This window comes from Rhodococcus sp. P4_C10 (assembly GCF_056402135.1).
Genome location: NZ_JBFUHZ010000021.1, coordinates 1 through 57,083, shown reverse-complemented (window position 1 = coordinate 57,083; position 57,083 = coordinate 1). Strand labels below are relative to the sequence as shown.

Below are 57,083 nucleotides of genomic sequence, written 5' to 3'. Positions count from 1 at the left end.
GTCGCGTGCTGGAGCTGCGGGGCCGGCGGGCCGTAGTGCTGGGCGGCGTACTGCCCGGAGGTCATGGACGCGAACACCTGCTCGAGATCGACGTGCTCGGTGACGGACCCGAAGATGCGCACGCCCGCCGCGCCGGCGATCTGCGCGACCTCGGCCTCAACGGTGCCGCCGACGGCGAGCCGGCCGTCGGGGAGCACCTGGGCGTCGGTGATGCCCTCGGCGCCGAGGGCGAGGGCGAGCCGCGCGGCGTCGGAGGAGGCGACCAGGACCCGGCCGGTGTGGGAGCGCCGGAGGTCGTCGATACCGCCCTCGAAGACGAGGCTGCCGCGGTCGACGATCACCAACCGGTCCACCGTCTGCTCCACCTCGCGCAGGAGGTGACTCGACACCAGCACGGTCCGCCCCGAACGGGCGAACGCACGCAGGAAGTCCCGGAGCCAGGCGATGCCTTCGGGGTCGAGGCCGTTCGCGGGCTCGTCGAGGACGAGGATCTGCGGGTTGCCGAGCATGGCGGTGGCGAGCGCGAGACGCTGGCGCATGCCGAGGGAGAAGGTGCCGGCCTTCTGGCGTCCCACCTGCTCGAGACCGACCATGCCGAGCACCTGGTGGGCCCGGTCGTCGGGGACGCCGACCGCCGCGGCGTACACCAGCAGGTGGCCCAGCGCGGTCCGGTTCGGGTGCACGCCGAGCGAGTCGAGGACCACACCCACCGTGCGCGCGGGCTGCGCCAGCGCGGCGAACGGCAGCCCGGTGACGACGGCGCTGCCCGTCGTCGGCGTGATCAGCCCCAGCAGCATTCGCAGGGTGGTGGTCTTGCCGGACCCGTGCGGCCCCACGAACCCGGTGATCGACCCCGTCGGCACGGTGAAGCTCAGCTCCGAGACCGCGCGCACGGCGCCGAACTGCTTGCTCAGGCCGACCGCCTCGAGCGCCGGACGCGCGTGGGCCGGACCCGTCGTCTCGCCTGCGCTCATGCCGTTACCTCCCCTGCCGGACTCCACGGTGCGCCTCACCCTATCGGCGCGGTGCTGCCCGGCGGCGGTTCGCTACCCGCGCAGCGCCAGCGACTCGGCCAGCGCGGCGAGGGCGGGCTCCTCGTCGCGGTCGTAGGGAAGCACCTGGACGGCCACGTGATTCGCGCCCGCGTCGAGATGCTCGGTCAGCCGCGCGGCGATCGACGGTGCGTCGCCGTGCGCCACCAGTGCGTCGATCACCCGGTCGCTGCCGCCGTCGGCGAGCTCGTCGGCGGTGAACCCGAGCCGGGCCAGGTTCGCGAGGTAGTTCCGCCGGTTCAGGTAGGGGGTGACCAACGGGCGTCCGGCCACCCGGGCCGCGACGGGGTCGGGGTCGAGCACCACCTTGTGCTCGGCCGCCAGAAGCGGTGCGGGGCCGAGCAGTTCGCGAGCTTCGCGGGTGTGCTCCGGCGTGGTCAGGTAGGGGTGCGCGCCGGCGGCCCGGTCGGCGGCCAGTCGCAGCATCTTGGGTCCGAGCGCCGCCAGCACCCGGCGGCCGGCGGGCACCCCGGCCGCGTCCAGTTCGTCGAGGTAGGCGACCACGGCCTGGTACGGCTTGGCGTAGACCTCCGCCGAGGACTCCCGGTGGCCGGCGCCGACGCCGAGCAGGAAGCGCCCGGGATGGCGGGCCTCGAGGCGGTGGAACGACTCGGCGACCTCGGCGGCCGGCGAGCCCCAGATGTTGGTGATCCCGGTGGCGACGGTGAGGGTGGTCGTGGCGTCGAGCATCTGTTCGGCGACGGCGAGGTCCGCGGGCGGCGAGATGCCGATCCAGAGAGTGCCGTAGCCGAGTCGCTCGACGGCCCGGGCGAATTCGGGGGTCAACCCGGCGACGCGGCGCCACACGCCGATCCGGCCGATGTCGGGGGTCTGAGGGTCGATGCTCATCTGCTGCTCCGTTCGTGGACTGCTCGGGGCCAATCAACCATGCGGGCGCGGCACCTCATACCGGTAGCTGATTCGGCCCGATCGGCTCTTTTGTAGCGTTCCACCCATGGTGGGCCTCCGCGATCCGGCGCTCTCCGGCACACACGGCCGGCTCCTGGTGCTGCGGGCGAGTGTCGCGCTCGTGGTGGCGATGGGGCTGGGCCGATTCGCGTACACGCCGATCCTGCCGCTGATGGAGCAGCAGGCGGGCCTGAGCGGAGAGTCGGCCGCGACGATGGCGACCGTCAACTACCTGGGCTACCTGCTGGGTGCGGTCCTCGCGACATTCCTGCCGGTGCTGACCAGGAGCCGGGCGGCGCTGCGGGTGTCGCTGGTGGCGCTGATCACGACGCTGGCGGCCATGCCGCTGACACAGTCCCTGCCGGTGTGGCTGACGCTGCGGGGGCTGGCCGGCCTGGCGAGCGCGGTGGTCTTCGTGTTCACCGCCCGGGTCGCGCACCAGGAACTGTCCGGCCGTCGCGACGGCGCCGGCTGGGTGTTCGGCGGCGTCGGCGGGGGAATCGCGTTGTCCGGGTTGGCAATCCTGGCCCTCGGTGCGGACGCGGACTGGCGGACCAGCTGGCTGGTGGTGGCGGCGCTGGCCGCGGCGTTGTCGGCGTTGTCGTGGACGCTGCCCGGGGGACGGCCGCAGCCGCACGCGGTCGGGGGAGCGGGCCGGGTGCCGCGCCGGAACCGGGTGGCGTTCGGCTGGCTGCTGGCCGCGTACTTCTGCGAGGGTCTCGGCTACATCATCTCGGCCACCTTCCTGGTCGCCGCGGTCGCCTCGCTGGGCAGTGCGACGTGGCTGGGCAGCGTGGTCTGGATCGCGGTGGGTCTGGCCGTGGTGCCGTCGTGCGTGTTCTGGATGCGGCTCTCGCGCAGGCACTCCCAGGTCGCGATGCTGACGGTGGCGATGACGGTGCAGGCGGCGGCCGTGGCGGCGTCGGCGGTCTCCGGCTCCGCGGTGGTGCAGGTGCTCGGTGCGTTGTGCTTCGGCGGCACCATGATCGCCATCGTCACGCTGGCGCTGGCCGAGGGAACCGTGCTGGTGGGTGCGAGGGCACCGGCGATCGCCACGGCGGTGTACGGGGTGGGGCAGGTGATCGGTCCACTGATGGTCGCGCCGCTGCTCGACGGCGGATACACCCCGGCCCTGGCGGTGGGTGCGGTGGTGCTGGCGGCCGGGGTGCTCTTCACGCTGCCGCTGCTCCGGATGGAGCGCCGGGCGCGGGCGCGCCCCCCACGCGACCGGGTGACCGGTCGCGCGGGGGCGCTGGGGTGACCCTGTCGGCGCGGTGGCGCCCGGCAGACGGCCGCTACCCGCGCAGCGCCAGCGACTCGGCGAGTGCGGCGAGGGCGGGCACCTCGTCGCGGTCGGACGGAAGCACCTGTACGGCCACGTGATTCGCGCCCGCGTCGAGGTGTTCGGTCAGCCGCGCGGCGATCGCTGTCGCGTCGCCGTGAGCCACCAGGGCGTCGATCACCCGGTCGCTGCCGCCGTCGGCGAGTTCGTCCTCGGTGAAGCCGAGCCGGGTCAGGTTCGCGACGTAGTTCCGCAGGTGCAGGTAGGGATTGTCGACAGGCGGTCGCCCCACCGCCCGGGCCGCGACGGGGTCGGTGTCGAGCACGACCTTGTGTTCGGGTGCGAGAAGCGGTGTGGCCCCGAGCAGTTCGCGGGCCTCGCGGGTGTGCTCCGGCGTGGTCAGGTACGGATGCGCGCCGGCGGCGCGGTCGGCGGCCAGTCGCAGCATCTTCGGGCCGAGTGCAGCCAGCACCCGGCGTCCGGCGGGCACCCCCGCCGCGTCCAGTTCGTCGAGGTAGGAGACCACGGCCTGGTAAGGCTTCGCGTAGACGTCCGCCGAGGCCTCTGGATGGCCGACGCCGACGCCCAGGAGGAAGCGGCCGGGATGGCGGGCCTCGAGACGGTGGAAGGACTCGGCGACCTCGGCGGCCGGCGAGACCCAGATGTTGGTGATCCCGGTGGCGACGGTGAGGGTTGTCGTCGCGTCGAGTACCTCTTCCGCGATCGAGAGGTCGGCCGGGGGTGAACCGCCCAGCCACAGGGTGCCGTAGCCGAGTTTCTCGACGGACTGCACGAACTCGGGCGTCAGGCCGTACGCGTGACGCCACACACCGATCCGGCCGAGGTTGGGGGTCTGCGGGTCGATGCTCATCTGCTGCTCCGTTTCGGTGGACTGCCTGAGGAAACCACACCCGCCCGGCGAATCAATCCGGCTGCCGATCGACCGGGTCGGTTTCTTTGTAGCCTTCCCTCCCCGGTGAGCCTCCGCGACCCGAAGCGACACGCTGCCGCTGCTCCGGGCGTGGCGCCGGACTCGGGCGCACCCCGGCGCGACCGGACGACCGGCCGCGCGGGGGTGCGTGGGTTCACTGTCGCGGCGAATCCCGCGACGCGGTGCCTACTGGCCGAGCATCGCCTTCATCTGGTCGATCTCGGCCTGCTGGCCGTCGATGATCGACTGCGCCAACTCCTTGACCTGTGCGCTCTGACCGGAGGTCAGGATCTTTTCCGAGGAGTCGACGGCGCCGACGTGGTGCTCGATCATCATCTCGAGCCAGGCCTGGTCGAAGGCCGCGCCGGTGGACTCGTCGAGCTGTGTCATCTGCTCGGCGGTCATCATGCCGCCGTGGTCCATCCCGGGCATGGAGGCGTCCGTACCGGGCATGGAGTGGTCCATGCCGGGCATGGAGTGGTCCTTGGTGGCGTCCGTCGCCGGCGTGTTCCAGTCCTCGAGCCAGCCCGTCATCTGCGCGATCTCGGGGCCCTGGGCGGCTTCGATCTGCGCCGCCAGCGAGACCAGTTCGGGGTTGGCGCTGCGGTCCGAGACCATCTCGGCCATCTCCACGGCCTGCTGGTGGTGCGGGATCATCATCTGCACCCACATCACGTCGGCGGCGTTGTGCGCCGACGCGGCATCCGCCGGGGTGGTGGCGGGCATGGAGGTCGAGGTCCCCGCCGCCCGGTGCTCGGTGGTGTGCTCGGGGCCGGTGCCGTCGTTCGCGCAGCCGGCGAGCAGTGCGACCGCCGCTGCGGCGGAGGCGATCATGGTTGCGGTCTTGGTGCGAGTGTTCATCTTTGGTTCCTTGGCTGTAGCTGTTGGTGTGACGGTCGCGACTGCGCACGCACGCAGTGGTCCTGTCACACCCGCAGCACGCACAGCGACGCCAGCCGTACCGACGTCGGCAGGGACGGGGGCCCACGGCCGGAACTCCGAGTCGGGTGCGTCCGGCGCCGCGGGACCCGGATCGGGTTCGCGGGAATCCCGAACAGCAGCAGGGCCATGGCCAGCAGCAGCGCGGAGGCGAGGACGGCCAGGCACGGGTTGAGCACGTGGTGGTTGTCGCCGTGGCCCGGGGGAGTGTCGGAGTTCTGCGCAGCATCGAATCCTGGGGCGGGACCCGGGGCGGTCCCGGCGACCGCGACATGATCCTGGGCGACCGCGACATGATCCTGGGCGGATGTGTCATGGGTCGTCGCGGCGTGCGAGATCGACTGCGCCGCAGGAGTGGCCGCGAGCGGCCCCCCCCGCGACCAGTCGCCGAGCCCAACTCATGATTGCCATCATACCCTAGGGGGGTCAGGTAGCGAGTTCGAGCTGCCAGCTGGCCGGCGCCGGTCCGAAGGCGTCACGGGCGTTGTTGATCACGCCCTTGCCGATCGTTCGGTTGCCCGCGCCGCCGATCGCCGCGCCGATGCCGGCGGGCACCAGCTTGCCCAGGATCAGGGCGCTGCGCCGGGCGGCGTACTTGGTGACGAACTTGCGCAGCAGGCTCTGGTTCATCCCCGCCATCGTGGGCGCGGGGATCCGGTTGGTGATCAACGAACCCCAGTTCTTGGTCGTCACGCCCACCGCCTTCTCCACGATCTCCATCCCGGAGGTGCCGAGCGCGACCGCGAGCACCAGGGCCCGGCGCTGCTCGTGCTGCTGGACCGAGATGCCGTGTACCGAGGCCACCGCCAGCGTCAGCAGCGCGCAGGCCTCCAGGAAGAACACCGACTCGGCGCCGACCGCGGCGATCGAGCCCACCGTCCCGATGCCGGGGACCGCCGCGGCCGCACCCACTGCGCCGCCGCTGCCCGTCACCGCAGTGAGGAACATCCGTTCCATCCGTTCGACGATCTGCTGCGGGTTCTCGTCGGGGTGTGCGCGGCGGACCCGCTCCACGTACTTCGCGACGGCGGGACCCTGCAGCTTGCTGCCGTTGTCGAGCAGCGACACGACGACCTGCTCGACCCGCCCCATCATGTGCGCCATCGGTTCTCCCCTTCGCCACGGCCCACCGCGACTGGCGGCCGAACTCCCTTCCAACGGCCGGCCCCCGCGGTTTGTTCCTCCGGCCGCCTCGGGTCTCCGTCGGCGCCGTGCGTCGCGGTCCGCGTCGTCAGCCCAGGGCCCAGTGCTCGACCGGGACCACCTCGCCGGGCTTCGGGGGATGCGGCGGCGTGCCGTCGCCGAACGGCCTGCCGCCCAGCAGCTCCCGGCCGTGGGGCTCGAGCCAGTTCGCCAGGCACGGACCCTTCGGCACGATCTGCGTCGGGTTCACGTCGGTGTGCACCACGTAGTAGTGCTCCTTGATCTGGGCGAAGTCGATCGTGTCGCCGAAACCCGGCGTCTGGAACAGGTCTCGTGCGTAGTCCCAGAGCACGTGCATCTCGGTGAGCTTGGTGCGGTTGCACTTGAAGTGGCCGTGGTACACCGGGTCGAACCGAACGAGGGTGGTGAACAGACGCACGTCGGCCTCGGTGATGGTGTTGCCCACCAGGAATCGCTGGGTGGCGAGCCGCTCGGTCAGCCAGTCGAGCCGGGCGAAGAGCCGGTCGTAGGCCGCCTCGTACGCCTCCTGCTTGCCGGCGAACCCGCACCGGTACACGCCGTCGTTCACGTCCCGGAACACCAGTTCGGCCACCTCGTCGATCTCCGCCCGCAGCTCGGTCGGGTACAGGTCGGGGGCGCCCTCGCGGTGGTACTGCTTCCACTCGGTCGACAGGTCGAGGGTGATCTGCGGGTAGTCGTTGGTCACCACCTGCCCGGTCGGGATGTCGACGATCGCGGGCACCGTGATGCCCCGCGGGTAGTCGGGGAAGCGGGCCAGGAAGGCGTCCTGCAGCCGCGGGATCTTCAGCACGGGGTCCACACCACCGGGGTCGAGGTCGAAGGTCCAGCTGCGCTGGTCGTGGGTGGGTCCGCAGATGCCCATGGACAACACGTCCTCGAGCCCGAGCAGGCGGCGGACGATGATGGCCCGGTTCGCCCACGGGCAGGCCCGGGCGACGATCAGTCGGTAGCGGCCCGGCTCCACCGGGTAGCCGTCGCGTCCGTCCGCGGTGATCCGGGTGTCGATGTAGCGGGTGTCACGAGTGAATTCCTTGCCCTTGCCGACGTATGCCCCGGTGGAGCTGCTCTCTTCGGTCACTGCGAATCAACTCCCTGTTGGACTGACGATTCGCGGGCGCGGCCGCGGACCGTGGGGCCTGTACAACGACACAGTTCACACGCTACTGCGGTGCACCGTGGCGAGGGTGTGGGATCCGAGCACCTGATAACCCAGCGTCGCGGCCAACCGCCAGGACGCGATGTTCTCGGGATGGCTGCGCCACTGCGCGATCATGCCCTCGTCGACGGCGTCGTTCGTGGTGAGTCGGGCGACGACCGCCGCATGTCCGCGCCGGCGGAGGTCCGGTGCGGTGAGGGCACCGACGTCCGCGACGATGCCCTGCCACTCGCGGTAGCCGGCCGCGGCCAACGGGGAGCCGGCGTCGTCGAGCAGGGTGAACCAGCGCTCCCGGTCCGAGAGTGCCGCCTCGGTGACCTCGTCCGGTGGGCAGAGTGCCTCGAGCGCCCGCACCTGCGCGAGGTCGTGCGAGATCAGCGGGTCGTCGGACTGACCGGTGTCCGCGCCGACCTCCGCGGTGTAGGCGAGCAGGAGGGGACCCGGGCAACTGCCGCCGTGGTCCTTGGTGAGGTCGAGCAGGGTGCTGCGCTCGCTCAGCGCGTCGTCGTCGAGGTCCTCGGCCCGCTCGAGCGCCCACCGCGGGCCGACCAGCGCGCTGGCGCCGGCCAGCCGGAGGAACTGCACCCGGTCCGCGTCGTCGTCGACCAGCACCCGGCGGGCGCCGGGGCGGGCGAGCGCGGTGTCGGGCAGTCCGAGCGCGCGCGACCAGGCCAGCGCGACGATGTCGAGATGATGAGCGTCCACCCCGTCACGCTATCGGTCCCGGCGAGATGTTGCCGCCGCCTACTCCTCGCCGTATATTCCACTTGGACTAATTGGTGGGGGGCAGACACGGATCGGGGGAGCGCAGTGGCCACAGCGCTGACACCGCTTGCGATCACCGTGCTCGCGCTGCTCAACGAGCGCCCGATGCACCCCTACGAGATGCACCAACTGCTGCTCCAGCGCCGCGTCGACCGCGTGGTGAAGGTCCGGCCCGGCTCGCTGTACCACGCGGTGGCGCGGCTCGAGCAGGCCGAACTGATCGCGGTGCTCGGCACCGAGCGTGCTGGCAACCGCCCCGAACGCACCACCTACACCGTCACCGACAGCGGTCGCGCCGCACTCGAGGCCCGGATCGCGGAACTGCTCGGCGCCCCCGTCCGCGAGTACCCGCAGTTCCCGCTGGCGCTGGCAGAGGCGCACAACCTCGCGGCGGCCGATGTGTGCCGACTGCTCCGGGCCCGGATCGCGGCGGTCGAGGCGGACCTGGACGAACTGGACGCCGTGCGGGCCGTGCACGTCGCGGCGGACCGTCCGCGCGTCTTCTGGTTCGGGCTCGACTACCTGCGGGCGCTCGCCGCCACCGAGCTGGACTGGATGGCCGCGTTGGTGGCGGAGATCGAGTCGGGCGAACTGCCGTGGCTCACACCAGAACTCATCAGAGACCGACTCAGCCAACCGGCAAGGGGATGACCGTGACCGAGTTCAACCAGAACGCGGAGATCAAGCAATGGCCGGCGCTGTGGGCGCTGTGCCTGGGGTTCTTCATGATCCTCGTGGACTCCACGATCGTCGCCGTGGCGAACCCCGCGATCATGACGGGCCTGCACACCGACATCAACAGCGTCGTCTGGGTCACCAGCGCGTACCTGCTGGCCTACGCGGTGCCGCTGCTGGTCACCGGACGCCTCGGTGACCGGTTCGGCCCGAAGAACCTCTACCTGGTCGGCCTGACGGTGTTCACCCTCGCCTCGCTCTGGTGCGGGCTGTCGGGCAGCATCGAACCGCTGATCGTCGCGCGGGTGTTCCAGGGCTTCGGCGCGGCGATGATGACCCCGCAGACGATGGCGGTGATCACCCGGATCTTCCCGCCGGACAAGCGCGGCACCGCGATGGGCCTGTGGGGTGCGGTCGCGGGCGTCGCCACCCTGGTCGGGCCGCTGGCCGGCGGCGTGCTGGTCGACGGCCTCGGCTGGGAGTGGATCTTCTTCGTCAACGTGCCGGTCGGCATCATCGCCTTCCTCGCCGCCGTCAAGTACGTGCCGGTGCTCCCGACGCACAGCCACCGGTTCGACATCCCCGGCGTGGTGCTCAGCGCGCTCGGCATGTTTGCCCTGGTGTTCGGGCTGCAGGAGGGCAACTCCTACGACTGGTCGACGCGGATCTGGGTGCTGATCGGGATCGGCGTCGTGCTGCTCGGTGTGTTCATCTGGTACCAGTCGTGGAACAAGAACGAGCCGCTGCTGCCGCTGAGCCTGTTCCGGGACCGCAACTTCTCGCTCGCGAACATCGGCATCACCTCCATGGGTTTCGCGATCACCGCCATGGTGCTGCCGCTGATGTTCTACGCGCAGGCGGTGCGGGGACTGACCCCCACCGGGTCCGCGCTGCTGATGGTTCCGATGGCGGTGCTCACCGGCGCGCTGGCGCCGAACGTCGGCAAGCTGGTGGACCGGGTGCACCCGCGCTACATCGCCGCGCCGGGCTTCCTGATGCTCGCGATCTCGCTGGGCTGGCTGGCGCTGGTGATGACGCCGCACGTCGCGATCTGGGAACTGCTGCTGCCGATCGGGCTGATGGGCATCGCGAACGCCTTCATCTGGTCGCCGCTGGCCGCCACCGCCACCCGTAACCTGCCGATGCAGTCGGCGGGCGCGGGGTCCGGCGTCTACAACACCACCCGCCAGGTGGGCGCGGTGCTCGGCAGCGCGGGCGTCGGCGCGCTGATCACCGCCCGGCTCTCGGCCAACGGGATTCCGACCGGCGGCGAGGAGGGCGCCGGCGGCGTGCTGCCCGACTTCGTCCGCGACGGCTTCAGCACCGCGATGGCGCAGTCGGTGCTGCTGCCGGCCGCCGTGCTGCTGATCGGTTTCGTGGCGTCGCTGTTCTTCGAGCGGCCCGTCCGCGAGTCGGACCTGCCGCCGGTGGACGCCCGCGAGGAGTCGGTCGAGGCCTGACACGCAGTGAGGGTGGGACTGACGCACGCGCCGGGTGCCCGGCGCGATACTGGCGTCATGACGGAGACCGTGAAGCCCACCCGCCTCGAACGCAGCACCACCGACGCCGGCGCCGAGTTCGCCGTCCTCACCCTCGAGCACGGACCGCTGAATCTGTTCGACCGCGCGATGTTCGACGCGATCACCGAGGACGTGGCCGCGCTGACCGCGGCGCCGCCGCGTGCGCTGCTGCTGCGCGCGGCGGGCAAGGTGGTCTCCGGTGGGGTGGACGTGCACGAGTTCGACGGGCTCGGCGCCGGGCGGGGCGCCGACCTCTGGCGCACCCTGTTCGCGGAGATCGTCCACCCGATCGAGGCGCTGCCCTGCCCGGTGGTGTTCGCCGCGCACGGGCTGACCCTGACCGCGGCGTTCGAGATCGCCCTGGCGTGCGACCTGGTGCTGGCCGCGCCGCAGGCCAGGTTCGGTCTGGTGGAGACGGTGGTGGGGCTGACGCCGTCGATGGGCGGACCGCAGCGGCTCGCGGAGCGCGCCGGCTCCGGCCGGGCCCGGGAACTGGTGATGACCGGCGACCTCTACGACGCCGCCACGATGCATGCCTGGGGCGTGGTCAACGCCGTGCACGAGGACGTGGACGCCGCGGCACGGGCGTTGACGGCGCGGCTGGCCGACGGCCCGACCCGGGCCCACCACGCCACCAAGCGGATCATCGAGGCCTGGCGTTCCGGTGGTGTCGCACACGCGGATTCGATCACCCCAGAGGTGTCCGGGGCGTTGTTCGAGACCGACGACCTGCGGGGTGCCGTGCGCAGCTTCCTCGACGTCGGACCGGGCAAGGCGCAGTACACCGGGAACTGAGGGTGCGCGGGCGTCTGACACCGGGCGCCCGCAACGCCTAGGGTCGAAGCCATGTCTGGGTCCGGTGTCAGCCGCGGGGGACGCGTAGGAGGGGTCCTGGTCGCGGCGTCGGTGTTGCTGGCGGCCGGGTTGTCCGGCGGCTGTTCCACGTCCGCGCCCTCGGATCCGGATCCGGTGGACGTTGCCGCCGATGCCTACGTCTACGGCGCCGCGCCGGTGACGCTGGCGCGGACCCGGGCGAACATGACGTGCCTGCTGCCGGTCAACGAGCTGTTCAACCAGGCGCAGCTGTCGGGGCCCGACTCCCGGACGGTGGTCGCGCCGAACGTCGACACCCTGTATTCGATTGCCTGGCTGGACCTTCGGGCCGGCCCGGTGCTGTTCACCCACCCGGACATGGGGGAGCGGTACTTCGGTTTCCAGTTCCTGGACATGTACACCAACGTGTTTGCGAACGTCGGCACCCGGGAGACCGGCCCCGCCGCCGCGCGGCTGATCGCGCCGCCCGGCTGGTCCGGGCAGGCGCCGCCCGGTGCGGCGGCGGTCGAGTCCCCGACCTGGGACGCGTGGATGATCGGCCGGACACTGGTCGAATCGGAGGCGGACCTGCCCGCGGCGCGGGCCGCCCAGCGGCAGTACTCGATGCGGGTCCTCGGCCCGGCGGTGGCCGGCGCGCCGCCGACACTGCCGCCGAACGACTGCGGTGACAACCCGGCGCCGCAGGCGCTCGCGGCGTCGGGGCCGGAGTACTTCGACGAGCTGTCGGCGATCCTGGCCGCCAATCCGCCGCCACCGGCCGACCGGCCGCTGCTCGACCGGATCGCCGCGCTGGGCGTCACGCCGGGTGCGACGCCGAGCGGCGGCAGCCCGGACACGGTGGACGCGCTGGCCGCCGGCATGACGCGCGGTGACCGGCAGATCACGGCGGCGACCGACACCGGCGACCGGGTCTGGCGGTCGCTGCCGGACGCCGGCCGGTACTCCACCGACTACCTCCAGCGCGCCGTCGTGGCCAGGATCGGTCTCGGCGCCAACGTGCCGGAGGAGTCGGCGTACGCGGTGGCGTGGGAGGCGTCGGACGGTGGGCCGCTGCGCGGCGAGCGGGGCTACCGACTGCACTTCCCCGCCGACGGCCTGCCGCCGGTGGACCGGCGTGGATTCTGGTCCGTCACCATGTACGGGCCGGACATGTTCCTCGTCCCGAATGTGTTGGGCCGGTATGCGATCGGCGACCGGACCCCGGGCCTGGCCCGCAATCCGGACGGCTCCCTCGACGTCTGGCTGGCCGCGGCCGAGCCGGTGACCGGTACGTCGAACTGGCTGCCCGCCCCGGAGGGCGAGTTCGTCGTGATGCTGCGGTCCTACCTGCCCACCGACCCGTCCTGGACGCCGCCAGAACCCGAACCCGAGGGATGAGAAGATGCCGACCCCACTCGCCGAACTGCACATGCACATCGAGGGCTCGCTCGAACCGGAGCTGATCTTCGCGCTCGCCGAGCGCAACAGGGTGACGCTGCCGTACCGGGACCTCGACGACCTGCGTTCGCGCTACGAGTTCACCGACCTGCAGTCGTTCCTGGACCTGTACTTCGCAAACATGGCGGTGCTGCGGACCGCGCAGGACTTCGCCGACCTGGCCCGTGCGTACTTCGCCCGGGCGGCCGCGGGCGGGGTGCGGCACGCGGAGATCTTCTTCAATCCGCAGGCGCACACGGCGCGCGGGGTGCCGCTGCGGGAGGTGCTCGACGGCCTCGGCGACGCCGTCCGTGGTAGCGAGTCGGAGTTCGGGGTGTCGAGCGCGCTGATCGCCGCGGTGCTGCGCGACCGCCCGGAAGCCGAGGCCGCCGCGATGCTCGACGAGCTGCTGGGTCTGGACGTGCCGGTGCTCGGCCTCGGGCTGGACTCCGCGGAGGTCGGCAACCCGCCGTCGCGGTTCGTGGACGTCTTCGCCCGGGCCCGGGCGAGCGGCCTGCGGACCGTCGCGCACGCGGGGGAGGAGGGCCCGCCGGAGTACGTCTGGCAGGCGCTCGACCTGCTCGGGGTCGAGCGGATCGACCACGGGGTGCGCTGTCTCGAGGATCCCGCGCTGGTGACGCGACTGGTCGACGACCAGGTCCCGTTGACGGTGTGTCCGCTCTCCAACGTCCGGCTGCGGGTCGTCGACACCATGGCCGAGCACCCGCTGCGGGCGATGCTCGCCGCCGGCCTGCTGGTCACCGTCAACTCCGACGACCCGGCGTACTTCGGTGGCTACGTCGACGACAACTTCGCGGGCCTGCGGGACGGCCTGGGACTGACCGAGGAGGAGCGGGAAACCTTGGCCCGCAACTCGATCCTGGCGTCCTTCGCCTCGCCCGAGCGCAAGCGGGAGTTGCTGGGGGAGTCCTGACGCCGGCGGGCGGGTCCGGTCAGCGGGTCAGACCGGAGTCGACGACCGAACGGGCGAGCGCGAGCACGTCGAGGTCGCGACCGGCGGGGCCGACCAGGCACAGTCCGACCGGTGCCGCGCCGGTGGTGCGCAGCGGCACCGTGGCGGTGGGCAGCCCCGCGACGGTGGCGATGCAGGTGAGCATCCCGGTGCTGCGCATGGTGTTGCGGTAGGTGTCTCCGCTGAGGTCGCCGTCCGACTTCGGCGGGGCCGGTGTCGCGGTGGTGGGCAGCACCAGCACCCGGTCGCCGAGGAAGGCGCGGACCGTCGCGGCGGCGGCGGCGAGGGTGTCGGACGCGCGCCGGTAGGCCTCTGGGGAGGTGCGGGCGGCGCCGGTGAAGTTCTCCCGGGGCTCACCGCTCAGCGAGGTCGTCGCCGCGGCGGCGAACGCGCCGTGACGCTGCCAGGCCTCGTAGGCGAGGACGGTGGTGACGGCCTCGTGCCAGTCAGGCAGCGCGCCGATGTCGAGGTCCTGGTCGGCGAGGTCCGGCAGGCCCGACTTGCGCCAGGCCGTCAGTGCCCGGGAGGTCGCTGCCGTCACGACGGCGTCGGCCACCGCGTTGACGCCGGGCGCGGTGACGGCCCGCGACAGGGGGCGGGCGGGGACGCTCGGAACCGACGCGGCGACCGCCTCCGCCAGGGTCGAGATGTCGGCGGCCAGCCAGCCGATCGTGTCGAGGGTGGGACTCAGCGGCACCAGGCCGTCGGTGGGGACTGCGCGGCGGGTCGCGGTGAACCCGAACAGGCCCTGGTAGGCGGCGGGTATCCGGATCGAGCCGTCGGTGTCGGGGCCGAGTCCGACCGTCGCCGTGCCCGCGGCGACGGCGCTGCCGGCGCCGGAACTCGATCCGCCCGGGAGTCGCTCCGGCGCAGCGATGTTCGGTGGGGTGCCGAACAGGTCGTTGACGCCCGAGTGTCCGTAACCGAGGTCGTCGGTCTGCGCCAGCCCCACCACCGCGGCGCCGGCGCCGMGCAGGCGCGAGACGGCCGTCGCGGTGGTGGACTCGACGGGCGCCTGCGCCAGCCATCGCGGGGTGCCGGCGCCGATCTGCTGGCCGGCGACCGCGAACACGTCGGTCACCGCCACGGTCGCCCCGTCCAGGGCGCCGGAGCCGGTCGCGGCGGCCAGGGGTGAGCCCTGCACCCGCCAGGTGGCTCGCGACGCCGGGGTGGACGCGGCCGCGGCGCCGCCGCCGGGCAGCGGCGGGACCCCCGGATCGGCGGCCCCGTCGCCGCAGCCGCCGAGCAGCAGCGTGGTCCCGGCCGCGGCACCGAATGCGAGAAAGCCCCGCCGAGTCAGATCGGTCATCCGGTCAGGCTAGGGCGCGCTCAGCCCAGGACCTGCCGGAGGTAGTCGTTGTCGAAGACCCGGGTGGGGTCGTACTTGTCGCGCACGGAGCAGAACTCGTCGAACCGCTGGTAGGTGGGACGCAGATCGGCCGCGGTGCGGCTGTGCAGCTTGCCCCAGTGCGGCCGGCCGTCGGCGGCGCGCGCGATGGACTCGACCGCGTCGAAGTAGGGGCGGTGGTCCCGGCGGTAGTACTGGTGCACGGCGACGTACGCGGTCTCGCGGCCGTGCGCGGTGGACATCCACACGTCGTCGGCGGCGGCGAAGCGCACCTCCACGGGGAAGGCGACGCGGAAGTCGGACCTGCCGAGCCACTGGTCGATCTCGCGGAGGGTGTCCGGCAGCGCCTCGACCGGGACCGCGTACTCCATCTCGCGGAACTTCACCCGCCGCGAGGACGCGAAGATCCGGTAGCTGCGGTCGGTGAACTCGCGCGCGGAGAGCGCCCGGGAGGCGACCTCGTTGATCTTCGGGATGGCGGCGGGGAACTGGGCCGCAACCCGGTTGACGCCCTCGAAGAAGGTGTTGGAGAGCAGCTCGTCGTCGACGAAGCCGCGGATCCGGCCCACCGGTTCGAGCGGGGTGGTCGCCGGCAGTCGCGTGTTCCGCTTGGTCAACACGCGGTCGGTGTGGGGGAACCAGTAGAACTCGAAGTGGTCGACGCCGCGGGAGTTCTCGTCGATGCGCTCCATGACCGCGCTGAGGCGATCCGGCGACTCGACCGCGCGCATGGCGTAGGCGGGCTCGCACTGCAGGGTGAGGGTGGCGATCACGCCCACCGCGCCGAGGCCGATGCGGGCGGCCTCGAACAGCTCCGAATTCTCTTCGGGGGAGCAGTCGACGACCGTGCCGTCCGCGAGCACCAGGGTCAGCGCGCGCACCTGGGTGGCCAGTCCGCCGAATCGGGCACCGGTGCCGTGGGTTCCGGTGGCGATTGCGCCGGCAATTGACTGGGCGTCGATGTCGCCAAGATTTGTCATGGCGAGTCCGAGATCCCACAGCATGGGATTCAGGTCGCGCAGTCGCGTTCCCGCGAGAACGGTGACCAGCGCGCCGGCCGGTTCCGTGTGGACGACGGATTTGATGCCGGAGAGGTTGTCCAGGCTGATCAACACGCCGTCCGTCACGGCCACTGGCGTAAACGAGTGACCAGCGCCAACGCACTTGACGTGCAGGCCTTCCGTCGTCGCGCGGGCGATTTCGAAACTGAGCTCGGCCACGCTCGCGGGCGTTGCGTAACGTCGCGGGCTCGCGCTTGCGCACTCAGCCCAGTTGTGCCAGGTCTGCTGATCCATGACGCCACTATTCACATGGACAGTCGTCCAGGTCAACAGTTGACGCGATCTTTATTTCTGCGATCTAGGATCATCCAATGCTGAACAGGCTTCCGGCGGACGAGCGTCGCGCGCAACTTGTCGAATCTGCCATGGGAATTGCAGAGCGGGGTGGTATCAGTTCCGTCACCATCCGGGCGGTCGCCGAGAATGCGGGAGTCTCGCTCGGGGTGGTGCACTACTGCTTCGACAGCAAGGAGGCGTTGGTTGCCGCGATGGGCGAGTCGCTCGTCGTGCAGCTGAGCCAGGCGCTGGGATACGCCTTCGGTCAGGCGCAGAGCGAAGAGCAGCACGGCGGCCTGCGTGGGCTCCGCGAGGTGCTGCACAGCGGGATCACCGCAATGTGGCCGATCATCGAGGCGACGCCGAACCGTCAGCTGCTCACCTACGAGATCACCGCGTACGGGCTGCGTCAGCAGGCAGCCGGCGCGGAGCTGGCCGGCGTGATCGCGGACATGCAGTACCGGACCATGGACGCCCAGGCCGTCGACTTCCTCGAGCAGTCGGCCGCGCACACCGGCACCAAGTGGACCGAGCCGGTCGCGCACATCGCGCGATTCGCGTTGGCCGTGATCGACGGGATCGTGCTCCGGTGGTTGGTGGACCGGGACAGTGAGGGCGTCATCGCCGAACTCGACGACCTCGTGCAGATGATCACCGGCAAGGCCGTCGAACTCTGACCCAGGATCGGCTCGCACTTCACCGCTGCGGAAAAGTGGTCGCGCCAAGACGTGGACAGTCGTCCAGTTCGGGTGGTTGACTCGTTGGCATGACCGCCATTTCCGACCGTCCGGAGACCATGGCCCGCGACGGCGCGACCCGTGCACGACTGGACGACGCCACCCGCGAGCTGGATCCGCCGCTCGCCGCCGTGGACCTGGGGGCGCTGCGCGCCAACGCCGCGGACCTCCTCCGCCGGGCAGGCGGGACGCCCGTGCGGGTGGCCAGCAAGTCGGTCCGGTGCCGCGCGGTGCTCGAGGAGACCCTCGGGACCGGGCTCACCGCCAGCGGCGGCTTCCGCGGGATCATGTCCTACTCGCTGCGTGAGGCGATCTGGCTGGTGCGCCTCGGCGCCCGGGACGTCCTGATGGGCTACCCCACCACCGACCGCGGTGCGATCGCCGAGCTGGCCTCGGACCCGTTGCTGCTCGACTCGATCACCCTGATGATCGACAGCGCCGACCACCTCGACGTGGTGCACGCCGCCGCCGGCAGTTCCTCCGTCCCCGCCCGGGTGTGCCTGGACGTGGACGCGTCGCTGCGAGTCGGGCCGGTGCACCTCGGCGTGCGCCGCTCACCGCTGCGTACCCCGGAGGAGACCGAATCGCTGGCCCGGGCGGCCGTGCGACGGGGCTTCCGCGTGGTCGGCGTGATGTTCTACGAGGCGCAGATCGCCGGGTTGCCCGACAGCAGCCCCGCGATCCGACTGGTCAAGCGTGCCTCCGCAGCCGAGCTGTCCAAGCGCCGCGGCGCGGTGGTCGACGCGGTCTCCGCGGCCGCGGGGAAGCTGGAGATCGTCAACAGCGGCGGAACCGGGTCGCTCGAGGTGAGTTCCGCCGACCCTTCGGTCACCGAGGTCACCGCGGGCTCGGGGCTGTACGTCCCGACCCTTTTCGACCGCTACCGCGCGTTCACGCCACGGCCGGCGCTGTTCTTCGCGTTGTCCGCGGTGCGCCGCCCGACGCCCAAGATCGCGACGCTGTTCGCGGGTGGCTACGTCGCGTCCGGCCCCGCCGGCGCATCCCGGGTGCCGACGCCGGTGTGGCCGGCCGGTCTCAAGTTGCTGCGCAACGAGGGGGTCGGCGAGGTGCAGACGCCGGTCACCGGGCTCGCCGCGGGCGGGCTGCGGATCGGCGACCGGGTCTGGTTCCGGCACGCCAAGGCCGGCGAGCTGTGCGAACGGTTCACCGCCCTGCACCTGGTGGACACCGACGGCACCCGCACCGTGGTCCCCACCTACCGCGGCGACGGGCAGTGCTTCGGCTGACGTCCGGCGGCGGGTAGCGCGCGCTACCCGCCGCACAGGCGCATGAACGCGCCCAGTTCGGACAGGCCCGCCGGTGTGCCGGGAAGGTACTGGATCAGGGCGGGGGACCGGACGATCACCGCCCGCCACTTCCCCCGGGAGACCGCGACGTTCAGCCTGTTGCGGGACAGCAGGAAACCCATGCCGCGGGGCACCTCGTCGATCGACGAGGCGGTCATCGACACGAACACCACCGCGGCCTCCCGGCCCTGGAACTTGTCGACGGTGCCGACCAGGACGTCGCCGAAGCCGGCGTCGGCGAGGCGCGCCCGGATCAGCGACACCTGCGCGTTGTAGGGCGCGACGACGAGGATGTCGCCCTCGGCGAGTGGGCGGGCCGGTTCGCCGGCGCCGGGGGTCCATGGCGTGCCGATCAGCGCCCGCACCTCGGCGGTGACCGCCTCGGCCTCCTCGACGGACTCCGTCGAGTTGCCCCGGTGCTCCACGTACAGCGTCGTGACGCCGGGCTCCACGCCGGCCAGCGCCCGGCCGGTGGTGACGGGCTCCTGAGAGTGCAGTCGACCGTCGTAGGACAGGTCCGAGACCGCCGAGCAGACCGCGGGATGCATCCGCCAGGTCCGGTCCAGGAAGTACCCGAGTTCGGGTGGCAGCGCGCCGTGTCCCTGGGCGAGCCAGCCCAGTGCGGACGCGTCGACCGGCTCGGGGTGGGTGCCCTGGCTGACCTGCGGCAGCTGCTGCGGATCGCCGAGCAGCAGTAGGTTCCGGGTCGAGATGCCCACCGCGACCGTGTTTGCCAGGGAGAACTGGCCGGCCTCGTCGACCACCAACAGGTCCAGGCTGCCGGCGGGCACCCGGGCGGTGTGCGCGAGATCCCAGGCGGTGCCGCCGATCACGCAGCCGGTCTGCTCGTGCTCGGCGAGGAAGCCGGCCAGCGCGCCGGACTCGATCTTCGTCCAGGCCGGGTGTTCGGACAGCCCGGAACCGGGCTTCTTCGCGACCTGCTCGCCCGGCACCCCGGCGCGCACGATCCCGTCGAGCATGTTCTCGACCACCGAATGCGACTGGGCGACAACACCGATCCGCCAGCCGTACCGGTTCACCAGTTCCGCGACCACCGCCGCGCCGGTGTGGGTCTTGCCGGTGCCGGGTGGCCCCTGCACGGCGAGATAGGAGTCGTCGAGGTCGCGCAGCGCCGCGACGATCGCGGCGGCCCTGTGGTCCGGATCGGCGACGGGGAGGGGGCTGCCGGAGCGGGTGCGGGGCGGCACCCGGCGAAGCACGTCGACGGCGGCCGAGGCGGGCATCGAGGGCAGGGCCGCGGCCATCGCGGCGGCCTGCTCGGCGATCGCGGCCTCGATGGCCACCGTGCGGACCGGCTGTCCGGGGGCGAGCGCCATCGGTGCGACGGCATGCGGACCGGTGCCGGTCGGCTCGAGTTCCTCCACGACCGCCACCTCGCGCGGCTTGCCGTCGGGCCCGACCTCCTCCTCGAGCGCGAGGATCGTGACGGGGACGGCGCCGCGGGCGCGCGGGTCGTCGGAGCCGATCCCGGCGCCCTGCTCGTAGAGCGCGTACACCTGGTCTCCGACGCGCACCGTGGTGCCGGCGCCCCAGTGCCCGGCGAGGCGAACGTGCCTGCGCTGCTTGCGTTGCCGCGGCGTGCTCTTGTGCCACTCCACCGGCACCTCGACCCGGTCGGCCACCAGAACGTCGGCGGACTCGGCCCACTCGTCCTCGGGCTGGACGAGCCGGTCGAAGTGCGCCCACCAGAAGGGCTTACGTTCCCGCCGGTGGTAGCCGACCGCGGCGGCCATCAGGGCGGCGGCCCGCTGGTCGTCGGTTCGCTCGCCGGGCAGCGTGTCGCCGACGTGGTCGCGCAGCGCGGTCTCGGCCGCGCTCGGTTCCTCGACGGGCGCCGCGAGCACCTGCTGAGCCGGGTGCGGCCGCACTCCGTGCTCGGCCGCGACGGCCCGCAGCCAGTCCCGCAGCCGCAGCGTCGAGATGCAGTCGTATTCGTTGTAGTCGGCGATCTTCTGCAGGAGGAGATGGGCTGCGTGGTCCTTGCCTGCGTCCCGCAGCGCGCAGTAGTCCGCGTACGCGACGATCGAATCGACGGCGGTGGCGACGTCGTCGCCGCGCAGCTGGTCGCCCATGTACAGGGGTTCGAGCTTCTTGATCGAGTACGACGAGGCGCCGACGCGGACCGCTCCGCGGACCACCGGGTACAGGTCCACCAGTACGTTCTCGCGCAGCAGGGCGTCGACGGATTCCTCGCCGACGCCGTAGCGACCGGCCAGCCGCAGCAGCGCGGTCATCTCGTAGGCCGCGTAGTGGTAGACGTGCATGCCGGGGAAGCGTTTCCGGCGCTCGGCGACGTAGTCGAGGAAGTCGAGCAGGGCGCGGCGCTCCTGCGCGCGGTCGTGCGCCCAGAACGGGCGGAAGGTTCCGTCGGTCTCGGTCACCCCGAACAGGTACTCGAGGCCCCAGTCGGTCGATCCGTCCTCGGCCCACAGCGGGTCGCCCTCGAAGTCGAAGAAGATGTCGCCCGGGTCGGGCTCCGGGACGGCGGCGAGGGCCGTCGCACCGTCGATCACCTCGTACACCGGGGTGTGCGAGTGCTCCTGCCGGACCTGTGCCGCGGCTTGGGCCTGCAGGCCGCCGAGGGTGCGTGCGCTCATGCCGTGCACCGGCTCGGTGCGGTCGGCGAGGGCGTCGATGTCCGTGACGCCGCCGCGGATCAGCGTCTCGCGCTGTGAGGACCGCATCCCGGCGACCAGCAGCAGGTCTCGGGTACGCACGATCTCCGGCGTGCACTCGTCGCACCGGCCGCAGCCGCGGTAACGCGGATCCGACCAGGACACCGGGGCCTGCTCGCGGTGGTGCTCCTCGAGCATCCGGACCAGCTCGTCGCGGCGCTGCCGGAAGACCGGTGCGATGTCGCCCAGCGGGTGGTCCGCGGCGGCGTGGTCGCCGAGGACCAGGGTGGCGTGCGACGCGGTGGGGATCCCGTCCGAGGTCAACGCGTCCGCGTAGGCGGCCAGCTGCAGCAGGGCCGTCACCTTGGCGTGGCGGGAGAGCTTGGTGTCGACCACCACGTACCGGTCGCCCTCACGCACCAGGAAGTCGCAGAAGCCGAGGAACCGTCCGTCGAAGAAGGTGCCCTGGTAGATCACGTCGGCACCCGCCCGGGCGGCGGCCACGGTCGCCTTGTTCGCCCGGCTGAGCTCCTCGAAGTCCAGACGCGGTCGGTCGATCCGCACCACGCCCTCGCCGAATCGCTCGACGTACCGGTCGAGCTGACGCTGTTCGTGGGCGGCGCCGAGCTCGGATGTCCGGTCCAGCATGGCGTCCCGCCGGTCGGTGCCGGCCGGTTCGATCCGCCCCAGCTTCGCGTCGAGCCGGCGTAGCAGCGCGTATTCGCACTCCGCGGCCTGGGACAGGTCGCTGGCGCTGTAGATCAACACGTCGTCGAGGAGGAACACGAGGACGACTATCGCAGACGGTGCCGACACGTCCCGTTCGACGACGAGACCATAATTGGCCGGTGCCGTTCTTCGCCGGGGCCTCCGGGCAGGTCCACTACCGCCACTGGCCCTGTGCCGATCCCGTCGCCGGCCTGGTGTTCCTGCACGGCCGCGGCCAGCACAGCGGCCACTACCACCGCTTCGCGCGGGCGCTCGGGGCCGAACATGTCGAGGTGTGGGCCCTCGACCACGTCGGCCACGGTCTCAGCGAGGGCGACCTCGGCGATGCCGGTCCGCTGCGAGAACTCGGCGACAACGCACTGCTGCTCGCCGGGCKCGCCGCCGCGGACCGGCCGGGCCTGCCGCTGTCGGTGATGGGCCACTCGCTCGGCGCGGCCGCCGCGGTCGCCGCGCTGGCCTCGGCGCCGGACGCCTTCGCGGCGGTGGTGCTGTGCGGCCTGCCGCGGTCCGTGGCCGCCGAGCCGGAGCTGCTCGCGGCCGTCCACGCTCCGATCCTGGCGGTGCACGGCGTCGACGACCGGCTCGCGCCGGTCGACCCGGTGCGGGAGTGGGCCGAGCGGCTGCCGGCCGTGGTGCTCCGGGAGTACCCGGACGCGGGTCACGACCTGCTGCACGAGCCGGTGGCGCCGGAGGTGACCGCCGACGTGACCGAGTTCCTCTGGCGGGCTACCGTGCACGAATGACCCCGGACGAACACCTGGACCTGCTTCGGAGCGAGGGACACCGGCTGGCCGCGATGCCGGTCGACGCGCTGGACGCCCCGGTGCCCACCGTGCCGGGGTGGACGCTCGAGCGGGTGCTCCGGCACACCGGCAAGGTGCACCGCTGGGTGGCGGCCACCCTCGCGGCCGGACCCGGTGCGGACCTCGGCGGTTCCGCCGAACTCCGGTCGCTGCCGAAGGGACCGGACTGCCTGCCCGCGTACCGCGAGGCGCTGGAGCAGTTGCTCACCGAACTCGCCGCCCACGACTTCGACCGTCCGGCGCCGACCTTCGCCGGACCCGGCACCGTCGGGTTCTGGGCACGACGGCAGGCACACGAGGTCGCGGTCCATCGGGTCGACGCCGCCGACGCCGTCCACGCGGCCGGCGGACCCGCACCCGAGGCGATGTCGGTGACGGGGTCCGTCGACGGCGTGGACGAGTGGGCCCGGTTGATGCTGCCGCGCGTGCTGGCGGAGGTCCCGGTGGTGTTGCGCGAGAAGACTGTCCACCTGCACGGCACCGACGCACCCGACGCGGAGTGGCTGTTGACGCTGACTCCCGGCGGCGTGCGGGTCACGGCCGGGCACGCGAAGGGCGACGTGGCGGTGCGGGGCACGGCGCAGGAGTTGCTGCTGACCATGTGGCGACGGCGGCCGCTGGCCGCGCTGGAGATGTTCGGTGACGCCGGGGTCGCGCAGGCGATGGTGGACGCGGCGCGGATCTGAGCCACTCGGCGCGCCACGGGATCTGAGCCGACTACGGACGGGTCATCGGGCGCTTCCGCCACACCCCCAGGACAGTCCGGCGGCCCGCTGCCCGGTGGCCAGGACCTCGGCGAGCATCGCGTCGGTCAGCGCGGCGTCGTCGAGTCCCAGGCACGCCACGACCGTGACGGGTCGGTCGCCGGTACCCGCGACCGATGCGCCGTGCGTGAACTCGGCCTCCTCGAGAGCCAGGACCCGCAACGACGCGTCCCACGCGTCCGCGCCGAAGGCGACGACCGCACGCACCAACGGCCGCAACGACTCCCATTCGGACGCGGGGTCGGTGACGATGCGGGCGCCGAACAGTTTCTGGCCCGTGGCGTCGCGCCCGCCGGGTCGTGCGGCGACCCCCGCGAGGTGCAGCGAGTGCAGCAGCCGGGGCTCCGCGGCGTTCGCCGGGGCGACCAGCAAGAGCGTGGGCAGCGCGTCACCGTATCCGGGGCCGTCGGATCTGGGCACAATCGTCGACATGACCCCCATTGAACCCGACACCGCCCCGCCCGACGCAGCCCTGCTCGAGTCCGTGCGGGACGCCCGGCGCGTGGTGGTGTTCACCGGGGCCGGGATGTCCGCGGAGTCCGGCGTGCCGACGTTCCGCGACGCCCTGACGGGGCTGTGGGAGCGGTTCGACCCGGCCGAGCTCGCCACCCCGCAGGCGTGGGCGCGGGATCCGGCCCTGGTGTGGGCGTGGTACGAGTGGCGCGCCGCGCTGGTGCGGAGGGTGTCGCCGAACGCCGGGCACCGCGCGGTCGCGGACTGGGCACGACGAGCCGAGCTGACTGTGCTCACCCAGAACGTCGACGACCTGCACGAGCGCGCGGGGTCGACCGTGGCCGCGCACCTGCACGGCAGCCTGTACGCGCCCCGGTGCAGCTCCTGCGGCCGACCCGCGGATCTCGACGACGCCCGATTCGAGACGCTGGACAGGGAGCCGGTGGAGCGGATCACGCCGCCGGCGTGTGAATCCTGTGCCGCCCCGGTGCGGCCGGGAGCGGTGTGGTTCGGAGAGGAACTACCCGCCGCGGCCTGGCAGGTGTCGGTCGACGCGGTCGAGGACTGCGACCTGCTGCTCGTCGTCGGGACCTCCGCGGTGGTGCATCCGGCGGCGCAGCTGCCGATGCGCGCCCTGGGCGCCGGCGCCACCGTCGTCGAGATCAACCCGGAGCCAACGGACCTGACGGCCGCGGTGACCCACTCGTGGCGGGCCACCGCGGCGCAGGCACTGCCGGTGTTGGTGGTGGCCGCTACGTCATGATCACGGCGTCGGTCGAGCCGAGCGCCAGGGCGATCGAGTTGACGAACGAGGTCACCGGGTCGAATACGAGAATGTCCTGCAGGGGCAGCATCGGAAGATCTCCTTCGTGAAGTCGGTACACAAACGACGAATGGGTCGTTCCCGCCGGAGAATTCGGCGGGAACGACCCATTTAGTCACACGAGCGCATCCCTCGGTCGGGGATTGGTCCGCTCAGGAGTAGATCCCCTCGATCGCGACGGCGAACTCCTGATGGATGATGTTGCGCTTGAGCTTGAGCGTCGGGGTCAGCTCGCCGGTCTCGACGGTGAAGTCGACGTCCAGGATCCGGTACTTCTTGATCTGTTCCGGGTTGGAGACCTTCTTGTTGCCCTCGGCGACCGCGGCGTCGACCTCGGCGACCAGGTCGGCGTGCTTGATCACCTCGGCGATCGGCAGGTTGGCGGCGAGACCGTTGCGCTCGAGCCAACCGGGCAGGGCCTCCGGGTCGATGGTGATCAGGGCGCCGATGAACGGCTTCGCGTCGCCGACCACCAGGCACTGGCTGATCAGCGGGTGGGCCCGGAGCGCGTCCTCGAGCACCGCCGGCGCGACGTTCTTGCCGCCCGCGGTGACGATGATCTCCTTCTTCCGGCCGGTGATGGAGACGAAGCCCTCGGAGTCGATGGAACCCAGGTCGCCGGTGTGGAACCAGCCGTCCCGGATGGAGTCCGCGGTGGCCTCGTCGTTGTGCCAGTAGCCGCTGAACACGACGGGGCCCTTCACCAGCAGTTCGCCGTCGTCGGCGATCTTCGCGGCGTGGCCGTTGATCGGCTGGCCGACGGTGCCGACCTTCTGCGCCCGCACGGTGTTGACGGTGATCGCGGCGCTGGTCTCGGTCAGGCCGTAGCCCTCGTAGACCGGGATGCCGACGCCGCGGAAGAAGTGGCCGAGGCGGGCGCCGAGCGCGGCACCGCCGGACACCGCGCGGTCGCACTCGCCGCCGAGCGCCGCGCGCAGCTTCGAGTACACGAGCTTGTCGAAGACGGCGTGCTTGAGCTTGAGGCCGAGACCCGGACCGCCGGCCTCGAGGGCCTCGCTGTAGGCGATGGCGGTCTCCGCCGCCTTGCCGAAGATCTTGCCCTTGCCGCCGTCCTCGGCCTTCTGCTTGGCCGAGTTGTAGACCTTCTCGAACACGCGCGGCACGGACAGGATGAAGTTCGGCTTGAACACCGCGAACTGCTCGAGCAGGGTCGTGAGGTCCGAGGTGTGGCCGACGGTGACCTTGTTGTCGAAGGCGCCGAACGAGATCGCGCGAGCGAACACGTGCGCCAGCGGCAGGAACATCAGGGTGCTCTTCCCCTCGGCCAGCGCGTCGGCCAGGGCGATCTTGACGGCCTGCGACTCGGCGCTGAAGTTGGAGTGGGTGAGCTGCACGCCCTTGGGGCGGCCGGTGGTGCCGGAGGTGTAGATGAGGGTGGCGGGGGAGGCCGCGTTCACCTGGCCGCGGCGGGTGTGCAGGTCCTCGTCGCTGATGCCGGCGCCGCGGGTGGTCAGCTCGTCGAGCGCCCCGGCCTCGATCTGCAGCATCTCGCGAAGGTCGGGGGCGGCCTCGGCGACGTCCTTCATCGCGGAGGCATGCTTGGCGGTCTCGACGACCAGCAGCGAGGTGGCGGAGTCCTCGAGGATCCACTTGGCCTGGTCGGACGAGGAGGTCTCGTAGATGGCGACGGTGCAGCCACCGGCGGTCCAGATGGCGTAGTCGAGCACCACCCACTCGTAGCGGGTGGCACAGAGGATGGCCACCCGGTCCCCGAGCTCGACGCCGGAGGCCATCAGGCCCTTGGCGACGGCCTTGACCTGCGTGGCGAACTCGGCGGCGGTGACGTTGACCCAGGCACCGTTCACCAGCCGCTTGAACGGCACGTGCTGCGGGCACTCCTGCTCGAAGCGGAACACCGTGTCCGCCATCGAGGTGTCCTCGGGGATGGAAAACGTTGCCGGAACGTCGAACTCTCGCACTGGGACCCCTTCGTGAACTGCTTGTTTTACCGAGTGTGCATTGGATCACATTCAGTCTAGGTCTGCACCCGCTTGCGATGCCCGGAATGCCCGACTCGCGACACCTCGGGTCAGTTGTCTGTAACTCCGAGTTTTGTGAACTGCGGATTCCGCGGGCGGCAATGAGGTGAAGATCACGTCGGCAGCCCGAGCGCGAGCGTCACCTCCCGGTCGGTGAGCTGGTGGAAGTCGCGATAGGCCCCGCCGACGCCGCCCAGCCAGCTCGGGACGAGGGGACACACCACCTCGTCGGCCTCGGCCTCGAGTCGGGCGACCGCCTCTGTCGACGACACCGGGACCGCCACGACCACCCGGGCCGCATGCTGGGCTCGTGCCACCCGGCAGGCGGCGGCCGCGGTTGCGCCGGTGGCCATCCCGTCGTCGACGATCACCACCACCCGGCCGCTGGGCGGGATCCGGGGCCGGTCGCCTCGCAACATGCGCACCCGCCGGCGGAGTTCGCGGCGCTCGGCGGCCTCGACCGTGGCGAACGCCAGCGCGGTGACGCCGGTCTGCTTGACCACGTCGTCGTTGAGGACCCGCACGTCGTCCTCGCCGAGCGCGCCCATCGCCAGTTCCGGCTGCCACGGCACGCCGAGTTTGCGGACGATGATCACGTCCAGGTCGGCGTGCAGTGCGCGGGCGACCTCGGCGGCCACCGGGACCCCGCCCCGTGGCAGTCCGAGCACGAGCGGGTTCGAGTCGCGGAGGTGTCCGAGCGAGGTGGACAGGTCGCGACCGGCGGTGGCCCGGCTGTCGTAGAGCATCCTGGTTCCGACGCTACGCCGTGCAGCGGTGGTTGCGGTGCCGGTCTTCCCCGCGGGTTCGGTGGGCGCGACTACCGCTGAGTGACGGTGAACCGGCGCAGCGCGAGCGCCGGGTTCTTCTCCCTCACCTCGGCGATCCGCGCGGCGGTGACGTCGGCACGGGCGGTCCCGACCGTCTCGCCGAGCGACGCCAGGACCACGCCCATCGGGTCCACGATCATCGAGTTGCCGGCTCCGGTGCGGGCACTCTGGTCGGCCGCGGCGACGTAGACGGTGTTCTCGATCGCCCGCGCCCGGATCAGGGTGGTCCAGTGGTCCTCCTTCAGCGGGCCCGGGACCCACTGCGCCGGCATCAGCAGCACGTCCGCGCCGGCGTCCACGATGCGCCGCGTCACCTCCGGGAACCGCAGGTCGTAGCAGGTCTGCATGCCGAAGGTGAGGCCGTCGACGACGAACGTCTCGGGGGACTCGACCACACCTGCCCGGATCACCGCGGACTCCTGGTAGCCGAACGCGTCGTAGAGGTGCAGCTTGCGGTACACGGCCTCGATCCGGCCTGCCGGGCCGGCCGCGACCAGGGTGTTCGAGATGCGTTCGTCGTCGGCGAGCGCCTCGTTGACACCCGCGACCACGTGCACGCCGAACTCGGCGGCGATCTCGAGCAGGCCGCTGACGAACGGGCCGTCCAGCGGCTCGGCGGACTCGACGAGACGTTCGTCGATGCGGGGTGGGGTGAACATCGCGTACTCGGGGGCGAGCACCAGTCGGGCCCCCCGGGCCGTCGCCTCGCCGACCAGGTTGCGCAGGGTCAGGTGGTTCTCGTTCTTGTCCAGGCCCGGGGCGAACTGGGCCACTGCGATCTCGACCATGACACCGAGTATGGCGGGTCGGCCAGGGCGCTACCGGGCACCGTTGATACCACGCGTTAAACTGCTGGTGAAATGAGTGACACGGAGCAGTACCCCGAGCCCGAAGCTGACATCACCACCTTTGCCGATCTCGGCATCGAGGAACGAGTGCTTCGGGCGCTGTCGGATGTCGGCTACGAGTCGCCGTCCCCGATTCAGGCCGCGACGATCCCGCCGTTGATGGCGGGCAACGACGTGGTCGGCCTGGCACAGACCGGCACCGGCAAGACCGCCGCCTTCGCCGTGCCGATCCTCTCCCGCATCGACACCACGCAGAAGCGGCCGCAGGCGCTGGTGCTGGCGCCGACCCGCGAGCTCGCCCTGCAGGTTGCCGAGGCGTTCGGCAAGTACTCGGCACACATCCCGGGCCTGCAGGTGCTGCCCATCTACGGCGGCCAGGCCTACGGCGTGCAGCTGTCCGGGCTGCGCCGCGGCGCGCAGATCATCGTCGGCACGCCGGGCCGGGTGATCGACCACCTGGAGAAGGGCACCCTCGACCTCTCGCACCTGGACTACCTGGTGCTCGACGAGGCCGACGAGATGCTCAAGATGGGCTTCCAGGACGACGTCGAGCGGATCCTGGCCGACACCCCGGAGTACAAGCAGGTGGCGCTGTTCTCGGCGACCATGCCGGCGGCGATCCGCAAGATCTCCAAGCAGTACCTGCACGACCCGGTCGAGATCACGGTCAAGACCAAGACGTCGACCGCGCCGAACATCACGCAGCGGTACGTGCAGGTCGCGCACCAGCGCAAGCTCGACGCGCTGACCAGGGTCCTCGAGGTCGAGACCTTCGAGGCGATGATCATCTTCGTCCGCACCAAGCAGGCCACCGAGGACCTCGCCGAAAGGCTTCGGGCGCGGGGGTTCTCGGCCGCCGCCATCAACGGCGACATCGTGCAGGCTCAGCGTGAGCGGACCATCGGGCAGCTCAAGAAGGGCACGCTCGACATCCTGGTCGCGACGGACGTGGCCGCCCGCGGCCTGGACGTGGACCGCATCTCGCACGTGGTCAACTACGACATCCCGCACGACACCGAGTCCTACGTGCACCGGATCGGCCGCACGGGTCGCGCGGGCCGCACCGGCGACGCGCTGCTGTTCGTCGCCCCGCGGGAGCGTCACCTGCTCAAGGCGATCGAGAAGGCGACCCGGCAGCCGCTGACCGAGATGCAGCTGCCCTCGGTCGAGGACGTGAACGCCCAGCGGGTGGCCAAGTTCGGCGACTCGATCACCGAGAGCCTCAGCTCGGAGAACCTGGCGCTCTTCCGCGGCCTGATCGAGGACTACGAGCGCGAGCACGACGTGCCGCTCGCGGACATCGCGGCCGCCCTGGCCGTGCTCTCCCGCGACGGCGAGTCCTTCCTGATGCCGCCCGAGCCGCCGCCGGCGCCGCGTCGGGAGCGCGAGCCCCGCGCCGAGCGTCCCGTTCGGAAGTTCGACGACGCGCCGAAGGTCGGCAAGGAGGGCCAGGAACTGGCCACCTACCGGATCGCGGTCGGCAAGCGGCACCGGGTGGCGCCCGGCGCCATCGTCGGTGCCATCGCGAACGAGGGCGGACTGCGCCGGAGCGACTTCGGCCACATCAGCATTCGGCCGGACCACAGCCTGGTCGAGCTGCCCGCGGACCTCGCCGACGAGACCCTCGAGGCGTTGCGCCGCACCCGCATCTCCGGGGTGCTCATCCAGCTGACCCTGGACGACGGCCCGCCCGGGCAGCGGCCGCCGCGTGACGGCGGCAAGTTCGACCGCAAGCCGCGGCGCGAGCGCTACTGACAGCAATCGCAAAAGTGCCCGGTCACCTTGGTGGCCGGGCACTTTCGTGTGTTCTGGGCGTCGGTCAGCCGTGCGAGAGCTCGGCGGCCTGCGCGCAGTCGATCGCCTCGCGGATCACGTCGGCGTGCCCGGCGTGCCGGGCCTGCTCCTCGATCTGGTGCAGCAGCAGCCAGCGCACGTCGTGAATACCGGGGTCGAGCCACTGCAGGGTGGCGGCCGGGATGGCGGGCTGACGGGCGAGGTCTGCCTCGGCCCGGACCCGGGCCTCCATCCGGGCAGCCACCTCGGCCTGGCGGGCGAGCAGTGTTGCGACGGTCTCGGAGTCGAGGACCTGCCACCCGGCGGTCCAGGCGGCCACCGGGTCGAGGCCCGGGGCGCTGGACTCGCCGGTCAGGTGTGCGACGGCCTGTTCCTCGCCCTGCGTCACGTGCCGCAGCAGCGACGCGAGGCTCATCGTGCTGGCGCTCGGGGTGTCGCGTGCCTGCTCTTCGCTCAGGCCGGTGACCGCATTGCGGATGGCCGCGCGCTGGCGGGCCAGGACGTCGAGCAGGACTTCACGTTCGTCGGGAGTGGTCATGAGACGAGCCTGACACCAATTGCGGACAGCAAGGGTCCGCAATGCTCGGGTGCGTTCGGTCGATGCGGATCCTCGAGTTCAGTAACCGGCCACCGGGTCGATGACGGCGGCGAGCGCCTCGCCGACCGCGAACCGAGCGACATTGCCCGCGACGTGGTCGGCGAGGGCTCGTGGCAGCCCGGTTACCGGGTTCGCCACGTGCGGGGTGATCAGCGCGTTGGGCAGCGTCCACAGCGGGTGACCGTCGGGCAGCGGCTCCGGGTCGGTGACGTCCAGGGCGGCGCCGCCGATCGTGCCCGCGCGTAGCGCGTCGACCAGTGCGTCGGTGTCGATCAGCTTCCCGCGTGCGACGTTCACTATCCACGACGACGGAGACATCTGCGCCAGCTCCGACCTGCCGATCAGGTTCCGGGTGGCGGCGGTCGCGGGGGCCGCAATGACGAAATGGTCCGCCCGGGACCACACCTCGTCGAGCCGGTCGGCGGGCAGGGTCTCGTCCGCGCCGGGGACGGGAGTGCCGGAGCGGGTGACCGCGAGGATCCGGGCGCGAGACGCGGCGAGGTACGGGATCAGGGCGCGGCCGATTCCGCCACAGCCGACGATCGCCACGGTCGAGCCCTGCACGGTGCCCACCCGTGGGTCGAAATCCTCCTTCTGCCAGGAGATCGCGGCCAGCTGCTCGCGCAGCGACCGCACACCGGCGAGCAGCATCATCATCGTGTGCTCGGCGACGCTGCCCGAGTAGGCGCCCGCCGCCGACGTCCAGGTCCGCGCGGAGTCCACGACACCGGCAGCGAGCCACGGCTCGATCCCCGCGAACGGCAACTGCACCCACCGGACCGCGTCGGGAATCGTGTCGGGGAAGGTTTCGGGGCCCTGTGCCCAGACGACGGCCTCGGCCTCGTCGAGGGGGGCGAGGACGCCACCGCCGCGCCGAATGCCCGCGGCGAGAAGGGGATTCTCGTCGGGGCCGAGGTGGATTCGGGGTGCTGGGCGGGTCGGCATCGGTGACCTCTCGGTGCGGGTGGTGTGCGCGGGTCGGTGTGGAACCCGGCTACCGGGCCTTGGCGGTCAGCCGGCGCTCGCCGTGCGAGTCCCGGATGGCGTCGACGAGGGCGGACTTGCGTGCGGTGTACCGGTCCCGGAACTCGTCGCAGTCGTGGACGCCGTCGATGGTCGATTCGGTGACGAAGCCGAAGAACGTGACCGCGGAGTCGACGACGGGGGCGGGCGCGAGGATCCGCAACTCGTTGACCAGCTCGTCCAGTTCGACGATGGCCTGGGCGAGGGCGCGCAGGCTCGGGTCGTCGGACTCGAGCGCGTGGACCAGGTCGGCCTCCGCGAGCACGCCGCTGTCCACGTCGACGACGGCGTTGTGGGCGCGGTCCGTGGCGGCGAGGAAACGGACGTAGATCGAGCGCACCTGCGGGTCGGGAGCGGTGGGGGCGGCGACCGTCGCGGGCCGGCCGCGGCGGACGGCGAACACCCCGAGCAGCACCCCGACGACCATCGACACCGGGACGGCCCACCATGGCGCGGTTCCCGAACTGAGGGCATCAACCAGCGAATTCACTTGCCAACCCTAACAATTGATCGGCAGGGATTCCGGTAGCGACATGTTTGCGGCGCCGCCCTGAATGCAACTCGGGGGTTGCATGTCTGCGGAAATAGTGCAACCATTGAGTTGCATTCAGAAGGTGGTCCCCCCGACAGGAGATTCGACATGACGAACACTCAGGCAGCAGTCATCGACGCAGACCGGTACACGGTCAGTCGCACGGTCGTAGTGAACGCGCCCCGCGCGGCAGTGTGGCGGGCGCTCACCGACCCCGAGCACATCGCGAAGTGGTTCGGGCAGACCGCCACCCTCGACGCGCTCGAGGTGGGTGCCCGGGGCAGCTTCGGCTGGCCCGACCACGGCGTCTTCCCGATGGTCGTCACCGAGGTCGACGAGCCGGACCACTTCGCCTACCGGTGGTACACGCAGTCCGGCGAGTTCGACGTCGACCGCGCCACCGAGGCCCGCTTCACCCTCGTCGAGGAGGGTGCCACGACCGTGCTCACCGTCGTCGAAACCGGCTTCGACCGGATCAGCGACGACGAGGAGGTCCGCCGCAGCGGGCTCGACGGGAACCGGCAGGGCTGGGACGCCGAACTCGACGAACTGGTCGAGTACCTCGAATCGGCGCCGGCATGACCGTGCGTCCGGAGGCCCAGCGGGGGTCGCCGACGGTGGTGTTCGCCGCCCTCGCCGACGACACCCGGTGGGGGATCCTCGAACTGCTCGGCGCGCAGGACCTCTCGGCGTCCGCGCTGGCCGAGCGGCTCCCGGTGAGCAGGCAGGCGATCGCGAAGCATCTCGCGGCGCTGGAGGCCGCCGGGCTCGTCGAACGCGTTCCGGCGGGCCGGGAGGTGCGGTACCGCGCGATCGGCGCCACCCTCAGCGCGGTGGGGCGGCGACTCGAGGCGATCGGTGCACAGTGGGACGCCCGGCTCGCCGAGATCAAGCGGATTGCCGAGTCGCTGTAGCCGGCAACGGTTCAGGCGTCGCCGACGGCCTCGCGCAGGTAGGCGAGGTCCTCGGCGACGCCGTCCGCCGGGGTCTCGAGGATGACCGGCGCCTGCGCGGCCACCACCACCGCGGCGAGCACCTCCGCGTCGATGGTGCCGTCGGCGAGGTTCGCGTGCCGGTCGCGTGCGGAGTTGAACTCGTCGCGGGAGTTGTTCAGGTGCACCAGGTCGATACGCCCGGTGATCGCCTTGATCCGCTCCACCACGCCGACCAGTTCCTCGCCGCCCGCCCAGGCGTGGCAGGTGTCGAGGCAGAAGCCGGCGCCGAAGTCGCCGACCGCGTCCCACAGACGGGCGATGTCGTCGAAGTGGCGGGCCATCGCCGCGTCCCCGCCCGCGGTGTTCTCGATCAGGATCGGCACCTCGAAGCCGCCCTTGTCGGCCTGCCGCTCGAACAGCTTGCGCCAGTTCGCGAAACCCTCCGCCGGGTCCTCGCCGTCACGCACGTGGCCGCCGTGCACCACGAGCCCGATCGCGCCGAGGTCCGCGGCCGCCTTGGCCTGCTGGGCGACGGCGTTGCGGGACGGGATGCGGATGCGGTTGTTCAGGCTCGCCACGTTGATGACGTAGGACGAGTGCACCACGACGTCGATCGGGCTGGCCCGGATCTGCTCCGCCCTGGGATGCTCGGTCACCTTGTTCCACTTCTGCGGATCCGTCAGGAACAGCTGGACCACGTCCGCGCCGAGCGCCTCGCCGGCGCCGATGGGGTCGTCGTCCTCGCGTACGTGTGCTCCGATGCGCATGGGTACAGCCTAGGTGTCGGCATCGACAAGTACCTTCGGTGCGGGGATTCCCCCGATGCGAAAGATCAGGGGCTTCCCTGATGGCATCGTGGTGCGGGGACCGCAACGATGGGATGCGTTCGCATCCACGAGCCCGGCCCAGATCAGGACGAAAGGCAGTCATGAGCTCGCATGCCCTCGGCGCGACCACCGCGCCCACCACCACCGCCACGGTCGCGCGGGCGGTGAATCTGACCAAGACCTACGGGTCGGGGGACACCCAGGTCACCGCCCTCGACGCGGTGACCGCCGACTTCGCCCGCGGCGAGTTCACCGCCATCATGGGCCCGTCGGGGTCCGGCAAGTCGACGCTCATGCACTGCCTCGCGGGCCTCGACGCGGCCACCTCCGGCTCGGTCCTCATCGGCGACACCGATCTGACCGGGCTGTCCGACAAGCAGATGACGGCGCTGCGCCGTGACCGGATCGGCTTCGTCTTCCAGGCGTTCAACCTGGTCCCCACGCTCACCGCGCTCGAGAACATCACCCTGCCGCTGGACATCGCCGGCCGCAAGGCCGACCAGGAGTGGCTCGACAGCGTGGTCACCCGGCTCGGGCTCCGGGACCGCCTCGACCACCGGCCCTCCGAGCTGTCCGGCGGCCAGCAGCAGCGTGTGGCCTGCGCCCGCGCACTGGCCGGCCGCCCGGAGATCATCTTCGGCGACGAGCCGACCGGCAACCTGGACTCGCACTCGTCGGGTGAGGTGCTCAGCATCCTGCGCGCCGCCGTCGACGAGTTCGGGCAGACGGTGGTCATCGTGACCCACGACCCGCGGGCCGCGAGCTACGCCGACCGGGTGGTGTTCCTGGCCGACGGCAAGGTGGTCGACGAGCTGCGCGACCCCACCGCCGAGTCGGTGCTCGACCGGATGAAGCGCCTGGACACGTCCGCCGTCCCCGTCACCGAGAAGGTCTGATCCGTGGCCTCACCCATGCGCAAGGTTTCTCTCCGGAACCTGGCCGCGCACAAGGTCCGCCTTGCCCTGACCGTGTTGGCGGTCGTGCTCGGCACCGCCTTCGTCTCCGGTTCCTTCATCTTCACCGACACCCTGCAGCGCACCTTCAACGGGCTGTTCGAGGACGCCGCGCAGGGCGTCGACGTCCGGGTCAGCAGCAACGAGACCGGCTCGAGCGGCGTCCCGCTCGCCGACGTCGCCACGGTCGAGGCGATCGACGGGGTCCGGACGGTGGTGCCCTCGGTGGACGGTCAGCTCGTGCTGCTCGGCTCCGACAAGAAGCCGGTGCAGACCGGCGGCGCACCCAGCCTCGGCATGTCGTACATCCCGCCGGAGCGGGCGATCGCCAAGCCCGACACCTTCGTCGTCGGGACGCCCCCGTCGCGGCCGGGCGAGATCGCGCTCAACGAGGGCGGCGCCCGTAAGGCCGGGCTCGCGGCCGGCGACACCACTCAGGTGCTGGTCCCCTCGCACGGCGTCCTCGATGTCACCGTCTCCGGCATCTACCAGACCCCCACGGACTCCGGCGGATTCATCGGGGTGCTCTTCGACGACGCGCAGGCACGGGAGCTGTTCACCGACGGCGCCCACGCCGACTACCTCGACGTCGCCGGAACCGGATCCCAGGCCGACCTGCGGGATCGAGTGGCCGCGGCGCTGCCGGACCTGAAGGTGCAGACCGGCGACGAGGTTCGCGACGAGGTCAAGTCCCAGGTCACCTCGGCGCTGAGTTTCGTCAACTACTTCCTGCTGGCCTTCGGGGCGATCGCCCTGCTCGTCGGCACGTTCATCATCTACAACACCTTCTCGATGATCGTCGCCCAGCGCCTGCGCGAGTTGGCGCTGCTGCGGGCGGTCGGCGCCAGCCGCAAGCAGGTCGGCCAGTCGGTGGTACTCGAGGCGCTGGTGGTCGGCGTCCTCGGCAGCGCCCTGGGAATCGCGGCCGGCGTCGGGCTGGCATACGGGCTGCGCGGCCTGCTCAACTCCTTCGACGTGGGGCTGCCGTCGGGCTCGCTGGCGCTCGCGCCGCGCACCGTGATCGTCGCGCTCCTGGTCGGTGTGCTGGTCACCGTGGTCAGCGCCTACGCCCCCGCCCGGCGAGCGGCGAAGATCCCGCCGGTCGCGGCGATGCGCGAGGAGTTCGCCTCCACGGGTGACTCGCTGCGGGTCCGCACGCTGGTCGGTGCCGCACTCGCGGTCGTGGGAGTCGTGGCCCTCGTCGCCGGTTCGCGTGGCACCGGCGGCGGCGCCGCCGCGACCGTCGGCGTAGGGGCCGCGGCCCTGGTGTTCGCGGTGCTGCTGGCGGCGCCCGCCCTGTCCCTGCCCGTGGTCGGCGGTCTCGGCGCGGTGCTGGGCCGCCCGTTCGGCGCCGTCGGCAAGCTGGCCCGCACCAACTCGGTGCGCAACCCGCGACGGACGGCGGCGACGGCGTTCGCGCTGACGCTCGGCCTGATGCTGGTCTCGGTGATCGGCGTGTTCGGGTCGTCGGCGAAGGCCAGCGTCGACACGCTCGTGGACGCCGGGGTGCGCGCGGACTACATCCTGACCGGACCGCAGGCTATCGGCGTCCCGGTCGGTGCGGCGCCCGCCGTGGCGGCCCTGCCCGGGGTGTCCGACGCCGTCGCGCTGCACTTCACCTCGGTCAAGATCGACGACCGGGACGAGGTCGGCACCGGTGTCGGCGGCCAACTCGGCGGCGTCCTCGACTACACCCTCGAGCAGGGCAGCGCGGAGCTGTCGGGCGAGGGCATGCTGGCGTCCGCGACGTACGCGGGCAAGCACGGCTGGACCGTCGGGTCGCCGGTCACCATGACCAACCGGGACGGCGTCGAGGTGACTGTGCCGGTGACCGGCATCTACGCCGACAGCCAGATGCTCGGCCACTGGCTGGTGACCCAGAGTGTCTACGAGAAGCTGACGCCCCCGCAGATGCGGGCGGACTGGGCGGTGCTGGTCAAGGCGGCCCCGGACACCGACGTCGCCGCGCTGCGGGCCGACCTCGAGAAGGCCACCGACCGGTACCTGGTGGTGCAGGTCCAGGACCGCGAGCAGTTCAAGGGCACCCAGGGCCAGCAGATCGACACGCTCCTCGCGGTGCTGTACGGGTTGCTGGCGTTGGCGGTGGTGATCGCGATCCTCGGGATCGTGAACACACTGGCGCTGTCGGTGGTCGAGCGTCGCCGCGAGATCGGCATGCTCAGGGCGGTCGGCATGCAGCGGGCGCAGGTGCGCCGGACGATCTACCTGGAGTCGGTGCTGATCGCGGTGTTCGGCGCGGCGGTCGGGGTGCTGCTCGGACTCGCCTTCGGGTGGGGCTTCGTGAGCACCCTCGCTGACCAGGGCCTCAACGTCATCGCGGTGCCGTGGGGCCAGGTGGCGGCGATGCTGCTGGGTTCGGGCGTGGTGGGGGTGCTGGCCGCGCTGTGGCCGGCCGCCCGGGCCGCCCGCACCCGCCCGCTGGAGGCGATCGCCGGGCTCTGATCCACACCACCGAACGGGCGGTTGCCGGGGGAGACGTCGAGTGACGCCCCCGGGAACCGCCCGTTCGTCGTTGTGGATCAGCGCGCGATGTCGACGACCAGGCGGGTCGGGTTGTCCAGCCGGGACACCGTGAACGGGCGACGCTCGCCGTCGAGGCCGACGAACGACTGCGTGGTGCCCTCGAACACGGTGCTGATCCGCGCCTGCGTGAGCCCGGTGGCCTCGCCGCCGGGCAGCGGGTTCGGGCCGCCGTACGGCGCGACGCCGGTGTCGAAGGGGTAGCCCGTGCCGGTGATCCTCACCTCGAGGAGCGAGCTCCCCGGGACGTCGAGCACGTCGCCGCTGCCGTCCTGGACGGCGTGGTCGACGTACTGCACGGCCCAGCCGGGGGCGCCGGTACCGCCGAGCTCGTAGACGACGCGGTCGAAGTCGGGGTGTGCGCCGATCCGCAGCCCGGTCACCGTCAGCAACGCGTCCGGGGAGGCATCGGCGCGCTCGGGTTCGGTGCCGCCGGTGGGCGCCGGGACGGTCGGCGTCGAGGTCGCGGGCGACCCCGAGGCGACAGGCAACGGCACGCTCGCCGAGTTCGGGGCCGCGGTCTCGGTCCCGTTCGAGCAGCCGGTGAGGAGGAGGACGCCGGCCAGAACGGCCGCCGCCGCAGGGGCCAGGGACTTCTGCGGTTTCATTCGTCCAGGGTATTCACGCCCGGCACTTCCCCGGAGGAGTGGTCACTCCTCCGGCATCTCCGAGGAGTGGTGGTTGACGATCAGCCACTTGCCGTCCGGTTCTGGCACACGAAGGTGAACCGGGCGTCGACGGTCTCCGGGACGTCCGTCTTGTGCAGCGTGAACCGGTAGACGCCGGCGTCGATCGCGTCGTCGGCACTGAAACGTCAGCGGACGACCAGGTCGTGGTCGGTGGCGCTGAGGGTGATCGCGGCGATCTGCTTGCCGCGCATCCAGTCCCGGACGAACGCGTCGAGTGCCGGGTCGGACGGGCGGGCGGCGTATGCATCGGCGGGAATCTCGACTGCGCCGACGAGGTGCCGGGGGTCGGCGTCGAGGCCGGGGCCGCGCGGGGTCATCCGCAGCCCGTCGGCGGTGTGCAGGACCACCGGCAACGTTGTTCCGTCGGGCGCCGTCACCGTCGCCGGGCGAGTGGTTGCGGCCGGGTCGAAGTGGTCCACCGACAGGCGGTAGCCGGACGGTGCGGCGTGCTGGCCGACCGCGTCGAGCAGGCGCGGGTCGACGACCGTGTACGGGAAGCCGATGTCGATGAGGACCTGGCCGTCGATGGCGGCGTCGCGGGCGGGCAGCGTCGTCGACAGGTTCCAGGGGGCGGGCGGCGCCAGGGTGTCGGCGGAGCGGTCCGCCGCGGAGTTGTCCAACTGGGTGCCCAGCGGGGCCGCGCCGGTGGCGGTGAAGTCCCAGGAGTCCGCGCTCAGATCCTTGTGCCAGAAACCCGTTTCGCCGTCGCGGCTGCCCTCCACCCGCAGTTCACGCCGGCCCGGTCCGGGGCCGGTGGAGTGCACGCTGATCGCGGAGGTGATCTCCCCGGGGATCTTGGGCTGGTGCACCCAGTCCGGCGCGGGCAGCTGGATCGCGGCGGTGCTGCGGTCGAGGGTCTCGGCCACCAGGTTCGGTGCGGTCGGCTTGCCGGACTGGTCCTCCCAGCTGTACCGGAAGAAGATCGAATCGGACCCGGACGAGTCGAAGTCGAATGTGCGGGTGTACATGTCGCCGTACTGATTGGCGACGAACGTGGTCGACCCCGCCGCGGACAGCGCAGTGGACCGGAACCGGCCGCCGAGCGGTCCGCCGATCTCGTAGCTGTCGTCGTTGGGTAGCCACGGGTCCGCGTAGGTGATGCGGCTGCCGTCACCGGTCAGCGTCGGCACCATGGTCATCTTCCCGTACCCGACGTAGTGGATCCGTCCGGCGATGTCGGTGTAGGTCTGGTTGTCCCAGGGAGAGGAGACGCTCAGCGCCCAGCCGTTGGGGGTGGCCCCGGGCAGCTGCCGGCCGGGGCTGATCCACAGCGGCGCGCCCCAGGCCGACGTCCAGTTCCACAGCAGCGGGAACTGGGAGGCGTTGTCCATGGTGTAGATCCAGCCGTTGTCGTCGACAGCGATCAGTTCGTCGTCGTCGAGCGAGATCGCGACCAGTCGCCCGCGCAGGCATTCGGGCATCGGCACGTACTGCCACGGCTCGGCCGCGGCGCCGGCGCCGGTGCGGGGACGGGTCAGCAGATCGTGCCCGACCAGGGCGAAGTCCCAGAATCGGTTGAACTGCGTTGTCGCAGTGCGTAGTTCGATGCTCGTCGGAGCGTTCTGGCCGGTGAACGGGGGGAGATTGGTCAGCCCGGCCTGGCCGCCGCCGGACGGTGCGCCCGGGGGCAGTTGCGCGGTGCCGAACGGGACGCAGTCGGCCGGCCGGCTCGGTGGCGGCGGCGCGGCGACGGCGGTCGCCGGCCACAGCAGTCCGACCGCGACCACGGCTGCGATCGGCAGTAGGCGTGAACGATCTCGGCCGGCACCATAAAAGCTCACCGGTCGAGTGTCGCACGAGATTCGGTGGTCACCGGCTTTGTTGCCGGAGTGTCGAGCCGTCCGCGACCGCGACGCCGTTGATGCTGCCCACGACCCATCGTTGTCCGTCATGGCGCAGGGTGCTGACGCCGGCGTTGGCGATCCGCGGCGACCGGTGGGTGAGCAACGAGTCGAGGACCGTCCGGATCACGCCGCCGTGGGTGACGACGACGATCGCGGACCCGGGGTGCTCGCGGGCGAGGTCGTCGATGGTCCGCAGCGCGCGCCGCCGCACCTCCGACCGCGGCTCGAGCCCGGGATATCGCCCGTGCGGCCAGCGGTCGTAGGCCTCGAAGTCGGTGCTGCCCTCGGCTTCCCCGAAGTGCCGTTCCGCCAGGTCCGAGTAGGTGGCGGCGCGTTCGAGGCCCAGATGGGTGCCGATGATGTCGGCGGTCTCGCCGGCGCGGGAGAGCGGCGAGCTGACCAACAGGTCCCAGTGCTTTCGGGCCAGGTCGATCCCGGCCAGGCCGGCCTGACGGCGACCGGTGTCGTTGAGCGGGATGTCGGAGGACCCCTGCAGTCTGCCGCGGCGGTTCCAGTCGGTCTCGCCGTGTCGCACCAGAGCCAAGTACGTCATAGTCGCCGCAGGTTAGCACCGGACATCGGCGACCGCCGGTGCGCGAGCCCCGGCCGGGTGTGAGAGCCGGCCTCGGGTCGTGGGCGCCGCCCGCGCGCCACACGGGCGAGTGACACGCGACTGCCCCCTGTCCGTGGACGAGGGGCAGTCACCGGACACGGACGTGTCAGTTCTCGCAGGCGATTCCGTCGTTGTCGCGATCCAGGTGCGCGGCGTAGCCGGCCTCGCCGCGGTAGATCGGAGTGACGCCGGCATTGCGTGCCTCGGTGCAGTTCTTGTACGTCCGGTTCGGCTTCGCCTGCACGGGCGGCGCCGGGGCCGGTCTCCAATTTCGTCGTTGGGTGGACCAGGAAGGGTATCTGGCATACCGATCGGTATTCAATTCGTCTGCGGCGGTGGATACCGCGGCGGAAATGTCCGATTTCGTGCCAAGCTGTCAGCCATGGTGACCCGCATTCCCGAGACCCCGCGCCTGGTGAACACAGCCGAACAGGCGGTATGGGAGGCGTTGTTGGGCCAACTCGGCGACGGCGACCTGGTGGTGGCGAACCAGCGCGTCACCGACCGGCAGAAGGATCACGAGATCGACTTCGTCGTCGCCATCGAGGGGCAGGGCATCGTCTGCCTCGAGGTCAAGGGTGGCGAGATCTGGCACGACGGGACGAACTGGCTCCAGGACCGGCGCGGTCGGCCCACCCCGATCCACCCGGTGCGGCAGGTCCGCGAATCGTGCTACGCGCTCCGCAGATTCGTCGAGGACGACCCACGCTGGAGCCAGGGCCGGCTGCACTGGGACCACATGGTGGTCTTCCCGAACTCCGAGATCGGTGACGACTTCGCGTTGCCGGACTGCCCGCGCTGGAAGGTGGTCGACCGGTCTCAACTGGACCAGCTCGCGTCCAGGATGTGGAAGGTGTTGGTGGGCAACGAGATGGACCGGCCGGGGCTGACACCGCTCGGGGTGGAGCAGCTCGCCGACGCGCTCGCGGGCCGCGGACTTCCCCAGCGCGATGTGGTCTCCCGGTCGATCGCCCACGAGGAGGCGGCGAACGCGCTGTCCGCGGAGCAGGCCACGATCCTTCGCGCGACGGCGCTGCTCAACCGCGTCGAGGTGCGTGGCGGCGCGGGTAGCGGCAAGACGTTCCTCGCCGTCGAGCAGGCCCGGCGGCTGGCGAAGTCGGGGCAGCGGGTGGCGCTCATCTGCTACTCGCACGGCCTCGCCTCGTACCTCGGGCGCCTCGCGGAGACCTGGCCGCGGCGCGAGCGTCCGGCGTACGTCGGCGAGTTCCACGCGCTGGGCCGGCTGTGGGGCGCGCCCGAGGGGCCGGACGAATCCCTCCGCACCGCGGACACCGTCCGGTTCTGGGAGCAGGAACTGCCGCGCACCATGGCCGAACTCGCCGCGGCCCTGCCTCCCGGACAGCGGTTCGACTCGGTGGTGATCGACGAGGCGCAGGACTTCGCGGACGCCTGGTGGCAGCCCATCCTCGCGGCGCTCGAGGACGACGAGTCCGGCGGGATCTACGTCTTCAGCGACGAGGGCCAGCGGGTGTTCGACCGGCAGGGCGTGCCCCCGGTCCAGCTGGTGCCGCTGGTGCTCGACCACAACCTGCGCAACACCCGGCAGATCGCGGGCGCCTTCGTCCCGCTCGTCGGGCAGCGGATGCGGTTGCTCGGCGGGGAGGGCCCGGAGGTGCGGTTCGTGCCGTGCTCGGCGGCGGACGCGTTGGCGGTCGCGGACGACCAGGTGGACCTCCTCCTGGACGACGGCTGGCGTCCCGAGGACCTGGCGCTGCTCGCCACCGGCAGCAGGCACCCCGAGCAGGTGGGCCGGCAGCGGGAGGGCAACGAGGCCTACTGGAAGAGCTTCTGGGACACCGAGCAGGTGTTCTACGGGCACGTCCTCGGGTTCAAGGGGCTCGAACGCGCGGCGGTGGTGTTGGCGGTGAACGAGGAAGTGGCACAGGAGCGTTCGAGGGAACGGCTGTACGTCGGGCTCTCCCGTGCGCGCGACCAGCTGGTGGTGTGCGGCGAACCGGCGCTGATCCGCGAGGTCGGTGGCGAGGAGCTGGCCCGTCGGCTGGGCCTCTAGGAGACGGAGCGGGCCGTCACGCCCGGAGAATTTCTGGGACAGTGGTGGTCTGGGGCGCGGTGGTGGTGACCCGGAACAACGGGAGGGCGCGATGTCGGATGGCGTGCAGGGCCGTGGCGGCGAGACGGCCGCACAGCGGCGTGAGCGCATCTCGCGGCAGGTTCGGCGGTGGTGCGAGCAGGCGCGAATCGAGGGCGGCCCACGCGAGCTCTCCGACGACGCCGCGGTGCTGATCGCGGCCGGGTACCTCGACGAGCCCACCCGGCAGGTGCTGACCAACCGACGCCGCGCCGGTCGCGGTGTCCCCACGATCCTCGGGTTCACGCAGTTGCGCCTGCTGACCGACGAGCAGACGCGTCTCGAGCAGCGCGCGGCGCAGTCGCGCCCGGGTGCCGCCTCGCTGGTGGCCGGGTACCGCGCGACGGAGCTGGCCCGCCGCCTGCAGGCCGCGCGGTCTGCCGTGGTGATGTCCGGGTCGCACTACGCGAGCGGTGTGCGGGCGATCCGCCGGGACCGGCGCGACGGCATGCACCTCGAGCCGGCGCAGCGGGAGGCCCTGTTCGTGGCGTTGCAACGCACCCCCGCGCCGCTGCCCGGCGAGCGTCGCCCGGTCGAGCAGGTGCTGGGCGCCGCGTTCGGCGCGGCGGCCGACCGGATCGCGGCGCGGTCGGAGGGGACGGCACTGGCCGCGGCGAGCAAGCGGGCCGCGCAGGTGCTGGGGGCCTCATCGGACGCGGACGGCGAGCGGTTCGTGGACCCCGTCGATGCACTGCTGTTCCTCGCCGGCACGCTCTTCGACCGGATCGAGGGGTCCGCGGCCTGGCATTCCGAGCACTTCGCCGTCCAGCGGGTGCAACTGGACCTGGCCGAGGAACTGACGCAGATCGCGGTGGACGCCGTCGCGCTGCGGGGGATCGGTGCCGAGCTGGCGGTGGCTCTGCGCTCGGCCCGCGTCGAGGCCGCCCGGGATCAGATCCAGGCCAGGCAGCGGGCGCTCGAACCCGTCTGGGACCAGCTGGTGGAGCGGGTGGCGGCGTTGGCCCGGATCGGCGACCTGCTGGGCCAGGCCGAGGACCAGTTGCGGTCGATGGCGGCGGTGGAGCGGACCCTGAGCCTGGACTCCCGGATCGACGACCTCATCGCCCGGTCCGGGAACCGGGAGCTGTCCGCGCAGAACACCCACCACGTCGGGGACCAGTTCGGCGAGGTCGAGGCGTTGATGCTCGGCTACCAGGACGTGCTCTACGGCGACATCCTGGCGTTGACCACCCGGTCGCGGCACGGCGGAGGTTCGGCGTAGCCGTCAGTCCTGCGCGCCGACCAGACGCAGGGCAAGTTCCGAGTACAGGTCGGCGACGGCCTCGGGTTCGGTGATGCCGCCGCTGGGGAACCAGCGGCACACGTCCACGCACAGCGAGTTGATCGCCAGGGTGACGCCCTCGACGTCGGGCACCACGAAGCTGCCGTCCTCCGCGCCGGCCCGCACGATGCGCTTGACGATTCGGCTGATGTCGCGGCGCAGGCCGATGACCGTGCGGTAGTGCTCCGGCGAGAGTGCGGTCAGTTCGTACTGGACCACCCGTCCGCGGGCATGGTGGGTGGCGTGCCAGCCGCTGAACGCGCCCACCACCGACCGCAGCCGGACCGCGGCCGAATCGTCCGCGTGGTCGGCGGCGGTCAGCACTTCCACGCACCGGACGTGGCCCTCGTAGGTGATCGCGTAGAGCAACTCTTCCTTGGACTTGTAGTGCGGGTACATGGCGGCGGGGCTGAGGCCCAGGCGGGCGGCGATGTCGCGGGTGGTGGTGCCGCCGTAGCCCTTCTCGGCGAACGCCTCGATCGCGGCGGCCCGGATGCGCGCGGCGGCCTTGGAGGTGCTCAGCACGCCGTCGTCCAGCGTCGTCATCGATGCCTCCCGTTCTCGCTCGTGTCCGGTGTGCGGCTCCTTGACAACGCCCATCGGTCCGGTCAGTATAAGCATGCGCTTAGATTATGAGCGAACGCTTATTTTCTGACGGGCTGGACCCGTAACCGGTTCCTCGGGCCCAGGTAAGCCCGGCCCTCGATCTGACACAGAAGGCACACCATGAACCTGAAACTCACCGACGAGGAACTGGCGTTCCGCGACGAGATGCGGACGTTCTTCACCACCCAGGTCCCCGCGGAGGTTCGCGAGCGGACCCTCGCGGGCACGCTGACCAGCGAGGACTTCGTCACCGCCCAGCAGGCGCTCAATGCCGCCGGACTCGCGGTGCCGAACTGGCCGACCGAGTGGGGTGGCCGGGACTGGACTCCCGTGCAGCACCACATCTGGCTCGACGAGATGCAGCTCGCCTCGGTGCCGGACCCGCTGGCCTTCAACGCCAACATGGTCGGCCCGGTGATCGCGGCATTCGGTTCGCAGGAGCAGAAGGAGAAGTTCCTCCCGGCGACCGCCAACCTCGACATCTGGTGGTGCCAGGGCTTCTCCGAGCCCGAGGCCGGCTCGGACCTGGCCTCGCTCAAGACCAGCGCGGTCCGCGACGGCGACGACTACATCGTCAACGGCCAGAAGACCTGGACCACCTTGGCCCAGCATGCCGACTGGATCTTCTGCCTGGTGCGCACCGACCCGAACGCGCCCAAGCGGCAGGCCGGCATCTCCTTCCTGCTGATCGACATGAAGACGCCGGGTGTCACGGTCCGCCCGATCAAGCTGATCGACGGCGGCTACGAGGTCAACGAGGTGTGGTTCGAGGACGTCCGCGTCCCCGCCGAGAACCTTGTCGGCGAGGAGAACGCCGGCTGGGGCTACGCGAAGTTCCTGCTCGGCAACGAGCGCACCGGCGTCACCCGGGTGGGGGCGTCGAAGGTGCGCCTCGCACAGGCCAAGGAACTGGCCGCGCAGACCAAGATCGGGGAGGGCACCCTCCTCGAGGACCCGCTGTTCGCCGCTCGCCTCGCCGAGTTGGAGAACGAGCTGGTCGCGCTCGAGCTCACCCAGTTGCGTGTCGTCGCGGGTTCTGCCGACGGCAAGCCGAACCCGGCGTCGTCGTTGCTCAAGCTTCGTGGCTCAGAGCTGCAGCAGGCCGCCACCGAGATCCTGATGGACGTGGCCGGCCCGGACTCGCTGCCCTTCGAGGCGGCCGACATCGCCTCGCCGGCCTGGGCGCAGCACGCCACCCCGACCTTCCTGAACTACCGCAAGGTATCCATCTACAGCGGATCGAGCGAGGTGCAGCGCACCATCATCGCCTCCTCGATCCTCGGATTGTGAGGCGCAGCCATGGATTTCGAACTCAATGACGAACAGGGCATGCTGCGCGACACGACCCGTGAGTTGCTGAGCCGCAGCTACGACGCCGAGAAGCGCAACGCCGTCGTCGCCACCGACCTCGGCTGGAGCCAGGATGTGTGGAAGAACTTCGCCGAGATCGGCCTGCTCGGGCTGCCGTTCGCCGAGGCGGACGGCGGAATGGGTGCCGGACCGGTCGAGACGATGGCCGTGATGAACGAGATCGGCCGCTCGCTGGCGCCGGAACCGTACCTCGACGCGGTGCTCGTCCCCGGCGGGTTGATCGCCGAGGTCGGTTCCGCCGAGCAGCGGGCCGCAGTCCTGCCGACGCTGAGCGAGGGCGGCATCCTGCTCGCGTTCGCGCACGACGAGCCGGGTACCCGCTGGCCGGCGGCGGCCGTCAGCACCACGGCGACCCCGAAGGGCGACGGCTGGATCCTCAACGGCCGCAAGAACCCGGTGCTGCACGGCGACTGCGCCGACATCCTCGTGGTGAGCGCGGCCCTGCCGGACGGTGGCGTCGGCCTGTTCCTGGTCAACGTCGACGCGGACGGCGTCACCCGGACCAACTACGCCACCCACGACGGACTGCGCGGCGCGCAGGTCGACCTCGTGGAGGCGCCGGCCAAGGCGCTCGGCGACGGGAGCGACGCGTCGGCGGCCATCACCGCGGCGCAGGTCCGCGCCCAGGCCGCACTGTGTGCGGAGGCCGTCGGAGCCATGTCCGAGGCCCTGCGTCTGACCACCGAATACCTCAAGCAGCGCAAGCAGTTCGGGGTCCCGCTGGCCAAGTTCCAGACGCTGACCCAGCGCGCCGCCGACATGTACGTTCGGCTCGAGCTGGCCAGCAGCATGAGCCTGTACGCGACGATGTCGCTGGCCGACGGGGTCGTCGACCCGATCGTCGCCTCGCGGGCCAAGCTTCAGATCGGCCGCGTGGCGCGGGAGATCGGCGCCGAGGCGATCCAGATGCACGGCGGTATCGGAATGACGGCTGAATACCCGGTCGGACACTACGTCTCGCGTCTGATCGCCATCGACCACACGCTGGGCAGCGCCGACGACCACCTGCGGGTACTCGCCGGACAGGTCGCGAGCTACGACAAGGTCGACATCTCGTAACTGCTCGACTCGTCGGTACCGGAGTACCGAGCCAGGCCCCGCCGACCAGCACGGTCGGCGGGGCCTCACGTTTTGGTCCGCCTCGCCCCGTCGCGCCTCCGCCGATCTCCGCCCGAACGGCCCTATCCTCTTTACGGAAACTTTAGCGACGACTGGTACATCGAGAATTCACGTCAGGTGCACGCGGGTGGGCAACGCGAATTGCGGATTCTCGCGAAGGGAACATCCATGAACATCCGTGCGGGACTCAGGTTCCTCTGCCTGGGCGTGTTTCTCGTCGGGCTGGTGGCCGCCGGCGTGGCGATCTACAACCTCGACGCCGTGATGACGGTGCTCTCGCTGATCGTGGCGTCGGTGTCGGGGCTGTACCTGCTGAAGATGCGCGCCCAGGCGCAGGGCAGGCTGGACCGGTCCGCCTGAGCGTTCCCGGCGGGTACGCGACGGAAGGGGATGTCGTGGGGATGCTGTAGTCATGTCTGCAACCCCCGTCGAAATTCGTACCCCTCAGGAGTAGCGCCGTGCCGATCGCGCTGAACACGCTTCCCGCGACCGACCTAGCAGACGCGCCATGGGTGGATCTGCTGCCCTGGCTCGACGAGTACGTGTCATCGCGTGCCGCCCTGCTCGAGCCGCTGGCGCCGTCACCGGACTGGTGGTTCAGCGAGACCCCGGTGTTCACCGCCGCGGAGGCCGACCTCGACGGGATCGTGAGCGAGCTGTCGAGGGTGTTCACCGCCCAGCATCCGGACCTCGAGTTCGCCACGGCCCTTCGTCCGTTGTCGGACTCGATCCCGGTGGCGGCCCTCGGGTTGGGCACCAGGGCGTCGGCGACGCTGCATCGGATGTCCGGTGACGGTTCGGTGGGCGACCTGTTGGGGAAGCGCGCCGCCGACCTGTTCGCGGTCCGTGGGACGGGGCCGGACACCGTGCACGAGATCGTTGGCGCGCTCCTGACGCTCGCGTTGGTCCGGGATCCGGCGGTGCTCGGCGCGCCGGACTCGGAACCGACCGAGCGGGAGCCGGTCCTGCGTCAGCTGGTGGAGGACCTGGCCCAGCTGGCGCAGTGGCGCCGGGTCCGAGGCGAGGCGGACGAGCCGCTCGTGCGGCTGGCGATCGAGGCGGATGCCCCCGAGCAGGTCCAGGAGATCGCGACCCGAATCGCCGCGCTGACCCCGGCGGACCTGCCGGTCACCGACGTCGTCGCCGACCCGGTGGACGAGCTCGAGGAGGTCTTCGCGCAGCTGGACGAGCGCGAACGGGCCGTGCTGGGACGCAGGTTCCTGGCGATCGAGCCCGCGACGCAGTCCGCGCTGGGTGCCCAGCTGGGACTGAGTGCGGGACGCGTCGGCCAGATCGAGGCGGCGCTCAAGGCGAAGCTGGCGCGGGCGTTCGGCTTCGGCACCGCGGTGGGCAACCTGCTGGCCAGCCTGCGGGTGGAGATCCAGCCGGTTGCGGCCATGACCCGGCTGCTCGCCCGCCACCCGGGAATCGAGCGGGTCGTCCCCAGCGTGGGGGTGCCGCTCTGGCTCGTGCTGGACCGGTTGGACGACTACTTCGAGGTCACCGACGGCTGGGCGGCCGCGCCGGGGGTCCGGGAGGCGAAGGCCCGCACGCTGTCGCTGCTCGAGGAGTTCGAGTCGGCCAACGGGGTGGTGGAGCTGGCCGTGATCGCCGACGCCGCCGGGCTGCCGTACGACGAGGTGGTCCAGTGGCTGGGCTGGTGCGGCGTGCACGTCCTCGGCGACCGCGCCCTGACCCGCACCCGCAATGCCGGCGACCACGCGGCGGGCATCCTCGAGGCGGCCGGCGCCGCGCTGACGGTCGACGAGATCGTCGACCGGATGGATCGAGACCGCAGTCCGCGCACGGTGTCGAGCGCACTGGCCGGCGACGATCGCCTGGTCCGGGCCGAGGACGGTGGCTGGAGCCTCGCGGAGTGGGGCACCGAGGAGTACGCCACCATCCGCCGACAGATCGCCCGGCTCATCGACGACCACGGCGGCCGCGTCGACCTCGCCGAGGTGGTGGCGGACATCGTCGCCCGGTTCCCCGTCTCGACGGCCAGCGTCCAGACCTACGCCGCGAGTGGTGATTTCGAGGTTTCCGGCGGGCAGGTGCGACGGCGTCGCCGACGCAGCGTCGAGTCGCGTCCCCCCGAGCAGACCCGCCGTTGCTACCGAGGCGACGGGGTGTGGCGCTACCGGCTCGGCGTGACGCGCGATCATTTGCGCGGCTCGGGCTTCCCGGTGCCGGCCGGCGTCGCGGCCCTGGCCGGGTGCGAGCACGGCCAGAGCGTCGAGCTGGTCAGCAGACTCGGTACCCAGACGATCCGGTGGACCGGCCTGCAGCCGACCAGCGGCACGATCCGGCGGTTCCTGGAGGACGGGTCCGTCGGCGAGGGCGCGGAGATCTTCCTCGAGTTCCGGACCGGCAACGGCTTCGACGTCGCGCTGGTCCGACGGGTCGACGACGCCGCCCCGCCGCTGGCACGGGCACTGGCACTGATCGGGCACGACGACCCGGAATCGTTGTCCGACAACGAGAGCGCCGCGGTGCTGGCCGAGGGGATCGGCCTGGCCGACGAGACCCGTCCGCGTCGGATCCTCAGCGCCTACCGGGCCCGTGGCGAGGACGAGGTGTCCGACCTGCTCGAGCAGGCCTGGGTGCGGCAGGCTCCGGTCGATGCCTGACGTCGCCGAGCCCGTCCTGGCCCCGGCCGACGCCGGCGACGAGGCCCGGGTCGTCGAGACCAGGTCGCTGCCACCGGACCCCTCGCTGATCTCCGCGCTGGGCCTGCACCACAGCCTGCCCACCGCGCTGGCGGACCTGGTCGACAACAGCGTCGATGCGGGTGCGGGAAACGTGCTGATCCGGTTCGTCCAGGACGGCACCCGGATCGTCGGGCTGGAGGTGGTCGACGACGGCAAGGGGATGGACGACGCGACGATCGACCTGGCGATGACCTACGCCCACACCCGGGATTACTCGGACACCGACCTGGGGCACTTCGGCCTCGGGCTCAAGGCCGCGTCGCTGAGTCAGGCCCGAGTGCTCACGGTGTGGTCCAAGGCCGCCGGATCGCCGGCCGTCGGACGAATGCTGGACGGGGACAACATCACCGACGACTACCGGGTGGCGGTGCTCGACGACGACCAGGTGCAGCGACGGTTCGCCGCGGTGGCGCCGCGATTCCCGCTGGCGACCGGGACGGTGGTCGAGTGGCGTGGGATCCACACGTTCCTGATGTCTTCGGACGCCGACGAGCAGACCAGCTGGCTCGAGCGGACCGTCGACGAGGTACGCAGTCACCTCGGCATCGTCGCGCACCGACTCATCGCGGACGGCCGCATCCGGATCACCCTGGACGTGTTCGACGTCCGCGCCGGCCGTCCCGGCGCCCTGCGCACCGTCGTGGCCGTCGATCCGTTCGGCTACGGGCGCTCCGGCGACCAGCGCTACCCCCGCGCACTCGACATCCCGCTCGGCTCGCCGCGGGCGGTCGCGCACCTGTGGCCCGCCCGTTCCGCCGCGCCCGAGTTCCGACTCGGCGGCGCACCGGGCCGCGATCTGCAGGGTCTGTACTTCTACCGCCGAGACCGGCTCCTGCAGATCGGCGGCTGGAACGGGCTCGTGCACGCGCGGCCGGACTTCGGGCTCGCCAGGATCGCGATCGACCTCGAGGGCGAGTTCGCCCGGCACGTGCGGATCAACCCGGAGAAGTCGGGGCTGACACTCGACGCCACGGCGGCGGCAGCGCTGGAACAGGCGATACTCGTCGACGGCGGTCGGGACGGGGCCGAGGCGGATGCGGCCGGGGCGGGACTGCGCGGATACCTCGACGACGCGGTCGCGCTGGTGCGCGCGTCCCGGGTCGGCCAGCATCGGCCGGTGACCGTGGTGGAGCCGTCCGAGGGGTTGCCGGAGGACGTCCTCGACGCGTATGCCGACGCGGTCGAGTTCAGCGCCGGAGCCGACCCGGTAGGGATCCGCTGGCGCTCGCTGGCCCGAGACCGGGTCTTCGAGGTCGACCTCGACAGTCGTACGCTCTGGCTCAATGCGCGCCACCGCACCGTGCTGGTCGGGCACCGCAGTCTCGACCCGATCGACGCACCGATGCTCAAGACCCTCTTCCATCTGCTGGTCAGCGACCTCTTCGAGGGGGTCCGGCTCAGCGCCCGAGACCACGAGCGGATGGGGGCGTGGCAGGGTGTCCTGCTCGCCGCGGTCACTGCGGAAGAGTCGGCGCAGGCGGATCGGCGAACGGGGGAGCGGTGAGCCAGGTCGTGTTCACGGCGGCGGCAAAGCAGGTGCAGGCGCTCGACGGGTTCGCACCCGAAAACCTCCTGGAACCGATCGGTTTCGCGGTCCGGTCCAGCTTTCCCGACGGGCTGACGGCCGCCGACCTCGTCGCGGTACTCACCTCGGAGGACGCTCCACTGGTCCAGCGTTCGTTGCGCTCGCAGTTGCGTCGGTGGGACGCCGAGGAGGCCGAGGACTGGGTCGCCGGTACCGCGCCGCGGACACCGGCGCGCCGGGCCCGCGCCTACACGCTGCTCGGGGTTCCCGCCGAGTGGCACGGAGACCTCGACGCCGCCTACCCCGGCAGTGCCGGATCGGTGGTGATCGCCGCGCCGCAGCCGTGGGACCCCTGGTACACGCCGGGCCTGCGTCGGGAACGCGACTTCTACTGGCGGGCCTACACCGGGGTGCTCGCCGCGAAGAACTGGGATCCCGACGTCGTCGACCGACTCGACGACGCGACCACCGAGGTGGTCAAGCGGTTGGCGGACCCGACGCGGGACGAGCCGTACCAGTCCAAGGGGCTGGTCGTCGGCTACGTCCAGAGCGGCAAGACCGCCAACTTCAGCGGGGTGGTCGCCAAGGCCGTCGACGCCGGCTACCGGCTGGTGATCGTGTTGACCGGCACCATCGAGATGCTGCGCAGCCAGACGCAGCGGCGTCTCGACATGGAACTGGTGGGACGGCAGAACATCGAGGCCGGCGTCGCCGACGACTACGCCGACGACGAGGACTGGCTCGCCGACAGGTTCCTGGTCCACGACGTGGACCCCAACAAGACCAACGACGTACCCGCCATCCGCAGGCTCACGACGTCGGACTTCGACTACAAGAGCCTGCTGGCCGGCCTGAGTGCGCTGCACTTCGAGTTCGCGGATCACACCCTGCCGCTGCATCACCCGACCAACCTGCACGGCAGCAACATTCGGCTCGCGGTGGTCAAGAAGAACAAGTCGACCCTCGAGAAGCTGGTGGCCGACCTGAAGCGGATCCCCACTGATCTCGCGCAGGTACCGACGCTCATCATCGACGACGAGGCCGACCAGGCGTCGGTGAACACGGTCAACCCCGGCAAGGCGAAGACCTCCGAGGACAAGGACCGCACCGCAATCAACCGGATGATCGCCGAGCTGCTGGGGATGCTGCCGCGGGCCCAGTACATCGGGTACACGGCCACTCCGTTCGCGAATGTCTTCGTGGACCCAGAGGATTCGCAGGACATCTTCCCCAAGGACTTCATCGTCAGCCTGGAGCGCCCGGGGCCGTACATGGGCGGCGCGGACTTCCACGACTTCGACACCGGCCTCGACGACGCGGACGGGTCCGCGCTCGGAGCGCGCACGCCGGCGAACTCGAACGAACTGGCCTACGTCCGGGACCTGGTCGCCGGCTGGGACGAGGACCGCGAGCCGGAGATGACCCGGGCGGTGGACTCGTTCGTGCTCGCCGGTGCGGTCAAGCTGTTCCGGTCCTCCCGCGGTGCCGTGCCGTTCCGGCACCACACCATGCTCGTGCACGAGTCGGTCAAGCAGGCCGAACACGAGGTGCTCGCGCAGGAGTTCCGGGCGTTGTGGCGCACCGGCGGGTACAGCAGTGTGCAGGGACTGGCCCGGCTCGAGGCGTTGTGGCACAGCGACTTCGCGGTGGTGTGCGCGGCGCGGGCCGGCCGGGGCGACGCGATCCCGGCCTCGTTCGACGAACTCGAGCCCTTCGTCGGGGCGGCGGTCGACAAGATCTCCGAGGGCGCCACCCCGGTGATCGTGGTGAACGGGGCGGCGGAGAAGGACTACGGGCAGGACGCGCTCGACTTCCAGGCCCGTGGGGTGTGGAAGATCCTGGTCGGCGGCACGAAACTCAGCCGCGGGTTCACCGTCGAGGGCCTGACCACCACCTACTACACCCGCCGGACCCTGCAGGCGGACACCCTGATGCAGATGGGTCGCTGGTTCGGCTTCCGCCCGGGGTACCGGGACCTGGTGCGGTTGTTCATCGGCCGCAACGTCAACGGGCCGGCGGGCAAGGTCTTCGACCTGTACGAGGCGTTCGAGGCCATCGTCCGGGACGAGGAGGAGTTCCGCGCGGAACTCGCTCGGTTCTCCGGGCTCAACGAGGACGGGTATCCGATGGTGCGGCCGGAACACGTGCCGCCCATGGTGTTCCAGCAGTTGCCCTGGCTGCGGCCGACCAGCTCGAACAAGATGTACAACGCGGAGCTGGCCTATCGGGGGGTCGGCGGGGAGAGCTTCAGCTTCACCATGCAGCCGCCCCGCAAGGCGGACGTCAATCCCCGGCACTTCAAGGCCGTGCGACCGCTGCTGGAGGCGCTGGACGAGCTCGGCATCTTCCACTTCGCGGACAAGGACGGCAGGACCCGGCAGTTCGCGGCCCGATACGGGGTGGTGACGGCCGAGCAGTTGCTCACCGCCGTCGACCAGTTCGTGTGGGACCCGAACTGGGACTTCACCCCGCACCGGGAATCGTTGGTGCGGGCGATGGACGCCGGCACCCTCACCGAGTGGGCGGTGCTGTTGCCGCAGCCGAAGACCCGCACGCCGGTGCACGTCGAGGGGTGGGGCCCGCTGCCGATCGTGAACCGGCAGCGCCGCGAGCGTGACTACCGTCGCGGGTTCTCCGGCACCGCGGTCCGCGAGCGCGACGCGATCGAATCGATCGCCGGCAACACGGACAAGGATGGGGGCCCGCTGGCGCGGCAGCTGCACCGGCCGGCCCGCGGCGGCCTGCTGCTGATGTTCGCCAGCGATCCCGCCGATCGGCACCTCAAGCGGGCGGCGACGGGACCGATCGATCCGCAGGACCTCGCGACGCTGTTCTCCTATGCTCTGCCGCGGGCGGCGGAGCCGAAGGGCAGGGTCGGCTTCCGGGTCAAGAAGACCGGCGGCGCGATCGTCGACGCGTAGCTTCCACATTCCGAGGGACACGAAGATGACGAGGGGACGACGATGGCGCGCGCCATAGCGACTATCAATCTGAAGGGTGGCGTCGGGAAGTCGACGACCACCGTGGCGTTGGCAGAGTTCATGGCCGCGGAGTTCGGTCAGCGGGTGCTGGTGATCGACCTGGACCCACAGACGAACCTCACCACGATGATGATCGGGGAGCGGCGTTGGGAGGAACTCAATGCCGCGGGGCTCACCCTGGCGACGCTGTTCCGCAACGCCGTCGACCGTGATCCGGCCTTGCCTCAGTTCGACCTGGCCAAGACCGTGCAGCGCGGCGTCTCCTCGGTCAAAGCGGTGCACAGCGTGGACCTGCTGCCGTCCTCGCTGGACCTGATGGAGGTGCAGGAGGCGCTGAGCTTCGTGCAGTTCAACGACCCGTACTCGAACGCGCCGGTGGAGATCCTCCGCAACGCGGTCGCCGAGATCGCGGACTTCTACGACTACATCCTGATCGACTGCCCGCCGAACCTCGGGATCGTCACGCTCAACGGGCTGATGCTGGCCGACGGGTACATCATCCCCACCATTCCGGACGTGCTGTCGACGTACGGGATCCCGCAGATCCAGAAGCGGGTGCAGCAGTTCGCGACCCGGACCGACCACAGGCTCAAGGAGATCGGGCTGGTGATCACCAAGTACCGCAGCAACTCGAGCCTGCACCGGGCGACGATCGAGCGACTGCAGCGCGACGACAGCATCGCCAACGTCATGCCGTGCTGGGTGCCCGAGTCGAACCAGATCGCGGCTTCGGCGGAGTTCGTCGAGTTCGGGACGCTCAAGAAGAAGTACGGCGGGCAGGGCCAGTTCGACGCGCTGCGGATGGTCGCCGAGGACGTGCTGATGAACGCGCAGGTGTACCTGTGACGGGGGACGCGCGGCTCCGGGTCCAGGTCGCCGAGGCGCAGGCGGCACTGCTCAAGCTCAGCGCCGACAGTCCGGCGGTGGCGACGTCACTGGTCAAACTGATCCAGGTGATCGCGGTCGAGGCGGCACGCACGCCGCGTTTCGCGAGGGCACTGGGCGAGGCACTGGCATCGTCCGATGCGCCGCCCGGCCCAGCTGCTCCGACGGTGACGGTGCCCGTGCCGGCCCGCCGCGCACCTGCCAAGCCGCGCTCGCGGCGGGCACCCGGTGTGATCGACCCGTTCGAGGCACATCGGACCGGCGGTGCCGACGGCCTGCGCGAGCGACTGCGGCCACTCGGGGTGGACCAGCTCAAGGACATCGTCGCGGAGCACTCGATGGACTACGACAAGCTGGCGATGCGCTGGCGGACGGCGTCCAAGCTGCAGGACCGGATCGTCGAGAGGGTCGAGGCACTCTCGTCCAAGGGCGACGCCTTCCGCTGAGAGCGGCTCTCACCCCGCGGTCACGCGGGCGGGTTCGACGATGATCGAGAAATGGGCGAACTCGATCTCGTCGACCACCGCGCCGAGGACGTCCCGAGACCGGCGCGCTCCCGAACGCTTGCCGGCCAGGACCTCGAAGGCGTCGGCGACCTCCTGCAGTAGATAGGGCGCGGCGACAATCCGGCCGAAGTGGTTCATTGCAACCAACGAGACGTTGTCCTTCATCGCCGCCAGTCGCGCGGTGCTCGTCGCGAAGTCCGCGAGATCCGATTCGGGTTCGTGCGCGTAGATAGGCCCGGAGTTGACGGTGTCACCGCCGAACAGGATCCCGCTCGCGGAGTCGTGCAGGCAGATGCTGTCCGGGGTGTGGCCGGGAGTGTGCAGCACCGTCACGGTGCGCCCGCCGAGGTCAAGGGTGTCGCCGTCGCCGACTGTCTCGGTGGGAGCCGGGGGAGCGACGCGCCAGGATCGCCGCACGACACCGGCCGGCGGGCGGCAGGGAGTGCTGTCGGCATCGAGCAGGTGCAGGTAGTCGCGGTCGATGCCGCGGACGGACTCCGACGCACGCACCATTCGATCGGTGTGGGCGAGATAGGTGTCCAGCACATGAGAGGGCGCCGGGACTGCGAGCGCGTCGACGCCGGTCGGGTGGATCGCCACCCGGTCGAACTCGTGATTGCCGCCGACGTGGTCGAAGTGCGCGTGCGAGTTGACCACCCGTACCGGTAGGGCAGTGAGCGACTCGACGACGGGGCGAAGGGGGACGAACCCCATGCCGGTGTCGAACAGCAGGGCCTGTTCGGTGCCGGCGATCAGCCACAGGCTGACGTGCCCTGGTTCGGTGATGCTCCAGACTCCGCGTGCGATCTGGGAGATTCGGTGCCAAGTCGTCATGGGACTGCCTCGCCTGTCTCCGTGCGAATGCGCTGGACTCCATCATCGCCCTCCGTGGACCCGAAATGCCAGGTTTGCAACGCGTCCAGAGCGAGGAATGGCGTCTTGACCAGGCGATTTGGCGAAGCGCGATCTACTCGCGTAACTTATTCCAAGTCAGAGCGACACGGACACCGACCCGGACCGAGAGGTACGGGACACGAGGTAGGACGAAGTCGCTGACCATCCCACCAGTCAGAGAATGCGGGTTTGCGCCCGCGACTTCGATGGGTTAGGCTGGAAAAGTTGCCCCGGAACACCGAGAGAGCTAATCTCGGGTGTGAAGGTGTGTGCGTGTTCTTTGAGAACTCAACAGTGTGCCGATGAATGTCAGTGCCAAATTATTTGGTACTCCGCAYSGTCTTTCGACGGTGTGGGTATTGCTGATCACCTCATTCTTCCGTCTGAGGGGGTCAGTGTTTTAAGCTAGTTGAGTTTATTTGCTAGTGATTTGACTCGATGTCTATGACTGATTGCCGGCTTGCCGGCGTCTAGAGTCTTCAACGGAGAGTTTGA

The 57,083-nt window shown here is 71.0% G+C and carries 50 protein-coding genes and 1 pseudogene (1 of these 51 running past the window's edge); 26 read left to right on the top strand and 25 right to left on the bottom strand.

All coding sequences use genetic code 11. The features are described 5' to 3' along the window. On the bottom strand, positions 1–974 hold the 5' portion of the coding sequence (locus AC1DWC_RS16025; RefSeq protein WP_477909569.1) for an ATP-binding cassette domain-containing protein. The gene continues 25 nt to the left of window position 1, outside the view; only the first 974 of its 999 coding nucleotides appear in the window; it begins with the start codon at positions 972–974; its stop codon lies beyond the left edge, outside the window. 72 nt (positions 975–1,046) lie between these two features. Beyond that, positions 1,047–1,901 carry an LLM class F420-dependent oxidoreductase gene (locus AC1DWC_RS16020; RefSeq protein WP_477909567.1) on the bottom strand — a complete coding sequence of 285 codons (855 nt, stop codon included), beginning with the start codon at positions 1,899–1,901 and terminating at the stop codon, positions 1,047–1,049. Between the two features lie 106 nt (positions 1,902–2,007). Between AC1DWC_RS16020 and AC1DWC_RS16015 the strand changes: the two genes are divergently transcribed. Beyond that, positions 2,008–3,222, top strand: coding sequence for a YbfB/YjiJ family MFS transporter (locus tag AC1DWC_RS16015; protein ID WP_477909565.1), 1,215 nt, complete (start codon positions 2,008–2,010; stop codon positions 3,220–3,222). 34 nt (positions 3,223–3,256) lie between these two features. Here AC1DWC_RS16015 and AC1DWC_RS16010 read toward each other — a convergent pair whose 3' ends face one another. From AC1DWC_RS16010 to AC1DWC_RS15985, 6 genes are all read right to left on the bottom strand, one after another. Continuing rightward, complete coding sequence (locus AC1DWC_RS16010) at positions 3,257–4,114, bottom strand: LLM class F420-dependent oxidoreductase (protein WP_477909563.1); 858 nt, start codon at positions 4,112–4,114, stop codon at positions 3,257–3,259. A 246-nt stretch (positions 4,115–4,360) separates the two neighbouring features. Continuing rightward, on the bottom strand, positions 4,361–5,035 hold the full coding sequence (locus AC1DWC_RS16005) for a DUF305 domain-containing protein (protein ID WP_477909561.1): 675 nt from the start codon (positions 5,033–5,035) through the stop codon (positions 4,361–4,363). 65 nt (positions 5,036–5,100) lie between these two features. After that, positions 5,101–5,292 carry a hypothetical protein gene (locus AC1DWC_RS16000; RefSeq protein WP_477909559.1) on the bottom strand — a complete coding sequence of 64 codons (192 nt, stop codon included), beginning with the start codon at positions 5,290–5,292 and terminating at the stop codon, positions 5,101–5,103. Positions 5,293–5,539: 247 nt separating this feature from the next. Continuing rightward, positions 5,540–6,217 (bottom strand): hypothetical protein, encoded by a 678-nt coding sequence (locus AC1DWC_RS15995; RefSeq protein ID WP_477909557.1) that lies wholly within the window; start codon positions 6,215–6,217, stop codon positions 5,540–5,542. 127 nt (positions 6,218–6,344) lie between these two features. Next, on the bottom strand, positions 6,345–7,376 hold the full coding sequence (locus tag AC1DWC_RS15990) for a glutathione S-transferase family protein (protein ID WP_477909555.1): 1,032 nt from the start codon (positions 7,374–7,376) through the stop codon (positions 6,345–6,347). A gap of 75 nt (positions 7,377–7,451) precedes the next feature. Then, positions 7,452–8,159, bottom strand: coding sequence for a GNAT family N-acetyltransferase (locus AC1DWC_RS15985; RefSeq protein ID WP_477909553.1), 708 nt, complete (start codon positions 8,157–8,159; stop codon positions 7,452–7,454). A gap of 105 nt (positions 8,160–8,264) precedes the next feature. Here AC1DWC_RS15985 and AC1DWC_RS15980 point away from each other — a divergent pair, with 105 nt between their 5' ends. The 5 genes from AC1DWC_RS15980 to AC1DWC_RS15960 all read left to right on the top strand — a co-directional run bounded on the left by AC1DWC_RS15980 (position 8,265) and on the right by AC1DWC_RS15960 (position 13,598). Then, positions 8,265–8,870, top strand: a complete 606-nt coding sequence (locus AC1DWC_RS15980; protein ID WP_477909551.1) for a PadR family transcriptional regulator — start codon at positions 8,265–8,267, stop codon at positions 8,868–8,870. Between the two features lie 74 nt (positions 8,871–8,944). Beyond that, positions 8,945–10,354 carry a DHA2 family efflux MFS transporter permease subunit gene (locus AC1DWC_RS15975; protein WP_477909579.1) on the top strand — a complete coding sequence of 470 codons (1,410 nt, stop codon included), beginning with the start codon at positions 8,945–8,947 and terminating at the stop codon, positions 10,352–10,354. Positions 10,355–10,411: 57 nt separating this feature from the next. Next, a complete protein-coding gene (locus AC1DWC_RS15970) occupies positions 10,412–11,209 on the top strand; it encodes an enoyl-CoA hydratase/isomerase family protein (RefSeq protein WP_477909549.1) in 798 nt (265 codons plus the stop codon). A 51-nt stretch (positions 11,210–11,260) separates the two neighbouring features. Beyond that, positions 11,261–12,625, top strand: coding sequence for a DUF1254 domain-containing protein (locus tag AC1DWC_RS15965; protein ID WP_477909547.1), 1,365 nt, complete (start codon positions 11,261–11,263; stop codon positions 12,623–12,625). 4 nt (positions 12,626–12,629) lie between these two features. Beyond that, positions 12,630–13,598, top strand: coding sequence for an adenosine deaminase (locus AC1DWC_RS15960; protein ID WP_477909545.1), 969 nt, complete (start codon positions 12,630–12,632; stop codon positions 13,596–13,598). Between the two features lie 19 nt (positions 13,599–13,617). Here the strand turns inward: AC1DWC_RS15960 and AC1DWC_RS15955 are convergent, their stop codons facing one another. Beyond that, positions 13,618–14,946 carry an amidase family protein gene (locus AC1DWC_RS15955; protein ID WP_477909543.1) on the bottom strand — a complete coding sequence of 443 codons (1,329 nt, stop codon included), beginning with the start codon at positions 14,944–14,946 and terminating at the stop codon, positions 13,618–13,620. 20 nt (positions 14,947–14,966) lie between these two features. Beyond that, entirely contained in the window at positions 14,967–16,280 is a 1,314-nt protein-coding gene (locus AC1DWC_RS15950) for a D-arabinono-1,4-lactone oxidase (RefSeq protein WP_477909541.1), read from the bottom strand. Between the two features lie 77 nt (positions 16,281–16,357). Here AC1DWC_RS15950 and AC1DWC_RS15945 point away from each other — a divergent pair, with 77 nt between their 5' ends. Further along, entirely contained in the window at positions 16,358–16,999 is a 642-nt protein-coding gene (locus AC1DWC_RS15945; RefSeq protein WP_477840619.1) for a TetR/AcrR family transcriptional regulator, read from the top strand. Between the two features lie 119 nt (positions 17,000–17,118). Beyond that, the gene (locus AC1DWC_RS15940; RefSeq protein WP_477909577.1) at positions 17,119–18,306 is read left to right on the top strand and encodes an amino acid deaminase/aldolase; all 1,188 of its coding nucleotides are present in this window, start codon (positions 17,119–17,121) and stop codon (positions 18,304–18,306) included. 23 nt (positions 18,307–18,329) lie between these two features. Here the strand turns inward: AC1DWC_RS15940 and AC1DWC_RS15935 are convergent, their stop codons facing one another. Then, the gene (locus AC1DWC_RS15935; RefSeq protein ID WP_477909539.1) at positions 18,330–21,788 is read right to left on the bottom strand and encodes a TM0106 family RecB-like putative nuclease; all 3,459 of its coding nucleotides are present in this window, start codon (positions 21,786–21,788) and stop codon (positions 18,330–18,332) included. A 62-nt stretch (positions 21,789–21,850) separates the two neighbouring features. On the opposite strand from AC1DWC_RS15935, the gene AC1DWC_RS15930 reads away from it, so the two are divergent. Next, positions 21,851–22,474 (top strand): alpha/beta hydrolase, encoded by a 624-nt coding sequence (locus tag AC1DWC_RS15930; RefSeq protein ID WP_477909537.1) that lies wholly within the window; start codon positions 21,851–21,853, stop codon positions 22,472–22,474. Beyond that, a complete protein-coding gene (locus AC1DWC_RS15925; RefSeq protein WP_477909535.1) occupies positions 22,471–23,220 on the top strand; it encodes a maleylpyruvate isomerase N-terminal domain-containing protein in 750 nt (249 codons plus the stop codon). Before AC1DWC_RS15930 ends, AC1DWC_RS15925 begins: the two co-directional genes overlap by 4 nt. 42 nt (positions 23,221–23,262) lie before the next feature. Here the strand turns inward: AC1DWC_RS15925 and AC1DWC_RS15920 are convergent, their stop codons facing one another. After that, positions 23,263–23,730 (bottom strand): uracil-DNA glycosylase family protein, encoded by a 468-nt coding sequence (locus AC1DWC_RS15920; RefSeq protein ID WP_477909533.1) that lies wholly within the window; start codon positions 23,728–23,730, stop codon positions 23,263–23,265. On the opposite strand from AC1DWC_RS15920, the gene AC1DWC_RS15915 reads away from it, so the two are divergent. Next, positions 23,729–24,514 (top strand): SIR2 family NAD-dependent protein deacylase, encoded by a 786-nt coding sequence (locus AC1DWC_RS15915; protein WP_477909531.1) that lies wholly within the window; start codon positions 23,729–23,731, stop codon positions 24,512–24,514. The two genes, AC1DWC_RS15920 and AC1DWC_RS15915, sit on opposite strands and share 2 nt — an antisense overlap. Before the next feature lie 212 nt (positions 24,515–24,726). Here AC1DWC_RS15915 and AC1DWC_RS15910 read toward each other — a convergent pair whose 3' ends face one another. The 3 genes from AC1DWC_RS15910 to AC1DWC_RS15900 form a co-directional block, all read right to left on the bottom strand. Beyond that, the gene (locus tag AC1DWC_RS15910) at positions 24,727–26,514 is read right to left on the bottom strand and encodes an AMP-dependent synthetase/ligase (protein WP_477909529.1); all 1,788 of its coding nucleotides are present in this window, start codon (positions 26,512–26,514) and stop codon (positions 24,727–24,729) included. Positions 26,515–26,687: 173 nt separating this feature from the next. Further along, entirely contained in the window at positions 26,688–27,320 is a 633-nt protein-coding gene (locus AC1DWC_RS15905) for a phosphoribosyltransferase (protein WP_477840632.1), read from the bottom strand. A 71-nt stretch (positions 27,321–27,391) separates the two neighbouring features. Then, a complete protein-coding gene (locus AC1DWC_RS15900; protein ID WP_477909527.1) occupies positions 27,392–28,189 on the bottom strand; it encodes a carbon-nitrogen hydrolase family protein in 798 nt (265 codons plus the stop codon). A gap of 72 nt (positions 28,190–28,261) precedes the next feature. Between AC1DWC_RS15900 and AC1DWC_RS15895 the strand changes: the two genes are divergently transcribed. Further along, positions 28,262–30,004, top strand: coding sequence for a DEAD/DEAH box helicase (locus tag AC1DWC_RS15895; RefSeq protein ID WP_477909525.1), 1,743 nt, complete (start codon positions 28,262–28,264; stop codon positions 30,002–30,004). A gap of 64 nt (positions 30,005–30,068) precedes the next feature. Here the strand turns inward: AC1DWC_RS15895 and AC1DWC_RS15890 are convergent, their stop codons facing one another. From AC1DWC_RS15890 to AC1DWC_RS15880, 3 genes are all read right to left on the bottom strand, one after another. Next, positions 30,069–30,581 carry a mycothiol transferase gene (locus AC1DWC_RS15890; protein WP_477909522.1) on the bottom strand — a complete coding sequence of 171 codons (513 nt, stop codon included), beginning with the start codon at positions 30,579–30,581 and terminating at the stop codon, positions 30,069–30,071. A gap of 78 nt (positions 30,582–30,659) precedes the next feature. Next, the gene (locus tag AC1DWC_RS15885; protein WP_477909520.1) at positions 30,660–31,586 is read right to left on the bottom strand and encodes a D-isomer specific 2-hydroxyacid dehydrogenase family protein; all 927 of its coding nucleotides are present in this window, start codon (positions 31,584–31,586) and stop codon (positions 30,660–30,662) included. Between the two features lie 49 nt (positions 31,587–31,635). Next, complete coding sequence (locus AC1DWC_RS15880) at positions 31,636–32,154, bottom strand: hypothetical protein (protein WP_477909518.1); 519 nt, start codon at positions 32,152–32,154, stop codon at positions 31,636–31,638. A 150-nt stretch (positions 32,155–32,304) separates the two neighbouring features. Between AC1DWC_RS15880 and AC1DWC_RS15875 the strand changes: the two genes are divergently transcribed. Both AC1DWC_RS15875 and AC1DWC_RS15870 read left to right on the top strand, forming a co-directional pair. Continuing rightward, entirely contained in the window at positions 32,305–32,778 is a 474-nt protein-coding gene (locus AC1DWC_RS15875; RefSeq protein WP_477909516.1) for an SRPBCC family protein, read from the top strand. Then, positions 32,775–33,110 (top strand): ArsR/SmtB family transcription factor, encoded by a 336-nt coding sequence (locus AC1DWC_RS15870; protein ID WP_477909514.1) that lies wholly within the window; start codon positions 32,775–32,777, stop codon positions 33,108–33,110. The genes AC1DWC_RS15875 and AC1DWC_RS15870 overlap by 4 nt, the downstream gene beginning before the upstream one ends. A gap of 11 nt (positions 33,111–33,121) precedes the next feature. Here the strand turns inward: AC1DWC_RS15870 and AC1DWC_RS15865 are convergent, their stop codons facing one another. Continuing rightward, positions 33,122–33,898 (bottom strand): deoxyribonuclease IV, encoded by a 777-nt coding sequence (locus AC1DWC_RS15865; protein ID WP_072846040.1) that lies wholly within the window; start codon positions 33,896–33,898, stop codon positions 33,122–33,124. A 161-nt stretch (positions 33,899–34,059) separates the two neighbouring features. Here AC1DWC_RS15865 and AC1DWC_RS15860 point away from each other — a divergent pair, with 161 nt between their 5' ends. Together AC1DWC_RS15860 and AC1DWC_RS15855 are read left to right on the top strand one after the other, a co-directional pair. Beyond that, entirely contained in the window at positions 34,060–34,854 is a 795-nt protein-coding gene (locus AC1DWC_RS15860) for an ABC transporter ATP-binding protein (protein ID WP_477909512.1), read from the top strand. Positions 34,855–34,869: 15 nt separating this feature from the next. Next, positions 34,870–37,374: an ABC transporter permease gene (locus tag AC1DWC_RS15855; RefSeq protein WP_477909575.1), complete on the top strand. Its 2,505-nt coding sequence runs from the start codon at positions 34,870–34,872 to the stop codon at positions 37,372–37,374. A gap of 77 nt (positions 37,375–37,451) precedes the next feature. Here AC1DWC_RS15855 and AC1DWC_RS15850 read toward each other — a convergent pair whose 3' ends face one another. The 4 genes and pseudogenes from AC1DWC_RS15850 to AC1DWC_RS15835 all read right to left on the bottom strand — a co-directional run. Next, positions 37,452–38,060 (bottom strand): AMIN-like domain-containing (lipo)protein, encoded by a 609-nt coding sequence (locus AC1DWC_RS15850; RefSeq protein ID WP_477909510.1) that lies wholly within the window; start codon positions 38,058–38,060, stop codon positions 37,452–37,454. Between the two features lie 206 nt (positions 38,061–38,266). Continuing rightward, entirely contained in the window at positions 38,267–39,922 is a 1,656-nt protein-coding gene (locus AC1DWC_RS15845) for a hypothetical protein (RefSeq protein WP_477909508.1), read from the bottom strand. Positions 39,923–39,950: 28 nt separating this feature from the next. After that, positions 39,951–40,538, bottom strand: a complete 588-nt coding sequence (locus tag AC1DWC_RS15840; protein ID WP_477909506.1) for a histidine phosphatase family protein — start codon at positions 40,536–40,538, stop codon at positions 39,951–39,953. 166 nt (positions 40,539–40,704) lie between these two features. Next, positions 40,705–40,860: pseudogene (locus AC1DWC_RS15835) on the bottom strand (excalibur calcium-binding domain-containing protein); the annotation flags it as partial. Positions 40,861–40,980: 120 nt separating this feature from the next. Between AC1DWC_RS15835 and AC1DWC_RS15830 the strand changes: the two are divergent. Together AC1DWC_RS15830 and AC1DWC_RS15825 are read left to right on the top strand one after the other, a co-directional pair. Further along, positions 40,981–42,630 (top strand): NERD domain-containing protein, encoded by a 1,650-nt coding sequence (locus AC1DWC_RS15830; protein ID WP_477909504.1) that lies wholly within the window; start codon positions 40,981–40,983, stop codon positions 42,628–42,630. 91 nt (positions 42,631–42,721) lie between these two features. Continuing rightward, positions 42,722–43,930 carry a hypothetical protein gene (locus AC1DWC_RS15825; protein ID WP_477909502.1) on the top strand — a complete coding sequence of 403 codons (1,209 nt, stop codon included), beginning with the start codon at positions 42,722–42,724 and terminating at the stop codon, positions 43,928–43,930. Positions 43,931–43,933: 3 nt separating this feature from the next. On the opposite strand, the gene AC1DWC_RS15820 is transcribed toward AC1DWC_RS15825, so the two are convergent. Then, positions 43,934–44,536 (bottom strand): TetR/AcrR family transcriptional regulator, encoded by a 603-nt coding sequence (locus AC1DWC_RS15820; RefSeq protein WP_477840679.1) that lies wholly within the window; start codon positions 44,534–44,536, stop codon positions 43,934–43,936. Positions 44,537–44,716: 180 nt separating this feature from the next. Between AC1DWC_RS15820 and AC1DWC_RS15815 the strand changes: the two genes are divergently transcribed. The 8 genes from AC1DWC_RS15815 to AC1DWC_RS15780 all read left to right on the top strand — a co-directional run bounded on the left by AC1DWC_RS15815 (position 44,717) and on the right by AC1DWC_RS15780 (position 55,634). Continuing rightward, positions 44,717–45,886: an acyl-CoA dehydrogenase family protein gene (locus AC1DWC_RS15815; RefSeq protein ID WP_477909500.1), complete on the top strand. Its 1,170-nt coding sequence runs from the start codon at positions 44,717–44,719 to the stop codon at positions 45,884–45,886. A 9-nt stretch (positions 45,887–45,895) separates the two neighbouring features. Beyond that, positions 45,896–47,026 carry an acyl-CoA dehydrogenase family protein gene (locus AC1DWC_RS15810; protein ID WP_477840662.1) on the top strand — a complete coding sequence of 377 codons (1,131 nt, stop codon included), beginning with the start codon at positions 45,896–45,898 and terminating at the stop codon, positions 47,024–47,026. Positions 47,027–47,254: 228 nt separating this feature from the next. Beyond that, positions 47,255–47,446 carry a hypothetical protein gene (locus AC1DWC_RS15805; RefSeq protein WP_477909498.1) on the top strand — a complete coding sequence of 64 codons (192 nt, stop codon included), beginning with the start codon at positions 47,255–47,257 and terminating at the stop codon, positions 47,444–47,446. Positions 47,447–47,544: 98 nt separating this feature from the next. Then, positions 47,545–49,716 carry a sigma factor-like helix-turn-helix DNA-binding protein gene (locus AC1DWC_RS15800; RefSeq protein ID WP_477909496.1) on the top strand — a complete coding sequence of 724 codons (2,172 nt, stop codon included), beginning with the start codon at positions 47,545–47,547 and terminating at the stop codon, positions 49,714–49,716. After that, positions 49,709–51,301, top strand: coding sequence for an ATP-binding protein (locus AC1DWC_RS15795; protein ID WP_477909494.1), 1,593 nt, complete (start codon positions 49,709–49,711; stop codon positions 51,299–51,301). The genes AC1DWC_RS15800 and AC1DWC_RS15795 overlap by 8 nt, the downstream gene beginning before the upstream one ends. Then, positions 51,298–54,243, top strand: coding sequence for a Z1 domain-containing protein (locus tag AC1DWC_RS15790; RefSeq protein WP_477909492.1), 2,946 nt, complete (start codon positions 51,298–51,300; stop codon positions 54,241–54,243). The genes AC1DWC_RS15795 and AC1DWC_RS15790 overlap by 4 nt, the downstream gene beginning before the upstream one ends. Positions 54,244–54,285: 42 nt before the next feature. Further along, entirely contained in the window at positions 54,286–55,149 is an 864-nt protein-coding gene (locus AC1DWC_RS15785; protein WP_477909490.1) for a ParA family protein, read from the top strand. Next, positions 55,146–55,634, top strand: coding sequence for a hypothetical protein (locus AC1DWC_RS15780; protein WP_477909488.1), 489 nt, complete (start codon positions 55,146–55,148; stop codon positions 55,632–55,634). Before AC1DWC_RS15785 ends, AC1DWC_RS15780 begins: the two co-directional genes overlap by 4 nt. Before the next feature lie 9 nt (positions 55,635–55,643). Here the strand turns inward: AC1DWC_RS15780 and AC1DWC_RS15775 are convergent, their stop codons facing one another. Then, entirely contained in the window at positions 55,644–56,528 is an 885-nt protein-coding gene (locus AC1DWC_RS15775; RefSeq protein WP_477909486.1) for an MBL fold metallo-hydrolase, read from the bottom strand. Between the last annotated feature and the right edge of the window lie 555 nt (positions 56,529–57,083).

Coding starts and splice junctions, on each gene's coding strand:
- AC1DWC_RS16020 (WP_477909567.1), bottom strand. CDS start 1,901: ATGAGCATCGACCCTCAGACCCCCGACATCGGCCGGATCGGCGTGTGG.
- AC1DWC_RS16015 (WP_477909565.1), top strand. CDS start 2,008: ATGGTGGGCCTCCGCGATCCGGCGCTCTCCGGCACACACGGCCGGCTC.
- AC1DWC_RS16010 (WP_477909563.1), bottom strand. CDS start 4,114: ATGAGCATCGACCCGCAGACCCCCAACCTCGGCCGGATCGGTGTGTGG.
- AC1DWC_RS16005 (WP_477909561.1), bottom strand. CDS start 5,035: ATGAACACTCGCACCAAGACCGCAACCATGATCGCCTCCGCCGCAGCG.
- AC1DWC_RS15995 (WP_477909557.1), bottom strand. CDS start 6,217: ATGGCGCACATGATGGGGCGGGTCGAGCAGGTCGTCGTGTCGCTGCTC.
- AC1DWC_RS15975 (WP_477909579.1), top strand. CDS start 8,945: ATGATCCTCGTGGACTCCACGATCGTCGCCGTGGCGAACCCCGCGATC.
- AC1DWC_RS15970 (WP_477909549.1), top strand. CDS start 10,412: ATGACGGAGACCGTGAAGCCCACCCGCCTCGAACGCAGCACCACCGAC.
- AC1DWC_RS15965 (WP_477909547.1), top strand. CDS start 11,261: ATGTCTGGGTCCGGTGTCAGCCGCGGGGGACGCGTAGGAGGGGTCCTG.
- AC1DWC_RS15960 (WP_477909545.1), top strand. CDS start 12,630: ATGCCGACCCCACTCGCCGAACTGCACATGCACATCGAGGGCTCGCTC.
- AC1DWC_RS15950 (WP_477909541.1), bottom strand. CDS start 16,280: ATGGATCAGCAGACCTGGCACAACTGGGCTGAGTGCGCAAGCGCGAGC.
- AC1DWC_RS15945 (WP_477840619.1), top strand. CDS start 16,358: ATGCTGAACAGGCTTCCGGCGGACGAGCGTCGCGCGCAACTTGTCGAA.
- AC1DWC_RS15940 (WP_477909577.1), top strand. CDS start 17,119: ATGGCCCGCGACGGCGCGACCCGTGCACGACTGGACGACGCCACCCGC.
- AC1DWC_RS15925 (WP_477909535.1), top strand. CDS start 22,471: ATGACCCCGGACGAACACCTGGACCTGCTTCGGAGCGAGGGACACCGG.
- AC1DWC_RS15915 (WP_477909531.1), top strand. CDS start 23,729: ATGACCCCCATTGAACCCGACACCGCCCCGCCCGACGCAGCCCTGCTC.
- AC1DWC_RS15920 (WP_477909533.1), bottom strand. CDS start 23,730: ATGTCGACGATTGTGCCCAGATCCGACGGCCCCGGATACGGTGACGCG.
- AC1DWC_RS15905 (WP_477840632.1), bottom strand. CDS start 27,320: ATGCTCTACGACAGCCGGGCCACCGCCGGTCGCGACCTGTCCACCTCG.
- AC1DWC_RS15900 (WP_477909527.1), bottom strand. CDS start 28,189: ATGGTCGAGATCGCAGTGGCCCAGTTCGCCCCGGGCCTGGACAAGAAC.
- AC1DWC_RS15895 (WP_477909525.1), top strand. CDS start 28,262: ATGAGTGACACGGAGCAGTACCCCGAGCCCGAAGCTGACATCACCACC.
- AC1DWC_RS15890 (WP_477909522.1), bottom strand. CDS start 30,581: ATGACCACTCCCGACGAACGTGAAGTCCTGCTCGACGTCCTGGCCCGC.
- AC1DWC_RS15885 (WP_477909520.1), bottom strand. CDS start 31,586: ATGCCGACCCGCCCAGCACCCCGAATCCACCTCGGCCCCGACGAGAAT.
- AC1DWC_RS15875 (WP_477909516.1), top strand. CDS start 32,305: ATGACGAACACTCAGGCAGCAGTCATCGACGCAGACCGGTACACGGTC.
- AC1DWC_RS15870 (WP_477909514.1), top strand. CDS start 32,775: ATGACCGTGCGTCCGGAGGCCCAGCGGGGGTCGCCGACGGTGGTGTTC.
- AC1DWC_RS15865 (WP_072846040.1), bottom strand. CDS start 33,898: ATGCGCATCGGAGCACACGTACGCGAGGACGACGACCCCATCGGCGCC.
- AC1DWC_RS15860 (WP_477909512.1), top strand. CDS start 34,060: ATGAGCTCGCATGCCCTCGGCGCGACCACCGCGCCCACCACCACCGCC.
- AC1DWC_RS15855 (WP_477909575.1), top strand. CDS start 34,870: ATGCGCAAGGTTTCTCTCCGGAACCTGGCCGCGCACAAGGTCCGCCTT.
- AC1DWC_RS15850 (WP_477909510.1), bottom strand. CDS start 38,060: ATGAAACCGCAGAAGTCCCTGGCCCCTGCGGCGGCGGCCGTTCTGGCC.
- AC1DWC_RS15840 (WP_477909506.1), bottom strand. CDS start 40,538: ATGACGTACTTGGCTCTGGTGCGACACGGCGAGACCGACTGGAACCGC.
- AC1DWC_RS15830 (WP_477909504.1), top strand. CDS start 40,981: ATGGTGACCCGCATTCCCGAGACCCCGCGCCTGGTGAACACAGCCGAA.
- AC1DWC_RS15825 (WP_477909502.1), top strand. CDS start 42,722: ATGTCGGATGGCGTGCAGGGCCGTGGCGGCGAGACGGCCGCACAGCGG.
- AC1DWC_RS15820 (WP_477840679.1), bottom strand. CDS start 44,536: ATGACGACGCTGGACGACGGCGTGCTGAGCACCTCCAAGGCCGCCGCG.
- AC1DWC_RS15815 (WP_477909500.1), top strand. CDS start 44,717: ATGAACCTGAAACTCACCGACGAGGAACTGGCGTTCCGCGACGAGATG.
- AC1DWC_RS15810 (WP_477840662.1), top strand. CDS start 45,896: ATGGATTTCGAACTCAATGACGAACAGGGCATGCTGCGCGACACGACC.
- AC1DWC_RS15805 (WP_477909498.1), top strand. CDS start 47,255: ATGAACATCCGTGCGGGACTCAGGTTCCTCTGCCTGGGCGTGTTTCTC.
- AC1DWC_RS15795 (WP_477909494.1), top strand. CDS start 49,709: ATGCCTGACGTCGCCGAGCCCGTCCTGGCCCCGGCCGACGCCGGCGAC.
- AC1DWC_RS15785 (WP_477909490.1), top strand. CDS start 54,286: ATGGCGCGCGCCATAGCGACTATCAATCTGAAGGGTGGCGTCGGGAAG.
- AC1DWC_RS15775 (WP_477909486.1), bottom strand. CDS start 56,528: ATGACGACTTGGCACCGAATCTCCCAGATCGCACGCGGAGTCTGGAGC.